Source organism: Pseudomonas sp. LS-2, from assembly GCF_003605735.1.
Lineage (GTDB): Bacteria > Pseudomonadota > Gammaproteobacteria > Pseudomonadales > Pseudomonadaceae > Aquipseudomonas.
Genome location: NZ_QXTJ01000015.1, coordinates 404,852 through 460,584, shown reverse-complemented (window position 1 = coordinate 460,584; position 55,733 = coordinate 404,852). Strand labels below are relative to the sequence as shown.

Below are 55,733 nucleotides of genomic sequence, written 5' to 3'. Positions count from 1 at the left end.
AACGCAGATCTTTCGATCTGGATGGACACTAAATTCAAAGGGCATGTTGATGACTGACGAGATGTTTTACCTGCGACGCGAAAAGCAGTTCCTGGTCCTGCTGGGCATCATCTGCCTGGCGCTGATCGGCGGGGCTCTGTACATGCAGGTCGTACTGGGCGAGGCGCCGTGCCCGCTGTGCATTCTGCAGCGCTACGCCTTGCTGTTCATCGCCATCTTCGCGTTCATCGGCGCCGCCATGCCGGGGCGCATGAGCCTGACCATTTGCGAAGTGCTGGTAACGCTCAGTGCCATCGGCGGGATTGTTGCAGCGGGGCGTCATGTCTACATTCAAACCCATCCGACCGAAAGCTGCGGCATCGATGTTCTGCAGCCCATCGTCGACGGCTTGCCGCTGGCTTCGCTGTTCCCCCTGGGTTTCCAGGTCGGGGGCTTCTGCGAGACGCCATATCCGCCAGTTTTCGGACTGTCGCTTGCACAGTGGGCATTAATCGCTTTTGTTCTGACAGTAGTTCTGGTACCGGCGGGCATCATCCGCAATCGCCTGAAAGCGCGCTAATTACAAAGTGTTGCGGAAAAAACTGCTCCAGATTCCTTAAGAAATCTGGGGGTATCGATCCGTTTCAGGGTGCGACATATGACCGCATTCTTACATAATCGGAAATTAACTGTTGCGCAGAAACTCATAGTCAATAAAACTTTACGTATCTACAATCGCCCCCACTTAACGTCCCCCCTCTCTGATGGAGGGCGTCAATCGAGGTCGGAAAGCGTATTTACGCCTTTGTAGACGCCTTTTGGATGGCCTCCTGCGTCAAATTCAGAATGTCTGCGCCAAGGGAACTGGACCGCATCGGCGGTTTGCCACCATTCGAATAAGAAACCAAAAAGAGAAACCCGGATTTGTTACGAGGCCACAAGCTTCCTGACAGGCCCCTGTTCAATCCAAGAAATTGCCAGCACCTGGCAGGGTGAAGTGTTGGCGGTCGAAACCCAACTGCGATGCGAAAGCTGCTTTTAGAGGTCGTGAGATGAGTAAAAAAAGGTACCCCAGGTTTTTTGGCTTCTTGGCCCTTTTCAGCATGCTCCTGCTCAGCGGGTGCGATTACACCCTGCTGGATTCCAAGGGCCATGTCGGCGTGCAAGAGCGTGATCTGATCATCACTGCTACATTGCTCATGCTGCTGGTGGTGGTGCCGGTCATTTTCATGACCATCATCTTCGCCTGGAAGTATCGCGCCTCGAACAAGAGCGCAACCTATACGCCTGACTGGGCACATTCGACCAAGATTGAACTGGTTGTCTGGCTGGTTCCGCTGGCCATCATCATCGTGCTGGGCTACATCACCTACAAGTCGACCCACGCGCTGGACCCTTACCGTCCTCTTGATTCCGACGTGAAGCCGGTGACCATCGAAGTGGTCGCGCTGGACTGGAAATGGCTGTTCATCTATCCGGAACAGGGCATTGCCACCGTCAACAAGATCGTCTTCCCGGCGAACACCCCGATCAATTTCCGCATCACCTCTGATTCGGTCATGAACTCGTTCTTCATCCCTGCACTGGGTGGCCAGATCTACGCAATGGCCGGCATGCAGACCAAGTTGCACTTGATCGCCAATGAAAACGGCGAGTTCGATGGCATCTCCGCCAACTACAGTGGCGCAGGTTTCACCGGCATGAAATTCAAGGCGACTGCAACCTCACAGGCTGACTTCGACGCCTGGGTTGCCGAGGTCAAGAATTCACCTAAACAGCTGGCAACGGCTGAATACACCGCTCTGGCCAAACCTAGCGAACGTAACCCCGTTGAACTCTACTCCACGGTCACTCCGAACCTGTTCCAGACCATCATCGACAAGTATGAAGGTATGAAGCCGGGCAAGATTGAGCACGAGAAGAAAGAAGTGGCCGGTATGGAAGGGATGGACATGGGTAAGCATTCAGCTGCGCAGGCAGAGGAGTAAACGATGTTTGGTAAATTAAGTCTGGATGCGATTCCGTTCCACGAACCGATAGTCATGATCACGATTGCCATGATCGCTATCGGCGGTGCGGCGGTCTTCGGTCTGATCACGTATTTCAAGAAGTGGACCTACCTGTGGACCGAGTGGCTGACCTCGGTTGACCACAAGAAAATCGGTGTGATGTACATCATCATCGCCATGGTCATGCTGCTGCGCGGTTTTGCCGACGCCATCATGATGCGTTCCCAGCTGGCTCTGGCCACCGAGGGTTCGCCTGGCTATCTGCCGCCTGAACACTATGACCAGATCTTCACCGCTCACGGTGTGATCATGATCATCTTCATGGCGATGCCGTTCTTCACCGGTCTGATGAACATCGTTCTGCCTCTGCAGATCGGTGCTCGCGACGTTGCCTTCCCGTTCCTGAACTCCCTGAGTCTGTACCTGCTGATCTCTGGCGTGGTTCTGGTGAACGTGTCGCTGGGCGTCGGCGAATTCGCTCGTACCGGTTGGGTTGCCTATCCGCCGCTGTCCGAACTGGGCTATAGCCCGGGCGTGGGTGTCGACTACTACATCTGGGCTCTACAGCTATCGGGTCTGGGTACGACACTGACGGGCGTCAACTTCCTGGTTACCGTCCTGAAGATGCGTACTCCTGGCATGAAACTGATGGACATGCCGATCTTCACCTGGACCTGCACCTGGGCCAACGTCCTGATCGTGGCTTCGTTCCCGATCCTGACCGGCACCCTGGCGTTCCTGACGCTCGACCGCTACCTGGACTTCCACATTTTCACGAACGAGTTGGGTGGTAACCCGATGATGTACGTGAACCTGTTCTGGGCGTGGGGTCACCCTGAGGTATACATCCTGATTCTGCCGGCGTTCGGTGTCTTCTCCGAAGTCATCTCGACCTTCACCGGCAAGCGCCTGTTCGGCCACCACTCGATGATCTACGCTTCCGGCGCGATCTCGGTACTGGGCTTCATGGTATGGCTGCACCACTTCTTCACCATGGGTTCGGGTGCAAGCGTCAACGCCTTCTTCGGTCTGGCGACGATGCTGATTTCCATCCCGACGGGTGTGAAGCTGTTCAACTGGCTGTTCACGATCTATCAGGGCCGTCTGCGTTTCACCGCGCCAGTGTGCTGGACCCTGGGCTTCATGGTGACCTTCTCCATCGGTGGTATGACCGGCGTTCTGCTGGCTATCCCGGGTGCTGACTTCGTTCTGCACAACAGCCTGTTCGTGATCGCGCACTTCCATAACGTGATCATCGGTGGTGCCGTATTCGGTTACATCGCAGGTTTCGCGTTCTGGTTCCCTAAAGCGTTCGGTTTCAAGCTGAACGAGAAGTGGGGCAAGGCAGCGTTCTGGTTCTGGATCTCGGGCTTCTACGTGGCCTTCATGCCGCTGTACGCTCTGGGCTTCATGGGCATGACCCGTCGTCTGAACACCACTGACAACCCGGACTGGACTCCGTATCTGCACGTTGCCTTCTGGGGCGCGGCGCTGATCATGGTCGGTATCGCCTGCCAGTTGATCCAGATCTACGTGAGTATCCGTGACCGTGAGCAGAACCGCGATCTGACCGGTGACCCATGGAATGGCCACACCCTGGAATGGTCGACTTCGTCGCCACCTCCGTTCTACAACTTCGCCGAACTGCCGAAGGCAAACGAGATCGACGCGTTCTATGCGGCCAAGCGTGATGGCGAGGCGTACACGGTTCCGGCCAAGTACTCCGACATCCACATGCCGAACAACACCGCTACCGGTCTGGTAATGGGTGCGCTGCTGACCGTCTTCGGTTTCGCGATGATCTGGCACATCTTCTGGCTGGCCGGTGTGAGCCTGGTAGGCACCATCGTTTACTTCGTCATCCACGCTGCACGTGACGATCAGGGCTACATGGTTCCTGCTTCGGAAGTTGCGCGTATCGAAGGCGAGCAACACAAGATCCTGGCCTCGGTGCGTAACGCCCAGGCGAACACTCCTGTCAACAAGCTGGAGCAGGCATAAACAATGTCGAACTTAGTATTTGAAGGTGCGAAGGGTCACGACCACGGTCATGACCATGAGCATGACCACGGTCACCACGACGCTGGCGAGATGAAGATCTACGGTTTCTGGATCTATCTGATGACCGACTGCATTCTGTTTGCGTCGATCTTCGCCATTTACGCCGTACTGGTTAACAACGTAGCGGGTGGCCCGGCTGGCCACGACATCTTCGAACTGCCATACGTGCTGGGCGAAACCGCCTGCCTGTTGCTCAGTTCGATCACCTACGGCTTCGCCATGCTGGCGATGCACAAAGGCAACAAGTCTGGCGTTCTGGGTTGGTTGTTCGTGACCTTCCTGTTCGGCCTGGGCTTCATCGGCATGGAGATCAACGAGTTCCACCTGCTGATCTCTGAAGGTTACGGTCCTAACCGCAGTGGCTTCCTGTCGGCGTTCTTCACGCTGGTCGGCACTCACGGCCTGCACGTGACCAGTGGTCTGATCTGGATGGCGATCATGATGTATCAGGTCTCCAAGCACGGTCTGACCAATACCAACCAGACTCGCCTAAGCATGCTCAGCCTGTTCTGGCACTTCCTGGACGTTGTCTGGATCTGCGTGTTCACCGTTGTCTATCTGATGGGGACCATTTAAATGGCGAATTCACATCATTCCCACGACGCTGCCAGCCACGAACCTGCCAGCCACGGCAGCTTCAAGTCGTACATGGTCGGTTTCGTGCTGTCGATCATCCTGACCGCGATTCCATTCGGTCTGGTGATGTTTCCGACCATTTCGAAGGTCGCCACTCTGTGGGTCGTGCTGATCTTCGCTGTCGTTCAGGTTCTGGTTCACCTGGTGTACTTCCTGCACCTGGACCGTTCCGCAGCACAGCGCAACAACGTGATCGCCTTTGCCTTCGCTACGTTGGTTATCTTGCTGTTGGTAGGTCTGAGTGTCTGGATCATGTTCAGCATTCACACCTTCATGATGGCGAAGTGAGGAAAACCTGATGTCACTGAAGCACTTTATCCAAATCACCAAACCGGGGATCATTTTCGGTAACGTGCTTTCGGTGGCTGGTGGCTTTTTTCTCGCATCCAAGGGGCATGTCGATTTCGGCCTGTTCCTGATCGCGATGATCGGTACCTCGCTGGTCGTGGCTTCCGGTTGTGTGTTCAACAACTGCATTGACCGCGATATCGATCTGAAGATGGAACGCACCAAGAATCGTGTTCTGGTACAAGGCCTGGTTTCGCTGAAACTGGCCCTGGCCTACGCCACGGTGCTGGGTGTGGTCGGTGTTGGCCTGCTGTATTACAAGGCCAACCCGCTGGCAGCCCTGTTCGCAGTGATCGGTTTCGTGATTTACGTCGGCTTCTACAGCCTGTATCTCAAGCGCAAATCGGTCCATGGCACATTGGTTGGCAGTCTGTCGGGCGCGATGCCTCCAGTGATCGGTTACGTCGNCTGTGGCAGATGCCGCACTCGTATGCCATCGCGATCTTCCGCTTTAACGACTATCTGGCTGCCTCGATTCCGGTTCTGCCGGTCAAGCGGGGCATCCGTGTCGCCAAGCGGCATATCCTGATCTACATCCTGGCTTTCGTGCTGGCGACGCTGATGCTGACCTTCGGTGGCTACGCCGGGCTCAACTATCTGGCCGTTGCCGCTGCCATGGGCATGTACTGGTTGTATATGGCCTGGACAGGTTACAAAGCCAAAGATGACACCGTTTGGGCACGCAAGCTGTTCGTGTTCTCCATCTTCACCATCACAGCCTTGAGCGTGGCGATGTCGTTGGACTTCCAGGTAACCAAAGAGCTGCTGGTGACGTACGCTGCCCCTTGATAACCTGAACTGAAACACCAGAAGCCCCGTTACTCGCAGGAGTAACGGGGCTTTTTGTTGGCCGTTTGTTACAGCTTGACGTAGGTTTTTTTCGACGCGCTTGTAGGACGATGCTCTAATCAGCCCATGACAAGGTCATAGCTTTGCCGCATCATGTGTCAGTTTTGTACAGGGATCGTGGCGAAACGGCTCCGATCCAGTCGTAGAGAAACTACAAACAGAATTATGACTGACCACACCATCCCAGAAATCCGGCCCCAAAATGAGTCGATGCCCCTCGTATCGATCATTGCGCCCTGCTACAACGCAGAAAAGTATCTGGACGTTGCCATGGCGAGTATCTTCGCCCAGGACTACCAAAACTTCGAAGTCATCGTCGTCGACGATGGATCGAGCGATAACAGCGTGGCAATGCTTCAGGCTCTGCAAGGCAAGTACGACTTTCAGTTCTACTCCCAGGCCAACCAGGGTGTCAGTGCTGCCCTGAATCATGGTTTGAAATATGCCCGGGGCGAGTTCGTCTGTACGCCGGACCTTGACGACATCATGCTGCCGTCTTCGGTACGGTTACGGGCCGATTACCTCGCCCAGCATCCTGAAGTAGGCTGTGTTGGTGCGTTGATCATCTACATGGATTCGGACGGAAACGACACCAAGACACAGAAGCTGGCGAGTATCCAGAAGCTCAATTTCGATGAGATTCTGGGTGATGCCATCGTTGTCGGCGCGCCCGTCTCGCTCTACCGGATGGATGCGCTCAAGGCAGTGAATTTCTACGACCCCGAGATCAAGGTCCAGGATTTTCAGATGACCCTGCGAATCGCCAGCGCAGGCTATGAGGTCCACGTGCTCCCGGTGAGCGTTACTCGGTATCGCCGCCATCCCAATAATCTTTCGCGGCGTTATAAGGTTTTGCTCGATGCCGACATGCGTACCATCGCGCCTTATCGCTCGCATCCGGCGTACGGGCGGGGTCTGACGGCAATCATCAACAAGGCGTTGAAGTACGCCGTGGTCAACGACAAGAAGTACGCCTGGAGCCTGCTGCGTTCGATCCCGTTGCGCCAGTTCAACAAGACCACCCTGCGTCGTTTCAAACGCCTTCTGCTGCATCGTCAGAGCACGTGATCAGCCTCTGTCGTGCCTGCTTCTGTTCACGGACACCTGCATGAAATTCCTCGAAATGCTCAAATCCCGGAAAACCAGAAAGCGCCTGCGCAGCCTGGACAAGCTTGAACGGGCGCCAGAGAAGATTCGCCTGCGTTATCCCCGCTACACGGTGGGAACCGGTACCTACGGTATTCCTGAGGTGTTCGAGTTTGGCGACGACACCATCCTGCGCATCGGCTCCTACAGCTCGATTGCAGCGGGCGTGAAAGTGCTGCTGGGTGGTGAGCACCGCACCGACTGGCTGACCACCTACCCATTCCCGGCCATGATGAAAGGTCTGGAAGACATCAAGGACTACGCGCCAAGCAAGGGCGACGTAGTCATCGGCAGCGACTGCTGGATCTGCGCCGATGCCACCATCCTGTCCGGCGTGACCATCGGCCATGGCGCCATCGTTGCGGCCGGGGCAGTTGTCACCCGCGACGTGCCACCGTTTGCCGTAGTGGGTGGCAACCCCTGCAAGTTCATTCGCTGGCGTTTTGATGAAGACGTTCGCGAGCAGTTGCTTCAGGCCGCTTGGTGGGACTGGCCGATGGAAGAGGTGAAATCGGTGGCGCGGATGCTGTCTGGCTCGGACCTGGACGGCTTCCTCGCGTACATCAGGTCGAGGAAGGCGACTTAATCCGACGCCGCATCCTTTGCCGGGCCCAGCACGATTGCCAGATGGCGCAGGTCTTCGAGTTCCACACTGAAACTCTTGCCTGAAGGGCTTAGCGCCAATGTGCCCAAGGCAAATACGGTAAAGAAACGCACCTCGTCTGCATGGCTCAGCAATTCGCTGATGTAGCGGCTGGAGCGATAGGCCTGCATTTGCGCGGGAGAGACGTACAACGTCACCAGCTTGCCCTGCGCTCGGTCGAAGAACTTGAACTTGAACCCGGTGCCGTAGCGTTCCACCAGGCCGCCACCGTAGAGCACGCGTCGCTCGTCGTTTACTTGCGCGAACTTGATGTGGCGAAAGTAGGAGCGCAGTGACACTTCGCCCTGACCTGGAATCCGCAGCGTCAGCAAGGCGAACTCTTCCTTGCTGAGATTCGCCTGGGCCTGGCGAAAACTGTCCACCAGGCGCTCCAGGTTGTTGGTGCGGGTCTCGGTCGGCTGTTTGCTCTTTGGTGCGTCGTTGGACGCTCGTGGCGTCGCCGGACTGTCCTCGACTGGCTTGTCAGCCTTGGCCGACGAAGGCTCGGGCTTCACCCGCTCCTTGAGTGACGGGTCAAACACGTCGATGTAATCGTCCAGCTTGCGCTTGGCCTTGCGCAGCGCCGTTTCCTCCTCGGTCTCCTTGACCTTGGGCTCGTCCTCGACGCCATCCGCTTCATCTACCCATTCGCAATCGGCATGATGCTCGTAATTGGGATTTGCCCGGAAATGGGCGGCCACGAACGTCGGGTGCTCCTGCGGTTTCACGTCATAGCGCACACCCGTGATCTTCACTCCCTGGGCGCGACACGCTTCGGTGGAGCACAGAAAACTGAACCGCGTTCGCGGCAGCTCCTGAGAAAAATACTCCCGCCGTGCCGCCACAATCGACAGCTCTTGCTGTAGCTCGACACAGAAGGCGCGGGTGATGCTCTTGCTGGTTTTCATGAAGGCGGCGAGGTCCTTTGCCGAGGGTCATGTCGAGCATGATGCTGAATAGCCAGATGCCTGCACAACCCTCACTTGCGTCAGAAGCCTATTGGGCAGGAACCGCCAGCCATTCGCCCACCACTTTCTGATACACCCCGGTGGCCTTGCTCAGGTGAAGCCATTGATCGATGTAGCTTTTCCACGTCATGTCATCGCGAGGCAGCAGGTAGGCCTTCTCGCCGTACTGCATGTAACGCGACGGGTTGACCGTGCACAGCCCCGGCATGCGCTTCTGCTGATACATCGCCTCAGAGGCGTCGGTGATCATCACGTCGGCTTTGTTGTCCAGCAACTGCTGGAAGATGGTCTTGTTGTCATGGAACTCGAGGCTGGCCTTTGGCAGGTACGCGTGTGCGAACGCCTCGTTGGTACCGCCCTGGGGCTCGATCAGGCGCACCCCCGGCTGGTTGATCTGCTCGACAGTCTGGTATTTCGACACGTCGGCGCAACGCACCAATGGCACCTTGCCGTCGATGTCCAGTGTGTCGCTGAAAAACGCTTTCTTCTGACGCTCTAGCGTCACCGAAATACCGCCCACCGCAATGTCACATTTGCCGGCGGTGAAATCGCTCATCAAGGTTTTCCACGTGGTTGGCACCCAGTGGATCTTCGCGCTGAGGCTCTGCGCAAGTGACTGCGCCAACTCGATATCGATGCCTTCATACTGCCCATCCGGCCTGAGGAAGGTATAGGGCTTGTAATCGCCCGTGGTGCAGACAGCCAGCTCGCCCTTCTGCAGCACTGCATCCAAGTGCGAAGTCGGCTCGGCGGCCTGTGCGTGAGCCCAGCCGGTGAGCCCGAACAAGAGGCTTGCGGTGATGCGTTTGTTCATCGCGTCGATTCCATGTGGGAAGATTATTGACTTTATTTTACTTTGCGTGACGGAGCACTGATCGTTTTGCTCGCAGGTGGGGATAAGTCGAGCCAGTCCGAAGATATTCGGCGAGCTCAAAAACTGGGAAAGAGGCTAGAGCATGAGTCAGAAACTTATACCTTTCGATGTGGCTTCGTTTATGGACACCGATGAGGCCGTTGGTGAGTACCTCACCCAAGTACTGGCTGACGGCGATAGCGACGAATTTGTCAGGGCAATAGGTTACGTTGCCAAAGCGCGTGGTATGTCGTCTATCGCGCAAGCCTCGGGACTTGGACGAGCAAGTCTGTACAAAGCGTTGTCTCCAGGCGCCAAACCACGCTTCGACACTGTGGTGAAGGTTATGCATGCGCTCGGTATGGAGCTTCGTGCGACATCGGTCGGGGGAGGGGCGTAGCTTAATGTCGAGTTGGTTTACTTTCATTTTGTGAGGACTGCGCGGCGCGAGTCTTCGCCCGATAATGCCGAAACAACGCCACCCCAGCCGCAATCACCACAACCCCAATGAAAATCGGCAGTCGATAAGGCTTCAGGTTGCCCAGCAGATTTTCCAGCGCCTCGCCGGCCCAGTACCCGGCCATGACGAACAGCGTGGCCCACACTGCCGCGCCCAGCAGGTTGATCAGGGAGAAACGAATCGGTGACAGTCGACTCGCACCGATCACCAATGGACCGATCAGCCGCATACCGTAGAGAAATCTCACAGAGAAAATTGACGCTGTGGGGTAGCGCTTGATCAGCCCGGAAACCCGGTCGATGGTTGCCTGTTGTCGATGCAGACGCGGCAGCAGGCGCGGGCCGAAGATGCGCCCGGTCCAGAACAGAATCTGATCACCCAGCATTCCGCCCATCGTGGCGATGACGATTACATGCACCAGTTGCAACGAGGTCTGATGCGCGGCCAGTCCACCCAGGATCAGGATGGTTTCGCCTTCCAGCAAGCAGCCGATGAACACTGCCCAATAGCCGTAGTTGGCAAGCAGTGCATTGATGTCGACGTGTTCGAACATGAGAACCAGCGGCCTCGAAAATGGGTTAGCCGCTGGAACATCCCGCGGAAGGCATGCCGTTCGACCCAGTCTTTAACCGAACAGTTCTATCGCAAGTTGCAGTGAGGCAGAATCGCTCATTCGCTGTATTCGGCCTCCAGTGCGGCGAGATCTTTCTCGATCACCTTCATCAGCATTTCCCACTCGCCCTGAGTGCGTTTCAGTGCCTCACCTTCGCGGGAGTAGAGAAAATCGATGATATTGGCAGTCTCTTTTGCCTTGGTGGTCGGACGGAAGGCGTCCATGCTCAACACGCGCGCGAGCATGTCCAGCTCGGTGGCGTGGTTGACCCACTGCCAGTTGTCCTTGATCACCACTTTGTCGATGAGAATGCACTGCTTCTTGAAGCTTCGCAGGCTGGCACCAAAAGGGCTGGCTGCTAATAGCGACGTGATGCGCGAGCCCTCGCTGTTGGCCTTGTCCACCGCGTTGGGGCCAAAGAACCACTCGTTGAAACTCAGCTCGATCTCGCGAAAGGCCACATTCGCATCCCAGATGATGCCCAGCGCCTTGTTGTGAATGATCTCGTTCTTCCACGCTCGGTACGCCTTGAATGCCAGGCCCACCAGACCTATCGCTGCCAGCGCCTGTACCAGCGCGGAACACGAATTGATGACATCGTACGCCCGCGCCGAACCCGAAAAGCCAGCGCCAGTGTAGGACTCGTAGAACACCGCGCCGGTCATCGCCGCAAGGGCAAACAGGGCGCAATAGAAACCGAACGCATAGGGATCTTTCATTGTTGTTTTTATCCGATCAGCGAGGTTAAACGTATGGTCCATTCGCTCTGGATCAGTCAATTTTCAGGCTAGTTGAGAACTGGGGTTTTGCAGGGCAGAGGGCGAAAAAGCCACCCGGTCTTTCGGTCTGTTATCCGGTCAGCTTGAGCCAGGGATGGTTTTATCGCTTGAGCGCCGAGGAAACATCCAATCGTCCGAGAAGCATGCTCTCAAATGATCATAAACCAGCCTCACTCGCGCCGGCACCGGACCTGACTGGGTGCGGTACAGAACAAGATCAGTGGGTATCGGCGCGATCTTTTCAAGCACCTCGACCAACACGCCTTCGCCTAGATAGGCGTCAGCCAGATAATGCGGCATCTGTGCGAAGGCCAAACCCGAGAGCACGAACTCAAGCTCAGCTTCCGGATCGTCACAACTGAACGCGGGGGAGGGCGGCAAGAAGCTTTGGCCACCGGCCAGGATCCACGGCCATGGCCGGCCGTTGTTCCGGTCGATCAGCGCAGACAGCGGCCGCCTCTTGAGGTCCTCCACGCTGGACGGCATACCGACCGAGGCAATCAAGGCCGGCGCCGCGACAATCCTTAGAGGCACCTGAGCGACTGCGCGCGCGATGTAACGCCTGTCACGCACAGCGCCAACCCGAATCCCGATATCGATCCGTGACGCCACGGCATCGGTCAATTGATCGTCCAGGCTCAATTCGATACGCAGGTCAGGATTTTCCCGCATCAGAGGTCGTAGAAATTCAGCCAGGTAAAGTTTGCCAATCGCGTGGGGCGCCGTAATCCCGACACGGCCTGAGACGCCCGCACTTTGCGACCTGGCGTTTGAGATGAATAACCGATCAAACTGATTCAAAGTCTCCCGCGCCTGTTGCGCGATCTCTGCGCCGAACGCCGTGACCGTTGCCTGTCGCGTGCTGCGATGAAACAGCGGCTCGGCAAACAGGCGCTCCAGTTCCTGAACCGCTCGCGTCACTTTTTGCGGCGACGTTCCCAGTCGATGTGCTGCTTCGCGAAAGCTGGGCGATTCCACTGCCACCAGAAAGACCCGAAGCATTTCCATGCGGTTGAGCATTGAGCGAGTTTCCTGACGTCGGAGCCGTTGAATATCTGTGTTCCAGGTTATGGAATTCTCAAAGCCAGACTCTTCCATTTTCTGAGCGAAATATCCACTGCAAACTCGCTCACAACAAACCTCCACACCCTTGCAGGAGATTCAACATGAGCAATGGCATTCAAGACAAAGTCGTCGTCATCACCGGAGCGAGCAGTGGTCTAGGCGAGGCAACCGCTCGCCACTTGGCAAAACTCGGCGCCAAAGTCGTCCTCGGCGCACGCCGTCAGGATCGGATGGACGTCATCGTCCAGGACATTAAGGCCGCTGGCGGCGAAGCATCGGCATATACCGTTGACGTGACCCGCAGGGAAGACCTGACAGCGTTGATCGAAAGCGCCGTCAAAGACTTCGGAAAAGTGGATGTCATGATCAACAATGCGGGCCTTATGGCAATCTCGCCGATCACCGAGCTGCGCATCGACGAATGGGACCGCATGATCGACATCAACATCAAAGGCGTTCTCTACGGCATTGCTGCCGCGCTGCCAAAATTCGAAGCTCAAGGCTTCGGGCACATCATCAACATATCCTCTGTAGCCGGCATAAAGGTCTTCAGCCCGGGCGGCTCTGTTTACAGCGGCACCAAATACGCGGTCCGCGCCATTTCCGACGGCCTGCGACACGAAGTTGGCGGCAAGATCCGTACGACCACCATCGAGCCCGGTGCAGTGGATTCCGAACTGAAACTGGGTAGCGGACATCAGCCAAGTGCCGATGCGGTGAACGAGTTCTACAAACAGGCCATCCCCGCCGACTCCGTCGCCCGCGCGATTGCTTACGCCATCGAACAGCCTGCGGATGTGGACATCAACGAGATCGTACTCCGACCGACTTCACAGGATTTCTAAATGTAGTGGGCCGTGGTGCGGCGGGCTGATTCTTGTTGTATCCGCCCATGGTCAACCTGCAACCAGCGTTGGATACGGCCCGCCCTGTAGCAGCACGGCTTGCCGGCGGTGGCGTCATTGTGATCGCTCCCGTCGGCAAGCCGTGCTGCTACAAGGCGGGATGGCGCAGCCGCAAAGATCACTCCGTATCGATTCTGGCCGCTGGCCGCAAGCCCACGCGTGTTCGCGATCTGCTCCGTACCACGAGTGACCCTCTCAGCCAGCGTGTTTCCCAACGTGAAACAGAAGTTAGAACCAAACTCCGCGCCCCAATCCTGCTTTTCTTGAACGTTGTTTCGACTGGAGTTGAAGTCTTAAATTGTTTCCTCTTGTAGGAAACTTCTGAATTTCCCCTTCCGGCTTGTTCATCAAAAAAGCCCACGCTAGCTTTCGTTTCCCGAAAGCAACTCTCGAGATTTGGATTGCCTGACGTAGCGCTGCATTCACACCGCTACGCGCGTTTCTGATGTCCTTGAACGTCGGGATATTTAAAACCAGTTTTCATAAGGAAATGACCTTTGCCCGATCAGGATGAATTCCGGGTCACGCTCAGCGTTGCCCAAATGGCAGCTATTCTGGAGAGCGAATCCCTCACACCCTATGAGATTTTCTCCAATCGAGTCATTGGCAGCCTGCGCTTAGTGGGAGGCATCATCGAACTCGGTGGTGCTGGGGTGTTATGTGCGATCCCGGAACCCACAATGATTTCCAAAGTGGGATGCATTGCCATGGGCATACACGCGTCCGACCAATTGGCGGCCGGTGCGCATCAACTGGTGACCGCTAAAGAAACCGATTCGTATGCGTTCAAAGCCGGCATGACGGCTGCCGAAGTTATGGGTGCATCGCGCGCCACCGGTCAAGTAGTCGGGCTCGCCGCCGAGTTTGCGGTCCCGCTTTCCACGGCCTCGCTCTATAACGCGTTTAGGGTTTCTTCGGTGAGGGCGGGGAGGATGACGATTGCTGTGAGTGAGAGATTTCCACATGCCCCGAAGAAGGGACCTGGTGGGCATGTCAGAAGAGATCATCTTGATAAGGAGCTTCTAGGGCTGCAAAGGCGTTTGAAGAAAGTGAGAACCGCAGACGCAATGTCTACTTTTACTAATATTGATGTTGCGGAATGGGCAGTACGTCAAGTGTTGAAGGTGAATAAGCACAAGATTGAGATTTACTCAAAAACCAGATTGATTCATAAAAAACAAAAATTATCGTTTCGGTTGGATTTGGGGACGAACATCGGTTGGGGTGTTACTAGGGCTGCGCCGGATACTCCTGTATACATGCAAAAAGTGGTCGTCGTGATAAAGCTCGCTGAGTATAACCGTATGCCTGCATATATCGTCACAGCTTACCCGGTTCTATGAGGTGCCGATGCGCAGCTACATGGAGCTAATTTATTTTTTGCGCGACTTGGGGGATGGCATTCAGGATCACCTGCCGGAAGAGCTGCGCACCGGCCAGCTGCCCCTGAATGTAATTGTAGATCAGTGGGTTGATAAAAAGACTTACTTCGCGATCCGATCTCTTGAGAAGGATATACTGTCGTACATAGAAAAATACAAAGTAGGCGACTTTTCGGTAGATCAAATTCTTTTTGATTTTGATCTTTTGTTCATACCGGAGAGGTTCGGCTGTGAAGAACCCGAATTGCTTGGCGAGGTATTGCTTATGCTCAAGGCCCGGGTTGTGGATAGAAAGAGGTCGGTGCTCAAAGACCTCGCTGCATGGCTCAGATCGAAGCTCGGTGTCTAGTTGAAAAGTGTGTTTATCTGATTCCAGTAAGTTGAATAAAATTATTTCCGACTATTGAAGTCTGAGCAACAGGTGAGCGGAGTGGCGGCATGAATGTTGAAAAGGGATGGCAGCAAATGATAGGGCGGGCCAAGTCAATTAGAAGTTTAAGGATGGTATCTACCTTTAATGACATTGAGACTGCGGAGTGGGCTTTGAAAGAGGTCGTTCGCGTTCATGATCTCCGTATAAAGTTGCATTCGCTTGCATCTGGCTACTTAAGGAAGCATGTGGTCTCTTTCAAGCTGACGCTGGATAGAGTCATCGGCTGGGGAGTTATTGATGAGGATCCAGACGTGTCTGTGGAAATGCGAAGTGTGGAGGTCGTCATTGAATTTAGAGAGTTTAACCACATGCCTTACTATGTTTTGACCGCTTTTCCGATACTCTAAATGGTAGAGGATTTGAGGTTTGGGTTGGAGAGAGGGCTTTGGCGGTTTGGTGTTATAGGTAATGAAAAGTATGGCGTACAGTCACATTATGGGCTTCATGTATGAGGCTGGAAGAGCTGTCGGTGAATTTTCGGACGAAGAACCGCATGCGCTTCCAGTTACCTTGGCGGAAATAGTGCATGGCTACGTGCAGGAATATTACTGGCTCGATATTTTTTTGCTAAGGCGACAGCTAAAGCGCTATTTGAAAAGATTCTCGGTCGGAGATTTCGTTGATTACTACGATCCGCCATTCAACCAAGAGCTTATGTTTGTTGAGCATCGCTTTGATTGCGGGCTGTTCGAATTTTTGACCGCGCTCGGCACCCACCTCGATAAGGAAATCGGCCGAAAGCGCAATGGCCTCTCAGACGTAATCGTAAGTTCGATCTTTGGCCTGTTTGTAAGGAAAACGTGAATCGTAAAGCGAGAATGCCGTCGGGGCGGTGGCGAGGTTAGGAGAGGAAAAAGCGGCCGCCCCAACGCCAACTCCGCGCCCTTATGCTCGACAGCCAAGCCTGGTTTTGCCTCCAGGACACCGCCCGCCTCATGGGCCGGCCGCTCGATGAGCGAGCTACTTTGAAACTCGATCCCGACCAACGTCGCACCGCTTGGCTCAGTGCAAATGGCCAATGGAGCAAGCAACTGCTTATCAGCGAATCGGGCCTGTTCGCGATGCTGGTCCATCACTACGTTCCCGAGAATCGGGCACTAAGACGCTGGCTTACGCATGAAGTGCTGCCAATGCTGCGGAATACGGCAGAGTTGCATGCGCCAACTTTCAGCTCGATGAAGTGGGGAGGGGCCACGTTGGGTCTGCTGGAATGGCAGTGTGATTACTGGGTGAGATTCAGGGACGTGCCTGAGGTGATGAGCGAGTCTCGGTCTTGCGCGGGCGACCTGCGAAGTGGATTCTAGAGCAAGCTGGCTGCTTCCTGGCGGGAGAGAGGAGCGCGGTCCTGATTTACGTTATGGGGATTGAAGTGACTGGGCCAGAGTGCGGCAAATTGATCGATACGAAATCCCACCCACAAAAAAACCGACTCAAATCTGGCCGGTTTCTCTGTGCTTCAAGCTACGTAACCGCTTGAAGGTGCTGCTGTTTGGTGCCCCGAGGGAGACTCGAACTCCCACTCCTTTCGAAAACGGATTTTGAATCCGCCGCGTCTACCAATTCCGCCATCAGGGCTCAATGGCGGCGAAGTATAGAGACGCTCCTACCGTTGGTCAATCATGTTTCATGGTCAATTTTCAGGTTTTCGGCTAAACTTCCCGGCCCTGCTAGACGAACCCCATCATGCGTGTCGCCGACTTTACCTTCGAACTCCCTGATGCCTTGATCGCTCGCCACCCTTTGGCGGAGCGTCGCGGCAGCCGTTTGCTGACCCTCGACGGGCCGAGCGGTGCGCTGGCTCATCGCCAATTCACTGATTTGCTGGAGCATTTGGGCCCCGGCGATCTGATGGTTTTCAACAATACCCGGGTGATTCCCGCGCGTTTGTTCGGGCAGAAAGCCTCGGGCGGCAAGCTGGAAATTCTGGTGGAGCGAGTGCTCGATCAGCACCGAGTGCTTGCCCATGTGCGCTCCAGCAAGTCGCCGAAAGCGGGTTCGACGATCCTCATCGATGGTGGTGGCGAGGCCGAGATGGTCGCGCGTCACGATGCGTTGTTCGAGCTGCGTTTTGCCGAGCCGGTCCTGCCGCTGCTCGAGCGCGTCGGCCATATGCCGTTGCCTCCTTATATAGATCGTCCGGATGAAGACGCCGACCGCGAGCGTTATCAGACTGTGTACGCGCAGCGTGCCGGTGCCGTGGCGGCGCCGACGGCGGGGCTGCATTTCGATCAGACGATGATGGACGCGATTGCCGAGAAGGGCGTCGAGACTGCCTTCGTGACGCTGCACGTGGGGGCGGGGACGTTCCAGCCGGTGCGCGTTGAACGAATCGAAGATCACCATATGCACAACGAGTGGCTTGAAGTCACTCAGGACGTGGTCGATGCCGTAGCAGCCTGTCGCGCCCGCGGCGGTCGTGTGGTTGCGGTGGGAACGACCAGCGTGCGTTCGCTGGAAAGTGCTGCGCGCGATGGCGTGCTCAAAGCGTTCAGCGGCGACACTGATATCTTCATCTATCCGGGGCGGCCGTTTCATGTGGTCGATGCCCTGGTCACCAACTTTCATTTGCCTGAATCCACGCTGTTGATGCTGGTTTCGGCCTTCGCCGGTTATCCGGAAACCATGGCGGCCTATGCGGCTGCGGTGGAGCACGGTTACCGCTTCTTCAGTTACGGGGATGCGATGTTCATCACGCGCAATCCCGCGCCGACTGCCCCTGAGGCTTCAAGCCCGGCGGACTCGGCTCCAGAGGATCAAGCATGAGTCGCACCTGTCGTATGTCGTTCGAGCTGTTGGCCATCGATGGCAAGGCTCGCCGTGGTCGTCTGACCTTTCCCCGTGGCGTAGTCGAAACCCCGGCGTTCATGCCGGTGGGCACCTACGGCACGGTCAAGGGCATGCTGCCTCGTGATATCGAGGCCACGGGTGCGCAGATCATCCTCGGCAACACCTTCCACCTGTGGCTGCGTCCTGGCACTGAAGTGATCAAAGCTCACGGCGACCTGCACGACTTCATGCAGTGGAAGGGACCGATCCTCACCGACTCCGGCGGTTTCCAGGTGTTCAGCCTCGGCGCCATGCGCAAGATCAAGGAGGAGGGCGTGACCTTCGCTTCTCCTGTCGACGGCGCCAAGGTGTTCATGGGGCCGGAAGAATCGATGCAGGTTCAGCGCGATCTGGGCTCTGACATCGTGATGATCTTCGACGAGTGCACGCCATACCCGGCGGATGAAGACGTCGCGCGTACCTCCATGGAGCTGTCGCTGCGCTGGGCCAAGCGTTCGAAGATCGCTCATGGCGAGAGCACCGCGGCGCTGTTCGGGATCGTTCAGGGCGGCATGCATGAAAACCTGCGCATGCGTTCGCTGGAAGGCTTGAGCGAGCTGGACTTCGACGGCCTGGCCATCGGCGGTCTGTCGGTGGGCGAGCCCAAGCACGAAATGATCAAGGTTCTGGACTATCTGCCAGGCCATATGCCGGCTGACAAACCTCGTTACCTTATGGGTGTAGGCAAGCCCGAGGACCTGGTTGAAGGTGTGCGGCGCGGAGTCGACATGTTCGACTGCGTCATGCCGACACGCAATGCTCGCAACGGTCATCTGTTCATCGACACCGGTGTCCTGAAGATCCGTAATGCGTTCCATCGTCACGATGATTCGCCGCTGGATCCGACCTGCGATTGCTACACCTGCAAGAACTTCTCCCGCGCTTATCTGCATCACTTGGACAAGTGCGGCGAAATGCTGGGGAGCATGCTCAATACGATCCACAATTTGCGGCATTACCAGCTGCTTATGGCTGGTTTGCGCGAGGCTATTCAACAGGGTACATTGGCCGCCTTTGTCGATACCTTCTATGCCAAACGCGGGCTTGCAACGCCGCCGCTGGATTGAATGACAGCCGGTCTTACCGCTTCTTATTATTAAAATTATGCAACTGGAGTGTTAAATGAGCTTTTTCATCTCTAACGCCATGGCTGATGCAGCGGCACCTGCCGCTGCCGGCCCAATGGGCGGCGGCTTCGAGTGGATCTTCCTGGTCGGCTTCCTGGTCATCTTCTATCTGATGATCTGGCGTCCACAGGCCAAGCGCGCCAAAGAGCAGAAGAACCTGCTGGGCAACTTGCAAAAAGGTGATGAAGTCGTCACCACTGGCGGTATCGCGGGCAAGATCAATAAAGTGACTGACGATTTCGTCGTGCTCGAAGTTTCCGACACTGTAGAACTGAAGTTCCAGAAGGGCGCAATCGCTGCCACCCTGCCTAAGGGCACTTTGAAAGCCCTCTGATTCAGTCCTTTACCAATCGACGGGGCGCGCAAGGCGCCCCGCGTTCTAAGCAGGCGGCGTGATGTTGAACAAATACCCTCTGTGGAAATACATCCTGATCCTGGCAGTGCTGGCGATCGGCTTTATTTATTCCGCACCCAATCTCTACCCTGATGACCCGGCTATTCAGGTCAGCGGCGCAAGCACCGCGCTGCAGGTCAATCAGGCTGATCTGGATCGCGTAAGCAAGGCGCTTACCGAGGCTGGCATCGCGGTCAAGGGCGCGTCTCTGGCCGAGAATGGCAAGGGCGGTTTGTTGCGTCTGACCAAACAGGAAGACCAGCTGCCAGCCAAGGATGTCGCGCGCAAGGCGCTGGGTGACGACTACGTCGTTGCACTGAACCTGGCACAGACCACGCCCAAGTGGCTGCGCAGCATTGGCGCAAGCCCGATGAAGCTGGGTCTGGACCTTTCCGGTGGCGTGCACTTCCTCCTTGAAGTCGACATGGACAAGGCCCTCAGCGCCCGTCTGAACGTCTACGAAGGCGAAGTGAAGAGTCTGCTGCGCAAGGAAAAACTGCGTTATCGCAGCCTGCCGCAAGACGGCAATGCCATTCAGCTGGGCTTCAGCGATACCGATTCTCGCGAACAGGCCCGTGCCCTGATCCGCAAGGATTACACCGATTTCGATATCACCATGAGCGATCGTGGCGAGATGCCGACCCTGCGTCTGGCCATGACTCAGGCCAAGATTGCCGAGATCCGCGAATACTCGATCAAACAGAACTTGACCACCGTACGTAACCGGGTCAACGAACTGGGCGTGGCCGAGCCACTGGTTCAGCGTCAGGGTGCCAACCGCATCGTGGTCGAGCTGCCAGGCGTGCAGGACACTGCTGAAGCCAAGCGTATTCTCGGCAAGACCGCCAACCTCGAGTTCCGTCTGGGCGCAGGTCCCGATGACTCCAAGGCCACCACCGAAATGTTCGAGTTCCGCGAAGGCGGTCGTCCGGCTGCGGCGGTTGAGCGCGGGCTGATCATCACCGGTGACCAGGTCACCGATGCCAAGGCGGGCTTCGACGAGCACGGCCGTCCACAAGTGAACATCAAACTCGATGGTCACGGTGGCGATCTGATGAGCCGTGCGACCCGCGCCAACGTCGGTCGCAGCATGGCGGTGATCTTCATCGAGCAAAAACCGACGACCACCTACACCAAACAGGTTGTGGATGGCGTCGAGAAAGACGTTCCGGTTCAGACCTTCAAGGAAGAGAAGAAGATCATCAGCCTGGCGACCATTCAGTCGCCGTTGGGTGCTCAATTCCGTATCACCGGTCTGAACGGTCAGGGCGAATCGTCGGAGCTTGCGCTGCTGCTGCGTGCCGGTGGTCTGGCGGCGCCGATGTACTTCGCTGAAGAACGTACCATTGGCCCGAGCCTGGGTGCCGACAACATCACCAAGGGTGTTCACGCATCCCTGTGGGGCATGCTGTTCGTGTCGCTGTTCATCCTCGCCATCTACCGCTTCTTCGGTCTGATCGCGACGGTCGCACTGGCCTTCAACATGGTCATGCTGCTGGCACTGATGTCGCTGCTGGGTGCAACGCTGACCCTGCCGGGTATCGCCGGTATCGTGCTGACGATGGGTATGGCGGTGGACGCCAACGTGCTGATCTTCTCGCGTATTCGTGAAGAGATCGCCAATGGCATGACCGTGCAACGTGCGATCAACGAAGGTTTCGACCGCGCCTATACCGCGATCCTCGACGCCAACCTGACGACGCTGCTGGTCGGCGGCATTCTCTTCGCCATGGGCACAGGCCCGGTGAAGGGTTTTGCGGTGACCATGTCGCTCGGGATCTTTACCTCGATGTTCACAGCCATCATGGTGACCCGCGCAATGGTCAACCTGATCTTCGGTGGTCGTGACTTCAAGAAGTTGTGGATTTAAGGGGCTGCCATGAAACGTACCATCAACTTCATGGGCGTTCGCAACGTTGCGTTCGCCGTCACCATGCTCCTCACCGTTCTGGCGTTGTTCAGCTGGTTCCATAAAGGGCTCAACTTCGGTCTGGACTTTACCGGCGGTACGCTGATCGAGCTGACTTACGAGCGCCCTGCCGATCTGGGCAAGGTTCGTGAGGAGCTGGTCGCTTCGGGTTATCACGAGGCCATCGTGCAGAGCTTCGGTGCTACCACCGACCTGCTCGTGCGTATGCCGGGTGAAGATCCACAGCTGGGTGCTCAGGTTGCCGAAGCGCTGCGCAAGACTGGCGCTGACAACCCTGTGACCGTCAAGCGCGTCGAATTCGTCGGCCCGCAGGTCGGTGAAGAGCTGCGCGACCAAGGCGGTATCGGCATGTTGCTCGCCTTGGGCGGCGTGCTGGTCTACCTGGCTTTCCGCTTCCAGTGGAAATTCGCGGTCGGCGCGATCGTCTCCCTGATCCACGACGTGGTCGTGACCATGGGTATCCTGTCGTTCTTCCAGGTGACGTTCGACCTGACGGTACTGGCAGCGGTGCTGGCGATCATCGGTTACTCGCTCAACGACACCATCGTGGTATTCGACCGGGTTCGTGAGAACTTCCGTCTGCTGCGCAAAGCATCGCTGATCGAGAACATCAACATTTCCACCACGCAGACGCTGCTGCGCACCATGGCGACTTCGATCTCCACGTTGCTGGCTATCGTCGCGCTGTGGATCTTCGGTGGCGACAGCCTGCACGGTTTCTCCGTTGCGCTGTTCATCGGTGTACTGGCCGGTACTTACTCCTCGATCTACATCGCCAACGTGGTGCTGATCTGGCTGAATCTGCGTTCCGAAGACCTGCTGCCACCTGTGACCACCGACAAGGTTGATGATCGTCCATAACGATTTCTCCTGACCGGTCATCCAGTCAAAAAGGCGCGAGTGTGAACTCGCGCCTTTTTTTGTGCTCCAAGGCTGGGAGTAGCGCGAGCAATTGCGCTGAATATGGTCAGGAGGTTCATGTGAACAAGTCGTTGCTAGTTGGTGCTGTATTGGGTGCTGTCGGTGTTACCGCCGGTGGTGCTTTGGCCACCTATAGCCTCGTAAAATCAAACGGCCCTGAGTACGCGGACGTACTGGCCGTCGAGCCTGTAAAAGAACAGATCAAAACCCCTCGTGAAGTGTGCAAAGACGTCGCGGTCACTCATCGCGCACCGGTCAAAGACCAGCACCAGATCGTGGGTAGTGTCATTGGTGCCGTAGCGGGTGGCCTGCTCGGTAACCAGGTGGGTGGCGGTAACGGCAAGAAGATCGCGACCGTGGCCGGTGCTGTCNACACGACCACTGAAACCCGCTGCAATACGGTCAATGACATCAGCGACAAAGTCGTTGGCTACAACGTGAAATACAAGTTGAACGACAAAGTCGGTCAGGTGCGCATGGATCGCGATCCAGGCAGCCAGATTCCGGTCAACAAGGATGGTCAGTTGGAGTTGAGCCAGGCTCAGTAAGCCCAGGTTTCAGTCCTCATCCAAGACACCCCTCTAGCAGGGGTGTTTTTTTGTCTGCGGTTCATGGATCTGACATGTGCCGGCTGCACTGACAAGAGTGGATATCTGGAAAGTATGGAGATGGTATTAACTATATATTTTTAATCGACAAACCCGCCGCGTAAGCTTTTCGGCGTGGCCTCCCGTGCGAGGGAGGCTGCGCAAACAAAACCAATAAAAATCAGCTTCGCCACGCGGGAATAAAAATGCATAAAAGCCCAGTTTCTCTTGGTCTCACGTCTGCTGCCCTCGGACTGAGCCTGACCTTCCCTGGCTTCGCCGAAGCCGACTTTTTCGAGGACAGCAAGGCTGATCTCGAACTTCGCAACTTCTACTTCAACAGCGACTACCGCCAAGACGGCGCCAGCCAGTCCAAGCGCGATGAATGGGCCCAGGGTCTGATCCTCAACTACGAGTCGGGGTTTACCGAAGGCACGGTCGGGTTCGGTGTCGACGCGATTGGCCTGTTTGGCCTGAAGCTGGATTCCAGCCCTGACCGCCGCAATACCGGGCTGTTGCCGGTCGGAGATGACAAGGCTCCGGATGATTACGGCCGTGCCGGTGTGACTGCCAAGGCGCGAATCTCCAAGAGTGTACTGCGAGTCGGTACGTTGCTGCCGAAATTGCCGACCGTGTTGCCCAACGATGGCCGTCTGTTGCCGCAGACCTTTCGTGGTGCGCAGGTGACGTCCAGAGACATAACCGACATGACCCTCAATGTCGGGCGGTTGACCAGCAACACTGAGCGCAACGACAGCGGCCATGAAGACATCGAAGCCGAAGGCAAAGGCATCAAGGGCGGCCGCCCGAGCGATAAGTTCGACTTCGCCAGTGCCAGCTACAACTGGACCAAGGGGCTGACTACGTCCTACAACTACGGCGGTCTGGAGAACAACTACAAGCAGCACATCGTGACTCTGGTTCACAACTTTCCGTTAGGCGAGTCGCAGTCGCTCAAGAGTGACCTGCGCTATGCGCGCTCGCTCAAGGACGGCAACACCAACGTCGACAACACGGCTGTTGGTGCGAAGTTCACCTACAGCGTCGCCGGACACGGCTTTGGCGCCGCCTATCAGCGCATGAATGGCGAGACCGGCTTTCCGCACCTCGCTGGCACCGACTCTTTCCTCGTTAACTACGTGATGATTTCTCCGGACTTCGCCAACCCGGAAGAGCGCTCATGGCAGGCCCGTTATGACTACGACTTTGCCGCTGTTGGCCTGCCCGGCCTGACGTTCATGACCCGCTACCTACAGGGCGATAATTTCGCGCGCGGCAATAAGGAGGGAACCGAATGGGAACGCAACACCGACATCGGTTACGTGTTCCAGAGCGGGGCATTGAAGAACCTCGAACTGAAGTGGCGCAACGGCACTTACCGCAGCAACGGCGGCAATAACATCGACCAGAACCGCGTCATCGTCAGCTNCTTCTGCATCATCCCGACAACGCTCACCCTCGGCACTCGCCGCAATGGAGCCTGAAAAATGCCAACAAGAAAGAACCTCATCCATCTGGCCGTCGTCTTTGCCCTGTTCAACAGCCACGGCGCGTATGCAGCGAATACCGCTGAACTGCCGTGCGCAACCACTGAACAGTGCGCTGCTCAGGCCGCAAAGATCGGCGCCACGGTCGACAAGTCCAAGGCCAAAGGCAACAAGGGCGAAAGCCAGTTTTCCTGGCTCAACCGCATCAACAAGGCCTCCATTGTCATGCTCACCGAGGAGGGCATCGTCAAGCCGGAGATGGGGCAGAAGATCGCCACCGGGGTGCGTTACGCCATCGATCAGGCGGACCAACCCAATGGCAAGCGCCCGAGCGACGTGCTTCAGCTTGAGCAGATCATGACCGACAAGATCGGCCCCGAAGCCTCGCTGATTCACTCGGGCCGCAGCCGTCAGGACATGCTCGCGACCTATCGTCTGGCCAAGCTGCGCGCCGACGTGCTGGCCTATAGCGAGGCCATGAACGCCACGCGTAAACGCCTGCTGGCTCTGGCCGACAAGAACATCGATACCCTGATTCCGGCTTACACCAATGGTGTTCAGGCGATGCCCATCAGCTATGCGCACTATCTGCTGGCGTTCGAGGCTTCGTTCGACCGTGACGGCCAGCGCATCCGTGAGTTGTATCAGCGTCTGAACCAGAGCCCGATGGGCACCGCTGTACTGGCGAATTCGGCTTATCCGTTGAATCGCGAGCGCATGGCCCAGTTGCTGGGCTTCGACGGTGTGCGGGAAAACTCACTGGATTCCAGCCAGGTCTCCACATACGACATTCCGATCGAGGCGGCGAACATTGCCTCCTCATCGGCCATTCGTGTCGGTGCGATGATTGGTGATATCCACACGCAATACCACCAGATTCGCCCATGGTTGCTGCTGGATGAAGAGAAGACCTATACCAGCAGCGCCATGCCGCAAAAGCGCAATCCCGGTCTGTTGATGCGCGCCCGTGAAAGCGCCTCTGATGTTGTCGGACTCGCTCAGGCTGTGACGTTGCGTGCGCACAACGTGACTACCGGGATGACTGACTACAAGTTCGCCTTCGACTCGCTGGGGGTGTTCGACTCAACCAAGGACATGTTTGGCGCCATGGATGCTGTGCTCGACGCGCTACAGGTCAATCCACAGCGCGCACGCGAAGAACTCGAGAATGAATGGACGACCTCGATGGAACTGGCGGACACGCTGGAGCGCACACAGAAGGTCCCGTTCCGTATCGGTCACAGCTTCGCTTCATTGATCGTCGAACAAGCGCGCAGTGAAGGCCTGACGCCGAAAACCTTCCCGTACGCCGATGCGCAAAAGCTCTTCACTCAAGCGGCGGACAAATACCAGTGGAAACAGAACACGCTGCCTCTGGATGAAGCGACATTCCGCGCTGCGCTGTCCCCGGAAAACATGGTCAAGACCCGCAAAGGCACAGGCGGTCCGCAGCCGGAGGAAGTCAAACGCATGCTGGTCGAAGCGCACAAGACGCTGGATGAGGATCAGGCGTGGCTGCAAGAGCGCCGGGAGAAGCTGACCCAGGCCGAAGGCAATCTTGATCGGGCATTCGAGAAGTTGCTGTCTTCAAAGGGCCAATAAGGATCGCCCTCTCTCTGTCCGGCTCGCTGGCGGTCATGACCTCAAAGGTCACACCGTCGGCCAGCCGGAGTCCTATACCCGCTTGCTTCGCGACGCGTCAAAAACCCCCTTCATTACCGGTCGATCCAGCGCATTCTGCCAGCTCGCAATCGCCAGGCATGCCACGCAATTGCCCAGAACGTTGGTTAACACCCGGCACTTCATCAGACGTTCGACTCCCAATAACAGACCGACGCTCTCCATTGGTACGAGGTGAAAAAGGTTCAGCGTTGCGATCAGCGTGAAAAAAGCCGAGCCCGCCATACTGGTGGAACCGAGCGATGTCACCCATGAAATCAGCAGCAACGTCAGCAGCTCGTTACTCGTCAGTTCAATCCCCGACATCTGCGCCAGAAACAGCACTGCCGTGATCAGGTAGATATTCGAGCCGCTGAGGTTGAACGTGTAGCCGGTAGTCAACACCAGACGGGTCAACTGCCGATCGCACCCCAATGCCTGCATCTTTTCGATCAGCCCAGGCAGCGCGGCAACGGAGGACCCGGTGAAAGTGACCAGCAGCAGTTCGTCCTTCAAATGAACGATCAGCCGCCAGAGAGGCGCGCCCGATACTTGGGCCACCGGCACCAATATGAGGACAACGAACGCGGCAGACGCCAGATACATCACTGCGACGAACTTGAGCAATGGCACCGTCGACGCTGGACCGAATCGCCCGATAGTGAAGGCAATTGCACCAAAGGCGGCGAGGGGCGCAAAGCGCAGTGCCATTTTCAGAATCTTGAACAGCAACCCCACTGACTTTTCCAGCAAAGCGCGCAGGGCCACGGCGTGTCGATGATTTTTTGCGCGACCGATAAAGGCACCTGCGACCAACCCGGCGAGCATGATCTGCAGTATCGGATTTTGCATCAGCGCACCGGTAAGTACCACGCGGACTGTCGACCATGAAAACTCACCGGTCGGCGTGCCTGTGCTCGTCACGTTGACGGGAGTGGCTGACGTGCTCGGTCCGATGCCGGCCCCGGGATGCAGCACCTCGGTGATCAAACAGCTCAGTGCTAGCGACAGCAGCGCCATGGTCTGGAAATAGATCAGCACCCTGCGTCCAAGGCCACCCTGTCTTACCTGCAAGCCGGCGACGCCTGAGGCGATCAGAAGAAACATCATGAACGGCATCAGCCAGCCGATGACACGAATGAATCCGTCGCTCAACGGCTTCATGTCGACGGCATGTTGGGGATCGAGCACGCCCAGCAACCCGCCACAGGCAATGGCCAGGAGGAGTTGCAGCGAGGAACTGCGCAGAAGCCGTATGGGCATCGGTGATCCGGATTTTCAGCGTATTTATTGTTATGAGCGTGCCTTGTCAGCGGCGCAAGGATTGGGCACGCTTGCCGGTCAATGTCGCCGCGACCGGGCGCCAATCATAAAACCTTGCTGCGGGATAGACCATCATGGAGCTTCGCCTTCTGCGCTATTTCGTCATGGTGGCCGAGGAGCGACATTTCACCCGCGCTGCCGCCCGCTTGAACATGCAGCAACCACCGCTGAGCCAGCAGATTCGTGCTCTGGAAGAGGAATTGGGATTCGACCTGTTCAAGCGTCATCCCAAGGGCGTGGATCTGACAGCGGGCGGGCTGGTCTTCCTGCAAGAAGCGCAGGACATTTTGGCGCGAGTCAAAGAGGGTTCGCTCAAGGCGTCTCGCGCTGCTCATGGCATTGAGGGGCAGTTGGGTATCGGGTTCACCAGTTCGGCTGCGGCTCACCCACTGATCCCGCGGATTATCCGTGCTTACCGCGAGCGTTATCCGGGCGTTGCCGTCTCATTGAAGGAAGGCAGCGCACAGAAGCTCACTGAGCTGACTGTCGATGGCGGCGTTGATGTCGGGATTTTGCGTGCACCCGTCAGTCGGCATCAAAGTATCGAATTTCATCGTCTGCTCAACGAGGAGATGCTGCTGACGTTGCCAGTCGGTCATCACTTGCTGGCGGGGCATGATGGTTCTGCTGGGGCTCCGTCGATTTCACTCGGTGATCTGCAGGCCGAACAATTCATTCTGGTTCGCAGGCCGGGCGCGCCCGGCATGTACGCCAATCTGATCAAGGCATGTCAGAACGCAGGCTTCGATCCGAAGATCGCTTTCGAAGTGGAACGCATGTTGACCAACGTCAGTCTCGTCGCTGCCGGTGCGGGGATTTCCATCGTGCCGGCATCCATGAAGGATGTGCACAAGGAGAGTGTCGTGTATTGCCGGATTGCCAACGCCAGGCCGCGCTTGCACGCGCCAATCACGCTGGTGTGCCGCAGCTTCAATCAACTGCCCCCACTGCAGAATTTCATAAGCCTGTCGCGGGAGTTGAGCGGCCGTAGAATTCTGGGTGGTTGAAGGTGCTTACATCGCGGGTGCCCATGACACTAACGCCCGGCATACGCAGGATCTGTAGCAGCACGGCTTGCCGGCGGTGGCGCTCGTGAGATCGATACCGCCGGCAAGCCGTGCTGCTACGGGCCTGATCCTGATGTGTCCAAGGCTAACTTCGCGGGCATAAAAAAAACCGGCACATGGCCGGTTTTTTTGCAGCTGGCGGAGCGTTAGCGCTTCAGCGAAGCTGGAACGAACGGAGCGATCGAAGTCAGAACCGCTTTGAAGCACTTGGTGTTGCCTGCGACGATGTGACCCTTCTCGAGGAAGTCATGCCCGCCGTTGAAGTCGCTGACCAGACCGCCTGCTTCCTGAATCAGCAGAGCGCCGGCGGCCATGTCCCATTCCGACAGACCCGACTCCCAGAACGCATCGAAACGACCGGCTGCAACGTAAGCCAGGTCCAGGCTCGCTGCGCCAGCGCGGCGGATACCGGCGGTCTGGCCAACCAGCGAACGGAACATGTTCAGGTAGTTTTCCAGGTTATCCAGCTGGTTTTCACGGAACGGGAAGCCGGTGCCGAGCAGGGCGCCTTCGAGGCTCTTGCGAGGGCTGACGCGCAGGCGACGACCATTCAGCTGAGCGCCGCGACCACGGCTGGCGGTGAATTCTTCCTGACGAACCGGATCCAGAACGACAGCGTGCTCCAGTCGGCCACGGTATTTGCAGGCGATGCTGACAGCGAAATGAGGAACGCCACGAACGAAGTTGGTGGTGCCATCCAGTGGGTCGATGACCCAAAGGTAATCGGCGCCTTCGCCGGTGCCTTCACGCAGACCGGTTTCTTCGCCGAGGATACCGTGAGTGGGGTAAGCCTTCAGCAGCGCATCAATGATGGTTTTTTCTGCGGCGCGATCGATTTCGGTTACGTAGTCTTTCGCGTCTTTTTCGTCGACCTTGATGGTATCCAGGCGCTCGATGGAGCGGAAAATCAATTCGCTGGCGCTGCGGGCGGCGCGCAGCGCGATATTCAGCATGGGCTGCATGGATGTATCACCTAGGTCGTTAAAGAGAGCCGGGCATTCTATGGGTTCTTGCTGACGATTTCCAGCGCGAGTGCAGCCTTTGCCATGCGTCCGGTCGCCTCATGACAAACGGATCCGTGCTGGTTAGGAGCCGCTTATCGGTGTATGTAGGTCCTGTCATGCAAGGGTTCATAGCCTTGAGCCCGGTGCTTCTGTAAGATTCGTCCCCCTTTTCACCTGCTAGTGAGATCACACCATTGCTGCAAAATATTCGTGTTGTCCTGGTCGGCACCAGTCACCCGGGAAATATCGGTGGCGCTGCTCGTGCCATGAAGAACATGGGGCTTTCGCGTCTGGTGCTGGTCGATCCGGCAAGCTTCCCGCATCACGAGGCTGACGCGCGCGCTTCGGGCGCAGGCGACATTCTGGAAGGCGCTCAAGTGGTCCCAACCCTGGAAGACGCGTTAGTGGGTTGCAATCTGGTGCTGGGCACCAGCGCCCGCGACCGCCGCATTCCCTGGCCGCTGCTGGACCCGCGTGAGGCGGGAATCAAAACGGTGGAACACGCCGCTCTCGGCGAAGAAATCGCATTGGTATTTGGCCGCGAGTACGCAGGTCTGACCAACGAAGAGTTGCAGCGCTGTCACTACCACGTGCACATCCCATCCGACCCTGAGTTCAGCTCGTTGAATCTGGCGGCGGCGGTGCAGGTCCTGAGTTACGAAACCCGTATGTCCTGGCTGGCTGCTGGCGGCCAGGCGACCAAGGTAGAGAAGTTCGAGGTCAATTCGGTGCGCAGTACCGAGCTCGCGACAATGGATGAGATGGAGAAATTCTATGAGCATCTGGAAGCGACTCTGGTCAACATCGGCTTCCTCGATCCGGAAAAGCCTCGTCACTTGATGGCCAGGTTGCGCCGGCTCTACGGACGCTCTGCGGTAAACCGATCTGAAATGAGCATTTTGCGTGGCATCCTCACCGAGACCCAGAAAGCGGCCAACGGCGAGCCCTACAAGCGGAAGGATCAGTGATGTTCGAGCGTCTGCGAGAAGATATTCAAAGTGTGTTTCATCGCGACCCGGCGGCCCGCAACGCATTCGAAGTGCTGACCTGCTATCCCGGCATGCACGCGATCTGGCTGCATCGTCTGTCTGGCTCGTTGTGGCGCAAGGACCTGAAATGGCCGGCGCGCATGGTCTCCAATTTCGGCCGCTGGTGGACGGGTATCGAGATCCATCCCGGCGCCAAAGTCGGCAGACGCTTCTTCATCGATCACGGCATGGGCATCGTCATTGGCGAGACCGCCGAAATTGGCGATGACGTGACGCTTTATCAGGGTGTCACGCTGGGCGGCACCAGTTGGAACAAAGGTAAGCGCCATCCAACGCTGGAATCCGGCGTGGTGGTGGGGGCGGGCGCCAAGGTGCTTGGGCCGTTTACCGTCGGCGCCGGGGCCAAGGTCGGCTCCAATGCCGTGGTGACCAAGCCGGTTCCGGCAGGGGCGACCGTGGTGGGCATTCCGGGCCGCATCATCGTCAAGTCCGATGAAACCGACGCCGAAGCCAAGCGCAAGGCGATGGCCGAGAAGATAGGCTTCGATGCGTATGGTGTCAGCGAGGACATGCCGGATCCGGTGGCCAAGGCGATCGGCCAGCTGCTCGACCATTTACAGGCGGTCGATGTGCGCATGGAGGACATGGGCAAGGCCTTGAAAAGCCTGGGTTGCGAGTACCGGGAGAAAGAGCTCCCGGAGCTGCACCAGGAAGTATTCGATTGCATCAAGGAGCGCAACGAGACCAAGGTCGGTCAAGGTATTTGACGCAAATGGCTCTAAAGGGGTCGTCCGGGCATGCCATTCGACTTGTGACTTTGCTATTATGCGGCCCGCTCTTTGCGGGTAATCCCGACTGTTTCACTAGGTCTTATAGTTGACTTAAATACTCGGGAATAGCATACTCGCCTTCATTCCGAACCTCCGCGGTACACGTCATGCGACTGACTACAAAGGGCCGATACGCCGTAACTGCCATGCTGGATCTGGCATTGCACGCGCAGCATGGGCCAGTGTCTCTGGCCGATATCTCCGAGCGGCAGGGGATTTCCCTTTCCTATCTCGAGCAACTGTTCGCCAAGCTGCGTCGCAGCAATCTGGTGTCCAGCGTGCGTGGGCCGGGCGGCGGCTATCAGCTGTCCCGTAACATGCAGGGTATTCAGGTGGCGCAGGTCATCGATGCGGTCAACGAATCCGTCGACGCGACGCGCTGCCAGGGGCTCGGTGATTGCCATGCTGGCGATACTTGTCTGACCCACCACTTGTGGTGCGATCTCAGCCAGCAGATTCACGAATTTCTAAGCGGTATCAGCCTGGCCGACCTCGTCACTCGCCGTGAAGTGCAGGAAGTCGCCCAACGTCAGGATCTGCGTCGTTGCAGCAACAAGACGCAGCAACTGGACAAGATTGAAACATCCGCCGTTGAGTGAACGCAGATGAACGCGCGGCGCGCCTGCCCGATAGGAGATATTCAATGAGATTGCCGATTTACCTCGATTATTCCGCGACGACCCCGGTCGATCCGCGTGTTGCGCAGAAAATGAGCGATTGCCTGCTGGTTGATGGCAATTTCGGTAACCCGGCTTCGCGCTCCCACGTTTTTGGCTGGAAAGCTGAAGAGTCAGTCGAGAACGCTCGCCGTCAGGTCGCTGACCTGGTCAACGCCGATCCTCGTGAAATCGTCTGGACCTCCGGTGCCACCGAGTCCGACAACCTGGCGATCAAAGGCGCGGCGCATTTCTATGCCAGCAAAGGCAAGCACCTGATCACCAGCAAGATCGAGCACAAAGCTGTCCTCGACACCATGCGCCAACTGGAGCGTGAAGGTTTCGAGGTCACCTATCTGGAGCCGACCGAAGACGGTCTGATCACTCCGGCCATGATCGAAGCGGTTCTGCGTGATGACACCATTCTGGTCTCGATCATGCACGTCAACAACGAAATCGGCACGGTCAACGACATCGCTGCAATTGGCGAGCTGACCCGTTCGCGCGGTGTGCTGTTCCATGTCGACGCTGCTCAGTCTACCGGCAAGGTCGAGATCGACTTGTCGAAGCTGAAGGTCGACATGATGTCCTTCTCCGCGCACAAGACTTACGGTCCGAAAGGTATCGGCGCGCTGTACGTCAGCCGCAAGCCTCGCGTTCGCATCGAAGCCACCATGCACGGTGGCGGTCATGAGCGTGGCATGCGTTCCGGCACCCTGGCCACTCACCAGATCGTCGGCATGGGCGAAGCGTTCCGTATCGCCAAAGAAGACATGGCCGCTGAAAACGTGCGTATCAAAGCGCTGAGCGACCGCTTCTATCAGCAGGTCGAACATCTGGAGGAGCTGTACGTCAATGGCAGTCTGACTGCTCGCGTACCGCACAACCTGAACCTGAGCTTCAACTATGTCGAAGGCGAGTCGCTGATCATGGCGCTCAAGGACCTGGCGGTCTCCTCCGGTTCCGCGTGCACCTCGGCTTCGCTTGAGCCTTCATACGTGCTGCGCGCCCTGGGTCGCAACGACGAGCTGGCGCACAGTTCTATCCGTTTCACCTTCGGTCGCTTCACTACTGAAGAAGAGATCGATTGGGCCGCGCAGAAAGTTTGCGAGGCTGTCACCAAGCTGCGCGCTTTGTCGCCGCTGTGGGACATGTTCAAAGACGGCGTCGACATCTCCAAGATCGAGTGGGCGGCGCACTAATTTAAAGTCGCCACCAACGCGGCGCTTTAAAAACCTGCTTTGGTAGTTTTTAGAGTGTCGCCAGAGCGACGAACCTGATGAGGAATACGCACCATGGCTTACAGCGAAAAGGTCATCGACCACTACGAGAACCCGCGCAACGTCGGCAAGATGAACGCGGAAGATCCTGATGTCGGCACCGGCATGGTCGGCGCTCCAGCGTGCGGCGACGTCATGCGCCTGCAGATCAAGGTCAACGAGCAAGGCATCATCGAAGACGCCAAGTTCAAGACCTACGGCTGCGGTTCGGCTATCGCCTCCAGCTCCCTGGCCACCGAGTGGATGAAGGGCAAGACTCTGGATGAAGCAGAGACCATCAAGAACACTCAGCTGGCAGAAGAACTGGCATTGCCGCCCGTGAAGATTCACTGCTCGGTACTCGCTGAGGACGCCATCAAGGCTGCCGTTCGCGATTACAAGCTGAAGAAAGGCCTGCTCTGAGCAGTCTTCATCCCGCTTGCAAGAAGTAAGGAGTCCTGATGGCTATCAGCATGACCGAAGCTGCCGCTAACCACGTGCGTCGTTCCCTCGAGGGGCGCGGCAAGGGTGATGGCATTCGTCTGGGTGTTCGCACCACAGGTTGTTCCGGCCTGGCGTACGTTCTCGAGTTCGTCGACGAGCCGGAAAGCGAAGACTCGGTTTTCGAATACCATGGCGTCAAGGTGATCATCGATCCCAAGAGCCTGGTTTACCTGGACGGCACCGAGCTCGATTTCGTCAAGGAAGGGTTGAACGAAGGCTTCAAGTTCAACAACCCCAACTCGCGCGGTGAATGTGGCTGCGGCGAAAGCTTCAACGTCTGAGGCTTATCGTGGGTACTCCTTGTCATTTCGCTTTATTCGATCTGCAGCCGGGTTTCCGTCTGGATCTCGACTTGCTGGCGACGCGGTATCGCGAGCTCGCCCGTAGCGTGCACCCCGACCGCTTCGCTGATGCTTCCGAGCGTGAGCAGCGTGTTGCGCTGGAGCGCTCGGCGAGCCTGAACGACGCCTACCAGACGCTGAAAAACGCGCCCAAGCGGGCGCGTTATCTGTTGGCGCTCAAGGGCGAAGTTCCGCTTGAAGTCACCGTGCATGACCCCGATTTTCTGATGCAGCAGATGCAATGGCGCGAAGAACTCGAGGACCTGCAGGACGAAGCAGATCTGGATGGCGTCGCCGCATTCAAGCGTCGGCTCAAGGTTGCGCAGGAAGAACTGAACGAAAGCTTCGCGGCCTGTTGGGACGATGCTGCACAGCGTGAGCAGGCCGAAAGGTTGATGCGCCGCATGCAGTTCCTCGACAAGCTCTCTTACGAAGTGCGCCAGCTGGAAGAGCGCCTCGACGATTAACCCCGCGCCGCCCTTGGGCGGCGCGCCAGTGATATCAGAAAAGCAATGGCTCTACTGCAGATCGCCGAACCCGGCCAAAGTCCAAAACCTCATCAGCGCCGTCTGGCCGTCGGGATTGACCTCGGCACCACCAACTCGCTGGTCGCTGCGTTGCGCAGTGGCATCAGTGAGCCCCTTCCTGATCAGGACGGGCAGGTCATTCTGCCGTCCGCGGTGCGTTATCACGCAGACCGCGTGGAAGTAGGCCAGTCCGCCAAGGATGCAGCCGCCACCGACCCGCTGAACACCATCATTTCGGTCAAGCGTTTGATGGGGCGCGGCATCTCCGATGTGAAGCATCTGGGTGAGCAACTGCCTTACCGCTTCATCGGCGGTGAGTCACATATGCCTTTCATCGAGACCGTTCAAGGTCCGAAAAGCCCGGTTGAAGTGTCGGCGGACATCCTCAAGGTGTTGCGCCAGCGTGCTGAAGCGACCCTGGGTGGCGATCTGGTCGGTGCAGTGATCACCGTTCCGGCGTATTTCGACGACGCTCAGCGCCAGGCCACCAAGGATGCCGCCAAGCTGGCGGGTCTGACCGTGCTGCGTTTGCTCAACGAGCCAACGGCAGCCGCCGTGGCTTATGGTCTTGATCAGAACGCTGAGGGCGTAGTCGCCATCTACGATCTGGGAGGCGGTACGTTCGATATCTCGATTCTCCGTCTGACTGGCGGTGTCTTCGAAGTCATGGCCACCGGCGGCGACAGCGCACTGGGTGGCGACGATTTCGACCATGCCATTGCCAGCTGGATCATCACTGAGGCCGGTTTGTCGGAAGACCTCGATCCTTCTGCACAGCGCAGTCTGATGCAGACCGCCTGTGCCGCCAAAGAAGCGCTCACCGACACCGATTCGGTCGAGGTGGTGCATGGCGCCTGGACGGGCGTGCTGACTCGCGCTGAGTTCAATGCCCTGATCGAACCCATGATCGCGCGCAGCCTCAAGGCTTGCCGCCGCGCCGTGCGTGATTGCGGCATCGAGCTGGATGAGGTCGAAGCCGTGGTCATGGTTGGCGGTTCGACCCGCGTGCCGCGCGTGCGTGAAGCCGTTGCAGATCTGTTCGGTCGTCAGCCTCTGACCGAGATCGATCCGGATCAGGTTGTCGCCATTGGCGCAGCAATTCAGGCCGATACCCTGGCGGGCAACAAGCGTGACGGCGGCGAGCTGTTGTTGCTGGACGTGATCCCGCTGTCGCTCGGTCTTGAGACCATGGGTGGGCTGATGGAGAAGGTGATCCCACGCAACACCACGATTCCGGTGGCCCGCGCTCAAGAGTTCACCACTTATAAAGACGGCCAGTCGGCCATGATGATTCACGTGCTGCAAGGCGAGCGTGAGCTGATCAGCGACTGCCGCTCCCTGGCACGTTTCGATCTGCGCGGGATTCCCGCGATGGTCGCCGGCGCCGCCAAGATTCGTGTCACCTTCCAGGTCGATGCCGACGGTCTGCTGAGCGTTTCCGCTCGTGAATTGGCGTCCGGCGTGGAATCAAGCATCCAGGTCAAGCCGTCCTACGGCCTGACCGACGGCGAAATCGCGCGCATGCTCAAGGATTCGTTCCAGTATGCCGGCGACGACAAGGTCGCTCGCGTGTTGCGTGAGCAGCAAGTCGACGCCCAGCGTCTGATCGAAGCCGTCGAAGGTGCGCTGCAGGCCGACGGCGAGCGTTTGCTCGACGCCGAAGAGCGCATGGTCATCGAGATGCAGGTCGACGAACTCCGTGAATTGATGAAGGGCACCGACGGTGCGGCCATCGAGCAGCAGACCAAGCGTCTGTCGCAGGTGACCGATGCGTTCGCGGCCCGCCGCCTGGACTCGACGGTAAAAGCCGCGTTGTCAGGGCGCAACCTGAATGAGATTGAGGAATAACTGATGCCGCAGGTCATTTTTCTGCCACACGCCGAGCATTGCCCGGACGGTATGGTTGTCGAGGCCGAAACCGGCAAGTCCATTCTCGAAGTGGCACATGACAATCACATCGAAATCGAGAGCGCCTGCGGCGGTGTCTGCGCCTGCACCACCTGTCACTGCATCATTCGCGAGGGTTTCAACTCGCTGGAAGAGGCCGACGAGCTGGAAGAGGACTATCTTGATCGAGCCTGGGGCCTGGAGGCGCAATCGCGTCTGTCGTGCCAGGCGAAGGTCGGGACCGAAGACCTGACTGTCGAGATCCCGAAATATTCGCTCAACCATGCAGCCGAAGCGCCGCACTGACCGAGGGATTGTCATGAGCTACGGTTGGAATGATGTACAGCGCATCGCTGAGGAATTGTACGAGGCCCATCCGGATACTGATCCGTATTCGGTCGGCTTCGTCAAACTGCAACAGATGATCCAGCAACTGCCCGATTTCGACGACACCTCCGGCAGGGTCGGGGAGAAGGTGCTGGAAGCGGTTCAGACCCTTTGGGCCGCTGAAATAGACTGATCATCTTTGCACGTTAGGCAATACACCAGAACCCGCGTATAATTCGCGGGTTTAATTTTTCGCAACAATCACTGTTTCTGGAGTTACACCATGGCTGTTCAACGTACTTTCTCGATCATCAAGCCTGACGCCGTTGCTAAAAACGTAATCGGCGAAATCACCACCCGCTTCGAAAAAGCCGGTCTGCGTGTTGTGGCTTCGAAACTGAAGCAACTGTCCAAGGCCGAAGCAGAAGGTTTCTACGCTGAGCACAGCGCCCGTGGTTTCTTCGGCGATCTGGTTGCTTTCATGACTTCCGGTCCGGTTGTCGTTCAGGTTCTGGAAGGTGAAAACGCCATCCTGAAAAACCGCGAACTGATGGGCGCTACCAACCCTAAAGAAGCTGCTGCCGGCACCATCCGTGCTGACTTCGCCGAGTCCATCGACGCCAACGCTGTTCACGGCTCTGACTCCGAAGCTGCCGCTGCTCGCGAAATCGCTTACTTCTTCGCTGCTACCGAGGTGACCACTCGCTAAGCTGCTGCTGCGAGTGAGGGTGAATCCATGACTGATACAACTGGCAAAATCAACCTGTTGGGTCTGACCCAGCCGGAAATGGAAAAATTCTTCGAGTCCATCGGGGAGAAACGCTTCCGCGCCGGTCAGGTCATGAAGTGGATTCACCATTTTGGCGTCGATAATTTCGAGGCCATGACGAACGTCGGCAAGGCGCTGCGCGAAAAGCTCGAGCGCCGTGCCGAAATTCGTGGTCCTGAAGTCGTCAGCGAGGACATCTCCACCGACGGTACCCGCAAATGGGTCGTTCGAGTGGCGTCCGGCAGCTGCGTCGAGACCGTCTACATTCCGCAGGGCAAGCGCGGCACATTGTGCGTTTCGTCCCAGGCGGGCTGCGCGCTGGATTGCAGTTTCTGCTCAACTGGCAAGCAAGGCTTCAACAGCAACCTCACCGCCGCCGAAGTCATCGGTCAGGTGTGGATTGCCAACAAATCCTTCGGCAGTGTCCCGGCCACCATCGACCGTGCCATCACCAACGTGGTGATGATGGGGATGGGCGAGCCATTGCTGAACTTCGACAATGTCATTTCTGCGATGCATCTGATGATGGATGACTTCGGGTATGGCATTTCCAAGCGCCGGGTGACCCTGTCCACCTCCGGCGTGGTCCCGATGATCGATGAGCTGGCCAAGCACATCGACGTCTCGCTGGCCCTTTCGCTGCACGCGCCAAACGACGCGCTGCGCAACCAGCTGGTACCGATCAACAAGAAGTACCCCTTGAAGATGCTGCTCGAGTCCTGCCGCAATTACATGTCGGCGCTGGGCGAGAAGCGTGTTCTGACCATCGAGTACACGCTGCTCAAGGACATCAACGACCGTCCAGAGCACGCCGTCGAGATGATCGAGTTGCTCAAGTATACGCCTTGCAAGATCAACCTGATCCCGTTCAACCCGTTTCCGCATTCGGGTTACGAGCGTCCGAGCAACAACGCGATCCGTCGCTTCCAGGATCTGCTGCATCAAGCGGGGTACAACGTCACCGTGCGTACGACGCGTGGTGAGGACATCGATGCTGCCTGCGGCCAGTTGGTCGGGCAGGTAATGGACCGCACTCGCCGCAGCGAACGCTACATCGCTGTGCGCGAGCTCAGTGCCGAGGCCGAAGGCGCTCAGGTCACTGCGGCTCGCAGCTGATTGCGAATTTGACTGAGAGGATCTCTATGTCCCTGCGCGCTGCGCTGCTGCTGTGTTTTGCCACATTGCTGGTTGGTTGTGTTTCCACTGGCAACGTCGATCCGCTGAGTACCGGCAAGGGACGTGAAGAGGCTCGCCACGCCTATGTGCAGTTGGGCCTCGGTTATCTGCAGCAGGGCCAGATGGAGCGCGCCAAGGCGCCTTTGAAGAAAGCGCTTGAGCTGGACAGCTCCGACGCCGATGCCAACGCTGCATTGGGGTTGGTATTTCAGGCTGAGCTGGAGCCGGATCTGGCCAGTCAGTACTACACCAAAGCGTTGTCCTCCCGTCCCAAGGATGCACGCATCCTCAATAATTACGGTGGTTTTCTTTACGAGCAGAAGCGCTACAAGGAGGCTTACGAGCGATTTCAGCAGGCCGCCGATGATGACCTTTATGCTGAGCGGGCCAGGGTTTTCGAGAACCTGGGCATGACCTCATTGAAGCTGGGCAACCGCGATGCTGCGCGCGAAGAATTCACCAAGGCCTTGAGGCTTGATCGCCAACAACCGCGTGCTTTGCTGGAAATGGCTGAGTTGTCTTACGAAGACAGGCATTATGTGCCGGCGCGAGACTATTACGACCGTTTCAGCCAGCTTAGCGACCAGAATGCACGTAGTCTGTTGCTGGGTACGCGGTTGGCGAAGATTTATGACGATCGCAACAAGGCAGCCAGCTATGGCCTGCAACTAAAAAGACTCTATCCCGGTACGCCGGAATATCAGCAATACCTGTCGGAGCAATGATGAAAGCGGCGCATCCCGAAGTTGTAGCAGCCACTCGTACCAACCCTGGTGAAACGTTGCGCCAGGCACGCGAGAGCAAAAACTGGTCGCTGCCAGATGTGGCTTTGAGGCTGAACCTCACCGCGACCTCCCTCGGCTATGTGGAGTCGGGCGACTTTGACAAGCTTCCCGGCCATACCTTTGCCCGGGGCTACATTCGTGCCTACGCGAAACTGATGGGCCTGGACCAGGCAGAACTGGTCAGCCAGTTCGACCAGTACACCGGCACCGACGGCAAGGGCAGTAACGTGCATGCGTTGGGCCGTATCGAAGAGCCCGTGCGTCTGTCCCACAATATCCTGCGCATCGTCAGCCTGTTGCTGCTGGTCGCGCTGATTGGCGGTGGATTCGTCTGGTGGCAGGATCAGGCAACTCTGCGTGGCAAAGAGCCGGCCAGTCTGGGCATGGAACACGTTGAAGTGGAAAGCGCCGACGGCACCACGCAGATTCATCCGCTCGACGAGCCCGAAGATCAGGCTGTCGCCGAAGCGCAGAACAACACCGCGCCTCTGCCGCTCAATAACACGGAGCCCGACGCGCCAGCACCTGTGACGCCCGCTACGTCGACTGCAACGGCACCTGTCGCGGGTACGCCAGTGCCCGCGCCTGCTCATGGCACGCCAGCAACACCGGCAGCGCCAGCTCACTCCACACCGATGACTCCGGCCACTGCAGCAACTCCTGCGCCAGCGCCAGCTCCGGCACCTGCGCCGGCTGAAGCAGCGCCTGCTCCGGCAGGCTTCGGTCAGGTACAGATCCAGTTCACCGCCGATTGCTGGTTCCAGATCACTGACGGTAATGGCAAGGTGCTGACCAGCGGCCTCAAGCGTTCAGGCGACAGCGTGAATGTCAGTGGCAAACCGCCTCTGGCAGTGCGTCTGGGCGTAGCGCGTGCGGCACAGGTCAGCTACAACGGTCAGGCGGTGGACGTTACACCTTATACATCGGGCCAGACGGCTCGCATGAAGCTGGGGCAATAAGTCATGCACGGCGAATCTCCGATCAAACGTCGCGAATCTCGTAAAATCTGGGTCGGCTCCGTGCCGGTCGGCGGTGATGCGCCGATCGCGGTACAGAGCATGACCAACAGCGACACCAACGATGTCGCCGCCACCGTCGCCCAGATCAACCGCCTGGAAGCGGCTGGCGTGGACATCGTTCGCGTTTCCGTTCCGGACATGGACGCCGCCGAGGCGTTCGGGCGCATCAAGCAACTGGTCAAGGTTCCCCTGGTCGCTGACATCCATTTCGATTACAAGATCGCCCTTCGTGTGGCTGAGCTTGGCGTCGATTGCCTGCGCATCAATCCGGGCAACATCGGTCGCGAAGACCGCGTGCGCGCGGTGGTCGATGCGGCACGTGATCGCGGTATTCCAATCCGCATCGGCGTCAACGCCGGTTCCCTGGAAAAAGACCTGCAGAAGAAATACGGAGAGCCGACGCCAGCCGCATTGGTTGAGTCGGCCTTACGTCATGTCGAGCACCTCGACCGCCTGGATTTCCAGGACTTCAAAGTCAGCGTCAAGGCGTCCGACGTGTTCATGGCCGTCGAAGCGTATCGTCTGCTGGCCAAGCAAATCATCCAGCCATTGCACCTTGGCATCACCGAAGCAGGTGGTTTGCGTTCAGGCACAGTGAAATCGGCCGTCGGCCTAGGTATGCTGCTGGCCGAAGGAATCGGCGATACCATCCGTATCTCGCTGGCCGCCGATCCGGTCGAAGAAGTGAAAGTCGGTTACGACATCCTCAAGTCGCTGCACCTGCGTTCCCGTGGTATCAACTTCATCGCCTGCCCGAGCTGCTCGCGGCAGAACTTCGATGTGGTCAAGACCATGAACGAGCTGGAAGGGCGCCTTGAGGACTTGCTGGTTCCGCTCGATGTCGCGGTGATCGGTTGTGTGGTGAACGGTCCCGGCGAAGCCAAAGAGGCACATATCGGCCTCACCGGTGGCACGCCGAACCTGATCTACATCGACGGCAAACCGTCGCAGAAGCTGACCAATGACAATCTGGTGGACGAGCTGGAACGCTTGATTCGCGAGAAAGCGGCCGAGAAGGCCCAGGCCGACGCAGCGCTGATCGTTCGCGGCTAACCCAGTTTCCAAGGAATTTTTGTGAGTAAGTCTCTGCAAGCCATTCGTGGCATGAACGACATCCTGCCGGACCAGACGCCGCTGTGGCGCTATTTCGAAGGCACCGTATCGCGTTTGCTGGATAATTACGGTTATCGCCAGATTCGCATGCCGATCGTTGAGTTCACCGAGCTGTTCAAGCGCTCCATCGGCGAAGTCACCGACATCGTCGAGAAAGAAATGTACACCTTCGCCGACCGCAACGGCGACTCGCTGACCCTGCGCCCTGAAGGCACGGCCGCCTGCGTGCGCGCGGTGCTGGAACACGGCATCACCGGTGGCGGTCAGGTACAGAAACTGTGGTACATCGGTCCGATGTTCCGCCACGAGCGTCCGCAGAAAGGTCGTTATCGCCAGTTCCACCAGATCGGCTGTGAGGTTTTCAACCTTGACGGCCCGGATATCGACGCCGAACTGATCGTATTGACCTGGCGCCTGTGGGGCCTGCTGGGCATTCGTAATGCCGTCAAGCTCGAACTCAACAGCCTGGGCACCAGCGAGGCCCGTGGGCGCTATCGTGAGGCCCTGGTCGAGTATCTGTCGGCCCGTCTGGAGCAACTGGACGAAGACAGCCAGCGTCGTTTGAAAACCAACCCGCTGCGGGTGCTGGACACCAAGCATCCTGAAACCCAGGCCGTGCTGGTCGATGCGCCGAAGCTGGCGGACTATCTGGACGAAGAGTCCCGTGTTCACTTCGAGGGCCTCAAGGCGCGTCTCGATGCGGCCGGCATTCCTTACGTGATCAATCCGAAACTGGTTCGCGGCCTGGACTACTACAGCAAGACCGTTTTCGAATGGGTCACCGATCAGCTGGGGGCCCAAGGCACTGTCTGCGCGGGCGGCCGTTACGACGGTCTGGTGGAGCAGATGGGTGGCAAGCCGACCACGGGTGTGGGTTTTGCCATGGGCATCGAGCGCCTGGTTCTGCTGCTGGAAACCCTGGAACAGGTGCCGGAAGAGATTTCGCGCACGATCGACGTCTACGTCTGTGCATTCGGCGAGGCTGCAGAGCTGGCTGCGCTGGCGTTGTCAGAGCGTCTGCGTGATCAGGCGCCGAATCTGCGTCTGCAGGTCAATGCGGGTGCTGGCAGCTTCAAGAGCCAGTTCAAGAAGGCCGACAAGAGCGGCGCGCTGTATGCGCTGATCCTGGGAGACGAAGAACTGGCTCGCAAGGAAGTGGGCGTCAAGCCTCTGCGCGGTCAGGGCGAACAACAAAATATTGCCTGGGATGCTCTGTCTGAGCACCTGGCCACCTGCGTCGTGCAGGGTTGAAGCTGATAAACAGCCGAATTAGATAGGAGTATTGGGGTGTCGAGTACCGATGATGAACAGCTGGCAGCGGTAAAAGACTGGTGGCAGCGTAACGGCAAGCCCTTGGTCACCGGCGGTCTGCTCGCAGTGATCGTTGTGTTGGGCTGGCAAGCCTGGCACCGCTATCAGAACAACCAGGCCCAGGGTGCCTCGGCCCTGTACCAGCAGTTGCTGGAAACGGCGCTGACTCCAAGCGGCCAGGCCGATGCCGGTCGTGTGGCTGAAATCGCCGGCAAACTGAAAAGCGATTTTGGCGGCACTCCTTACGCCCAGTACGGCAGCCTGTTCGTGGCCAAGGTCGCGGTCGATACCGGTAAGCTGGACGACGCTGCAAGCGAGCTGAAAGCGGTCAACGACAAGCCGGCCAACCCGACGCTGGGCGAAATTGCCCGTCAACGTCTGGCTCGCGTGCTGGCAGCCCAGAACAAGGCAGAAGACGCGCTGAAACTGCTCGACGGCGATGCCGACAAGGCTTTCGCGGCCAGCCGTGAAGAGCTGCGCGGTGACCTGCTGGTTCAGCTGGGTCGTACCGACGATGCTTACGCTGCTTACAAAAAGGCCAAGGCTGCGCTTTCCGAGGAAGCGGCAGTGGGTGGCTTGCAAATGAAGCTCGACGATCTGGCGAAAGGGGATGCGTGACGTGATTCGTTGGAAACATGCAGCATTGCTGGCTCTGGCCATTCTGGCCGCGGGTTGCAGCAGCAACAGCAAAAAGGAATTGCCTCCGGCCGAGCTGACCGACTTCAAAGAAGAAGTGGTCCTGCAAAAGCTGTGGAGCCGCTCGGTCGGTGATGGTCAGGGCGACATCTATAACATGCTGGTTCCGGCTATCGACGGCGAGAACATCTACGCTGCCGATGCCAACGGTCTGGTCATGGCGATCAACCGCAGCAACGGTGACGTGGTCTGGAAAAAGGAGCTTGAGCAGCCTGTTTCCGGTGCCGTCGGCGTAGGCTTCGGCATGGTCATGCTGGGCACCCTCCGTGGCGAGGTCATCGTTCTTGACGAGGCCACTGGCGAACAGAAGTGGAAGGCCAAGGCCACCAGTGAAGTGCTGTCGTCTCCGGCAACCAACGGCGATGTCGTGGTTGCCCAGACTCAGGATGACAAGGTCATCGGTTACGATGCCGCCACGGGTGATCAGCGCTGGATCTACGACAGCAGTCCTGCGGTTCTGACCCTGCGCGGTACTGGCGCACCAATCGTCACCAATCAACTGGCCGTTGCAGGCCTGTCGACTGGCAAGGTCGTGGCACTGGACATCAGCAACGGCGTGCCTGTCTGGGAGCAACGCGTTGCGATTCCGCAAGGCCGTTCCGAGCTGGATCGTGTCGTCGACATCGACGGCGGCCTGCTGTTATCGGGCACCACCCTGTACGTCGCGACTTACCAGGGGCGCGTAGCAGGTCTTGAACTGCAGAGCGGGCGTGTCCTGTGGCAGCGTGATGCGTCGAGCTACTCGGGCGTTGCCCAGGGCTTCGGCAGCGTTTACGTTTCGCTGGCAAACGGCACCGTGGAAGGCGTCGATGAGCGTTCGTCCACCGCGCTGTGGAGCAACGATTCGCTGGCCCGTCGTCAACTGGGTTCGCCGGAAGTGTTCTCCAGCTACGTAGCCGTCGGTGACATGGAAGGCTATCTGCATCTGCTGAGTCAGGTCGACGGTCATTTCGTTGGCCGTGAAAAGATCGACAGTGACGGCCTGCGTGCCCGTCCACTGGTGTCGGGCAACACCATTTACGTCTTCGGCAACAGCGGCAAGCTGGAAGCCCTGACGATCAAGTAGTGGCTGTCTATGCTTGAGGAGGCCAGTGAATCGGCTTTCCTCGGGCGGCCCCGCTCTGACGGGGCTTGCGGCACTTAGGGTGCCGCTCCGAACTCCGGCCGCTGCCTTGCAGCGGCTTTTGTATTTTCTGAAATAACGAAGTGGAGAGCCGCATGGTTCCCGTAATCGCCCTGGTGGGTCGACCGAACGTCGGCAAGTCCACCTTGTTCAACCGCCTGACCAGGACTCGCGACGCCATCGTCGGCGACTTGTCCGGTCTGACCCGTGATCGCCAATACGGTGAGGCCAAGTGGCAAGGGCGTACCTACATCCTGATCGACACCGGCGGTATCTCCGGTGATGAACACGGCATGGACGAAAAGATGGCAGAGCAGTCGCTGCTGGCCATCGAAGAAGCCGATGTCGTGCTGTTCCTGGTAGACGCCAAAGCCGGCTTCACCGCCGCCGACCAGATGATTGGCGAGCACCTGCGCAAGCGCAACAAGACCTCGTACGTGGTCGCCAACAAGGTCGATAACATCGACCCTGACATGGCACGCGCCGAGTTCGCTCCGCTGGGCATGGGCGACGCGATTCCAGTCGCCGGTGCGCATGGTCGCGGCATCACGCAGATGCTGGAAATCGCTCTGCGCGAATTCCCCAAAGACGCTGATGAAGTGGAAGAGGGCGAGGAAGAAGACGTCGCCGAAGGTGAGGAAGCCAAGCGCATTCCAGGCCCGAGCGAGAAGGACGGCATCAAAATCGCCATCATCGGACGACCCAACGTCGGCAAGTCGACGCTGGTCAACCGCATGCTTGGCGAAGACCGCGTCATCGTCTACGACCAGCCAGGCACCACGCGCGACAGTATCTACATCCCGTTCGAGCGCAACGACGAGAAGTACACGCTGATCGACACCGCCGGTGTGCGCAAGCGCGGCAAGATCCACGAGGAAGTCGAAAAGTTCTCGGTAGTCAAAACCCTGCAAGCGATCAAAGACGCCAACGTGGTGATCTTCGTCATGGACGCCCGCGAAGGCGTGGTCGATCACGACCTCAACCTGCTGGGCTTTGCTCTGGAAGCCGGTCGTGCGCTGGTTATCGCGCTGAACAAGTGGGACGGCATGGTGCCGAGCGAGCGCGACTACGTGAAGACCGAGCTTGAGCGTCGGTTGTTCTTCGTCGACTTCGCGGACATTCACTTCATTTCCGCGCTGCACGGCACGGGCGTCGGCAACCTCTACCAGTCGGTTCAGAACTCGTTCAAGTCCGCGGTCACCCGCTGGCCCACCAGCCGTCTGACCCAGATCCTCGAAGACGCGGTCACTGAACACCAGCCGCCGATGGTCAACAGTCGTCGGATCAAGCTGCGCTACGCTCACCTGGGTGGCGCCAACCCGCCGATCATCGTGATCCACGGCAACCAGGTCGAGCGCGTACCGAAGTCGTACGTGCGTTACCTCGAAAACACCTATCGTCGCGTGCTCAAGCTGGTCGGTACGCCGATTCGCATCGAGTTCAAAGGCGGAGATAACCCGTACGAAGGCAACAAGAACACGCTGACAGATCGCCAGGTCAACAAGAAGCGTCGCTTGATGTCGCACCACAAGAAAGCCGAGAAGAAGCGCAAGGACAAGCGCTGATTCTGTAACGGTCTTTCTTCGAAAAAGGCGCCAATGGCGCCTTTTTTTGTGCCGGACATCTGGGCTATCCTGCGAGACCCCGTGCCGTTCTGGAGCCGGGTGTGAAGCAGGAAAACCCTATGATCACCAGCAAATTGCCGAACGTTGGCACCACCATCTTCACCGTGATGTCCCAGCTTGCAGCCGAAACCGGTGCAATCAATCTTTCTCAGGGTTTTCCCGATTTCGACGGCCCCGACGCGCTGCGCGAGGCCCTCTGCCGCCACACCATGGACGGCCACAATCAATACGCGCCAATGACCGGCTTGCCGGCGCTGCGTGAGCAGGTTGCCGCCAAGATCGCCCGTTCTTACGGGCGTCAGGTCGACATGAACGCCGAGGTCACCATCACCCCCGGTGCCACCCATGCCATCTTCTGCGCGATCCAGACCGTGGTGCGGGCGGGTGACGAAGTCATCGTCTTCGATCCAAGTTACGACAGCTACGAGCCTTCGGTTGAACTGGCCGGCGGCCGCTGTGTGCATGTGCAGCTCAAGGATGGCGACTTCTCCATCGACTGGGAGAAGTTCAGCGCTGCGCTGAGTCCGCGGACCCGCATGGTGATCATCAACACGCCGCACAACCCCAGTGGTGCGCTGATCACTCGCAGCGAGCTGGATCAATTGGCAGCATTGATCCGTGATCGCGACATCTATCTGGTCAGCGATGAAGTGTACGAGCACCTGGTGTTCGATGGCGTCAAGCATGCCAGCGTCCTGGCCCACGAAGAGTTGTATGAGCGCGCCTTTGTGGTCAGCTCGTTCGGCAAGACCTACCACGTCACCGGCTGGAAAACCGGCTATCTGGTCGCGCCCCCCGCGCTGACTGCCGAGATGCGCAAGATCCACCAATTCGTAGGTTTCTGTGGCGTGACGCCGCTGCAATGGGCGCTGGCCGATTTCATGGCCGCGTGTCCCGAGCATGTCGAGGAGTTGCCCGCGTTCTACCAGGCCAAGCGTGATTTCTTCTGCGATCGCCTGGAGTCATCGCGTTTCACCTTCACGCGCGCGTCGGGCACCTACTTCCAGTTGGTCGATTATTCGCAGATTCGCCCCGACCTCAACGACGTCGACATGTCCCTGTGGATGACCCGCGAACATGGCGTGGCGAGCATTCCGATTTCAGTGTTTTACCAGAGCCCGCCTGAAGGCCAGCGCATCATTCGCCTGTGCTTTCCAAAGCGAGAGGAGACGTTGCGTCAGGCAGCGGAAAAACTATGCGCGATCTGAGCAACTTGTCGAATCTGAACATCGCGCTGGTGCAGACCACGCTGGTCTGGCACGACTGCAAGGCCAACCATGCGCACTTCGAGGAATTGCTGGAGCAAGCGCAAGGCGCCGATCTGGTGATTCTGCCGGAGATGTTCACCACCGGTTTCTCGATGGATTCCGAAACCCTCGCCGAGCCGGAAAACGGCGTCACGTCCAAGTGGCTGCTGGCGCAGGCCAAACGCATCAACGCGGTCGTGACCGGCAGTGTGATCATTCGAGCGGCGGACGGCAGTCACCGAAATCGCCTGCTGTGGGCCCGTCCCGACGGCGATTTGTTGCATTACGACAAACGTCACCTGTTCCGCATGGCGGGCGAGCACGAGCATTACAGCCCGGGCGAACGTCAGGTCCAGTTTGAACTCAAGGGTTGGCGAATTCGCCCGCTGATTTGTTATGACCTGCGGTTCCCAGTGTGGAGTCGCGGCGCGCATGACACCGATCTGCTGTTGTACACGGCGAATTGGCCTGGGGCCCGTCGTCAGCACTGGAACCGCTTGTTGCCGGCGCGGGCCATCGAAAATCTGTGCTATGTCGCAGCCGTCAACCGCATTGGCACGGACGGCAAGGGTTTTGCCTACACCGGAGACAGTCAGGTGCTGGACTTCCAGGGCGAGAGCCTGCTGAACATTGGCGAAGCCGATGGTGTATTTCATGTCAGCCTGTCTGCCGAAAGCCTGTCGGCGTACCGGCAGAAATTCCCGGCATATCTCGACGCTGATACATTCGAGATACACTAAGTTCATAGAGTTTGCAGGGGGCGGGGTCGATAGCGTTGTACCAATACAGGAGATCGGTATGACCACCATCAACGCGTCCTCACTTACTTCTTACTCGAGCAGCTTCACTGTTGCGGTCAAGAAAGACACCACGACCGCCACGTCTGACAGCGACGACACCTCGACCACCGCAGCCGCTGCAACCACCTCTGCATCCGGTACGACCGCTGCTGGCGGCGCAGGTGGCGCCGGCGGAGCGGGTGGCACTTCTGATTCCTCCAGCGAAAGCGAGCAGGCCATCGAGAAGCTGGAGCAGCAGATCAAGGAAACCGAAAAGCGCCTGCAGGAACAAGAGCAGCAACTGGCTGCCGCTCAGGCCGGCAAAGGCTCGGATGAAGAGAAATCCCAACGGGTCATGGCGATCCAGGGGCAGATTTCCACCACCACTGCCAGCCTCGCGACGCAGGAAGCCGCGCTGGTACAACTGCAAAAATCCGGCAGCATCAACACCACCGCCTGACAATCCCGTCGAATCCGCTCCATGGCTCAGCCCGTGGAGCGGTTTTGCGTGCGTGAAGGGATGAACTTCAGTTCTTTGTAAGCTGGCCGATACAAAGGCACTAAACAAGGAGTTCATCATGACCACGATCAATACGACTTCGTTGAGTACCTACTCCAGCGCGTTTTCCGTTGGCTTCAAGAACGACGAATCCACCAAGAGCGACGCCACAACGGCCAGCGTGAACCTGCGCGGCAACGTCTACGAAGAGCCGAAGGCGGCGGGGGCGAGCAAGTCCGAAGGCGGGGGCACGCCGCGCGAGCAAGCAATCAAGCAGTTGCAAGAGCAGATCAAACAGACCCAGAAGATGCTTGAGCAACAGCAGCAGCAATTGGCTGCCGCTCAAAGCAGCAAGGCACCTGAGCAAGAGAAGGCGGCTCAGGTGATGGCGATCCAGCAGCAGATCTCCGGAACCATGGCGCAATTGGGCGCCCAGCAGGCTTCGTTGATGGAGTTGATGAAGGGCAGCGTCAATACCACTGCCTGACCCATCCCGCTCCAATGAAAAGGCCCTGAAGCGTCTGCTTCAGGGCCTTTTGATATCCAGTCAAACACGCTCTCTGTAGCAGCTTGCCGGCGGTGGCGCATTTGAGATCGCTGCCTCCGGCAATTCGGACCGTTAGAGGTTTAACCTATCGATCAAGCAGCTTCGGCGGCGGCATCTGCCTGCAACAGCGCACGGTTCAGCGCGCTGAACAGGGCCTTGAAGCTGGCGGTGGTGATGTTTTCATCGATGCCCACGCCATGTACCGCCCGCCCGCCATCCACACGCAGTTCGATGTAGGCAGCGGCCTTGGCCGTGGTGCCTGCGCCAATGGCATGCTCGTTGTAGTCCATGATTTCAGCCTTGACCGGCAGGCCGGCAACCAGAGCTTCCAGCGCACCATTGCCTTTGCCGCGCCAGTGCAGATTGCTCTCACCGTCGCCCTTGGCGGCAACTTCGACTTCCACGGCGCTGTGGCCGTTTTCTTCCTGCAAACGATGGCTGACCAGTGCATAAGGCTTGTTGGCTTGCAGGTATTCACGCTTGAACAGCGAGTAGATCTGCTCGGCGGTCATCTCCAGGCCCAGACGGTCGGTTTCACCCTGAACCACCTGGCTGAACTCGATCTGCATGCGACGTGGCAGCGAAATGCCGTATTCCTGTTCGAGCAGGTAGGTAATACCGCCCTTGCCGGACTGGCTGTTCACGCGAATGACAGCCTCATAGCTGCGGCCGATGTCTGCCGGGTCGATGGGCAGGTAAGGCACTTCCCACAGCGTGCCTTCCTTCTGCTGGCTAAAGCCCTTGCGGATGGCGTCCTGGTGCGAGCCAGAGAAGGCGGTGTGAACCAGATCGCCGACATACGGATGACGTGGGTGGACCGGAATCTGGTTGCACTCCTCGACGACCTTGCGCACGCCGTCGATGTCGGAGAAGTCCAGTTGCGGGTTCAGGCCCTGGGTGTACATGTTCAGAGCGACGGTGACCAGGTCAACGTTACCGGTGCGCTCGCCGTTGCCGAACAGGCAGCCTTCGACGCGATCTGCACCGGCCATCAGGCCCAGTTCGGTTGCGGCAACGCCAGTGCCACGGTCGTTGTGCGTGTGCAGGCTGATGATCACGCTGTCACGGCGGCTGATGTTGCGGCAGAACCACTCGATCTGGTCGGCGTAGATGTTCGGCGTCGCCACCTCAACGGTAGCCGGCAGGTTGAGAATGACTTTGTTCTGCGGTGTGGCGTTCCAGACTTCGATCACCGCGTCGCAGACTTCTTTGGCGAAATCCAGTTCGGTGGCGCTGAAGGTTTCAGGCGAGTATTCGAACTGCCATTGGGTTTCTGGCTGTTGCGCTGCGTATTTGACGAACAGCTTGGCAGCGTTGACCGCGATGGCCTTGATGCCGTCCTTGTCCTGATTGAAGACGATGCGACGGAAAGAAGGGGAGGTCGCGTTGTACAGGTGGACGATGGCTTTCTTGGCGCCACGCAGGGATTCAAAGGTGCGGGCGATGAGGTCTTCACGGCCTTGGGTCAGCACCTGAATCGTGGTGTCGTCCGGAATGTGGCCATCTTCGATCAGCGTTCGCACGAAATCGAAGTCGGTCTGCGATGCCGCCGGGAACGAGGCTTCGATTTCCTTCACGCCGACCTGCACCAGGGTTTTCCAGAAGCGCAGCTTCTTGACCGCATCCATCGGCTCGATCAGCGACTGGTTACCGTCACGCAGGTCGGAACTGCACCAGATCGGCACTTCGGTAATGGTCTTGGAAGGCCAGGTACGGTCAGGCAGGTCGATGACAGGAAACGCGCGGTACTTCTGCGAGGGATCTTTGAGCATGGTCATGTGAATAATCCTTTTTGTATTCAGGGCCGAAAGAAGGCGGCCAGCCGTTTAATACGAAGTGTAGCGTCGAGGCACCGCGTTTGAGCCTGGCAGTCGTGCACTGACGAGACTGAGGCAGCGGTGTTGACGCAGCAGGATGAGGTTCTGAGAGGCTTTCATGTGTCCAACCGTAACCAATGAGGTGAAAGGTGGCAAGTAGTTGGAAAAAATTGGGAGAAGATTTCAAAAGCACTTAAATAGAGATATTTATCGGCTGTTGATCTCATTTTTGCGAGATTTTATTGTTGGGCTGTTTGCATCTACGCAACTCGGGCAAGCGCGCTCCTACAGGATTCTGCCTTGCGCTCTCAGCCGCTACGGCTGAAACGCATTGATAAAGATCGCAGGATCGACCCGCGCATCGTTCAGGCTGACGTTCCAGTGCATATGCGGGCCGGTGGCGCGGCCTGTCGAACCAACACGCCCGACCACTCCGCCCCGTGGCACGGTATCGCCGACTTTTACGTCGATCTTCGACATGTGGCAGAACATGCTGATAAAGCCTTGCCCGTGGTCGACGAACACCGTGTTGCCATTGAAGAAGTAGTTGCCGATCAGAATGACCTTGCCCGCCGCAGGCGATTTGATCGGCGTTCCCGCCGGAACCGCGAAGTCCAGGCCCGCGTGAGGATTGCGTTCTTCGCCATTGAAGAAACGGCGCACACCGAACTTGCTGGACAGCGGGCCATTCACCGGTTTATCCAGCAGCAGATTGCTCGGCGTACCCGGCGTGAAGCTGCGATAGGCGCGAACCTGCACGTCCAGTTCCTGTTCGATGCGTTTCAGGTCGTCCGGGTTCGGATTGACCTGACGCTGGTTTTTCAGCGTGATGTGCTGCTCAGGGTACTTCTTGCTCCCTACGGTAAACGGCAGATTGCGACCGCCGCTGTTCACCTGTTGCGAGGTGCCGGGTTTGATCGTCAGCGGAATACCCACGATCGCCAGCCAGCGCGCGTCCTGATCCTTGACCACCAACACCGGCTTGCCTTGCCATGTCGCTTTCGGCGCCTGGTTGGCAGGACCGAGATCCACGACGGCCACGCCGCCCGGCACCGGCTTGTTCAGCAGCCGCGAAATGTAGCTGTCGGCATGGGCGGGCAGCATCACGCACAGGGCCAGTGCAGCGCCGGCCAGAGAACGGAAAATAAAAGGCAGCATTGATCAGTCCAGAAGAGAAAGGGTGACGGGCGTCAGGTGATTGTCTTCGACGCGTACTTGCAACTCGCCCTCGGCAAGTCGAGCCGTCAGACGCTGACCTGTGTGGGTCTGTTCCGCCGCGCGAATCGCCTTGCCGCGCTCATCCAGCAGAATGCTGTAGCCGCGACCAAGGGTTGCCAGCGGGCTCACCACGTTCAGGGTCTGGACCTGACTTTGCAGCTGTAAACGGCGGGTCTTGAGGTTCTCCTTGATCGCACGGGGCAAGCGTTCGGCCAGCACATCCAGGCGCTGACGCAGGAAAGCCAGTGTACGACCGGGGTGTTGGGCAGCCAGACGGCTCTCCAGATGATTCATGCGCACCTGGCGTTTGTGCATCTGTTGCTCGAAGGCCCGCCGCAAGCGCATGTCCAGATCGTCGAGGCGTTGCGCGCGCTGGCGTAGACGCTCGCCGGGATGACGCAAACGCCGGGAAATACCGTCCAGCCGCAACTGTTCGCGCATCAGCCGGTCCTGCATGCGGCTGATCAACCGCCGTTGCAGGCTTTCTACGCGCCGGTGCAGGTCGCTTGAGTCAGGTGCCAGCAGCTCTGCGGCAGCGGAAGGCGTCGGGGCGCGGACGTCGGCGACGAAGTCACTGATGGAAACATCGGTTTCGTGCCCCACCGCGCTGACGATAGGTGTCACGCAGGCATCGATGGCGCGCGCCACGGCTTCTTCATTGAAACACCAGAGATCTTCCAGCGAGCCGCCCCCACGGGCGAGAATCAATGCGTCGAAGCCACGGGAGTCGGCGAGCTTCAGCGCTCGCACGATCTGGTTGATCGCTTCACGACCCTGCACGGCGGTCGGAATCAGTGTCAGTTCGACTTGCGGCGCGCGGCGTCGGAACACGCTGATGATGTCGCGAATTACCGCCCCGGTAGGCGAACTGATGATCCCGATGCGTTGCGGGTGCAAGGGCAGGGCAACCTTGCGCTCGGCACTGAACAGGCCTTCGGCGCTGAGTTTTTCCTTCAAGGCATCGAAGGCCAATCGCAGCGCACCATCACCAGCGGGTTCGACGGTATCGAGGATCAGCTGATAGTCGCCACGGCCTTCGAACAACGAAACCTTGCCGCGCACCTTGACTGCCAGACCGTCTTTCAGCGCTTGGCGAACCCGAGCCGCGTTGCTGCGAAACAGCGCGCAGCGCACTTGGGCGCCGGTGTCCTTCAGCGTGAAATAAACGTGGCCCGAGGCAGGGCGGGACAGGTTGGAAATTTCCCCCTCGACCCAGATGCTGGAGAAAACGTCCTCCAGCAGCACGCGCGCGCGGCCGTTGAGCTGGCTGACAGTAAGGACTTCCCGGTCGAGGCCGAGTCTTGCGAAGGGGTCTTTGATCATGGCAGGCATGATAAAGGCATTGGGGCACGCTGTCGTGTCCGCGAGTTCGAGTATGCTGTGCCGCTTTTGCCCATCCATGGAGGAAAAATGCTCGCTACCTTTGCCGACCTTTCAGCGGCCTTCAACCAGTTGGGGCTGACACCGCTCGATTGGCTCTTTATAGAAGGCGGCATGATTGCGGCCTATCTGGTGTTCGCCATCGCCGGTTTTGGCACAGCGCTGGTTGCGGGGCCGGTTCTGATTCACTTCATGCCGCTGTCACGGATCATCCCGCTGCTGGTCATGCTGGATTTCCTCGCAGCATTCAGTCACCTACTGCCGTCGCGGCAATCGGTGGTCCGCTCGGAGCTGCTGAGGATGGTGCCGTGCATGGCGGTCGGCTGTACGCTGGGCGTGTTGTTTCTGCTCAATCTCAAGTCCGATGTGCTGCTGCTGTTGATGGGCCTGTTTCTGATCGGCTATTCGATCTACAGCCTGGCGGTAAAAGTGCGCCCGACCCAACTGTCGGCAGGCTGGTCGATTCCAATGGGCACCGTGGGCGGCCTGTTCGGTGCACTGTTCGGCAGTGGCGGCTTTTTATATGCGATCTACCTCAACGGTCGCTTGGCCGACAAGACCCAGGCCCGCGCCACGCAAAACGCCCTCATCAGTTGCAGCACCATCGTGCGTCTTAGCTTGTTCGTGATCACTGGGGTTTATGCACAGATCTCCCTGTTACTGCTAGCAGTCTGTCTGCTGCCTGCGATGATTGTCGGCTCGTGGATCGGTCGCCTTCTGGTTATGCGCCTGTCACGGGAGATGTTCGTGCGCCTGGTGACCTGGATGGTACTGATAAGCGGGATCACGCTCATCGCTCGCTACCTCGCCGGCTGAAAGCCATACTTGACGTGGTTGACGGTGGTATTAAGCTGCCGCCCCCGATCCAGCGTCAGTCAGGCCCCTCATGAACACCCAAAGCATCATCGTCCCGCAAATCTCCAGCTTTCCTGCGCATGAAGCGAAGGCACGGACGATCCTGCGCTGGCTGGTGAAACTGAATGTGGTCGAGGAGTCGCTGACCACCTGCGGGCGCAGTTTCAATCGAATGGCCTACGCAATTGCGCCCGGTGCGCGTCGCTTCGTCGAAAACCCTGAAGCCCTGCCTTACGGTCAGCCGGTCAATGGCCTGGAGATCGTGCTCAAACGCTGCATCTATACGCCGCAGCAGGGTTTCAAAGAGGAGGCCGGTTGCCCTGAGTGTCGACGTGAAATCGGTGAGGCACTGTTCGACAGTCTTGAAGAATGGATGCCCGGCCATACCGACAACTTCATGTGCCCCGAATGCCGTCACGAGGACGACATCAACGGCTTTCTGTTTCTCGATCCGTGCGGGTTTTCCAATCTGGGGTTTATCTTCAACGACTGGCTGGATGCCGGGTTCAAGCCTGGCTTCGTGGAAGAGTTCGCCGGACGTCTGGATCGGCCGGTGTCCTTCGTCAAAGTCCGCTTATAAAGACGAATCCGCGCGATAGAGTTTCTACATCGCGATGATTATCAAATAGCCTGATCTTTACATTGAGCAAGGGCAGGTGTCTGGGTATAATGGCGCGCTTCCATTTTCCCGCTCGGGAGCCCAGCGATGCTGCGTATCAGCCAAGAAGCCCTTACATTCGACGACATTCTCCTTGTGCCCGGTTATTCCGAGGTGCTTCCCAACGAAGTCAGTCTGAAAACCCGATTGACCCGTGGCATCGAACTGAACATCCCCCTCATTTCCGCCGCTATGGACACCGTTACCGAAGCCCGTCTGGCAATCGCCATGGCTCAGGAAGGCGGCATCGGCATCATCCACAAGAACATGACCATCGAGCAGCAAGCTGCCGAAGTGCGCAAGGTCAAGAAGTTCGAAGCGGGTGTGGTCAAGGATCCGATC

General features: G+C 58.0%; 57 protein-coding genes, 1 tRNA gene and 5 pseudogenes (1 of these 63 cut by a window edge). 52 read left to right on the top strand and 11 right to left on the bottom strand.

Translation table 11 applies throughout. The features are described 5' to 3' along the window. The first annotated feature begins 49 nt into the window (after positions 1–49). The 9 genes and pseudogenes from D3M70_RS10435 to D3M70_RS10400 all read left to right on the top strand — a co-directional run bounded on the left by D3M70_RS10435 (position 50) and on the right by D3M70_RS10400 (position 7,614). Positions 50–559 carry a disulfide bond formation protein B gene (locus D3M70_RS10435; protein ID WP_120125740.1) on the top strand — a complete coding sequence of 170 codons (510 nt, stop codon included), beginning with the start codon at positions 50–52 and terminating at the stop codon, positions 557–559. 472 nt (positions 560–1,031) lie between these two features. Then, positions 1,032–1,967, top strand: a complete 936-nt coding sequence (cyoA, locus tag D3M70_RS10430; RefSeq protein WP_120125673.1) for a ubiquinol oxidase subunit II — start codon at positions 1,032–1,034, stop codon at positions 1,965–1,967. Positions 1,968–1,970: 3 nt separating this feature from the next. Next, positions 1,971–3,989, top strand: a complete 2,019-nt coding sequence (gene cyoB, locus D3M70_RS10425) for a cytochrome o ubiquinol oxidase subunit I (protein ID WP_120125672.1) — start codon at positions 1,971–1,973, stop codon at positions 3,987–3,989. A gap of 3 nt (positions 3,990–3,992) precedes the next feature. Continuing rightward, positions 3,993–4,625 carry a cytochrome o ubiquinol oxidase subunit III gene (locus D3M70_RS10420; RefSeq protein WP_120125671.1) on the top strand — a complete coding sequence of 211 codons (633 nt, stop codon included), beginning with the start codon at positions 3,993–3,995 and terminating at the stop codon, positions 4,623–4,625. Beyond that, positions 4,626–4,973 carry a cytochrome o ubiquinol oxidase subunit IV gene (gene cyoD / locus D3M70_RS10415; protein ID WP_120125670.1) on the top strand — a complete coding sequence of 116 codons (348 nt, stop codon included), beginning with the start codon at positions 4,626–4,628 and terminating at the stop codon, positions 4,971–4,973. A 10-nt stretch (positions 4,974–4,983) separates the two neighbouring features. Then, positions 4,984–5,440: pseudogene (locus D3M70_RS33015) on the top strand (UbiA family prenyltransferase); the annotation flags it as partial. Position 5,441: 1 nt separating this feature from the next. Further along, positions 5,442–5,822, top strand: a pseudogene (locus tag D3M70_RS33010) (UbiA family prenyltransferase); the annotation flags it as partial. A gap of 270 nt (positions 5,823–6,092) precedes the next feature. After that, the gene (locus tag D3M70_RS10405) at positions 6,093–6,950 is read left to right on the top strand and encodes a glycosyltransferase family 2 protein (RefSeq protein ID WP_305955077.1); all 858 of its coding nucleotides are present in this window, start codon (positions 6,093–6,095) and stop codon (positions 6,948–6,950) included. Positions 6,951–6,990: 40 nt separating this feature from the next. Continuing rightward, positions 6,991–7,614: a CatB-related O-acetyltransferase gene (locus D3M70_RS10400; RefSeq protein ID WP_120125668.1), complete on the top strand. Its 624-nt coding sequence runs from the start codon at positions 6,991–6,993 to the stop codon at positions 7,612–7,614. Here the strand turns inward: D3M70_RS10400 and D3M70_RS10395 are convergent. Together D3M70_RS10395 and D3M70_RS10390 are read right to left on the bottom strand one after the other, a co-directional pair. Then, positions 7,611–8,579 carry an ATPase gene (locus D3M70_RS10395; protein WP_120125667.1) on the bottom strand — a complete coding sequence of 323 codons (969 nt, stop codon included), beginning with the start codon at positions 8,577–8,579 and terminating at the stop codon, positions 7,611–7,613. The two genes, D3M70_RS10400 and D3M70_RS10395, sit on opposite strands and share 4 nt — an antisense overlap. Before the next feature lie 88 nt (positions 8,580–8,667). Next, positions 8,668–9,453, bottom strand: a complete 786-nt coding sequence (locus tag D3M70_RS10390) for a transporter substrate-binding domain-containing protein (protein WP_120125666.1) — start codon at positions 9,451–9,453, stop codon at positions 8,668–8,670. A 142-nt stretch (positions 9,454–9,595) separates the two neighbouring features. Between D3M70_RS10390 and D3M70_RS10380 the strand changes: the two genes are divergently transcribed. After that, positions 9,596–9,892, top strand: a complete 297-nt coding sequence (locus tag D3M70_RS10380) for an addiction module antidote protein (RefSeq protein WP_120125665.1) — start codon at positions 9,596–9,598, stop codon at positions 9,890–9,892. 1 nt (position 9,893) lies between these two features. Here the strand turns inward: D3M70_RS10380 and D3M70_RS10375 are convergent, their stop codons facing one another. The 3 genes from D3M70_RS10375 to D3M70_RS10365 all read right to left on the bottom strand — a co-directional run bounded on the left by D3M70_RS10375 (position 9,894) and on the right by D3M70_RS10365 (position 12,364). After that, positions 9,894–10,505, bottom strand: coding sequence for a DedA family protein (locus D3M70_RS10375; protein WP_120125664.1), 612 nt, complete (start codon positions 10,503–10,505; stop codon positions 9,894–9,896). 116 nt (positions 10,506–10,621) lie between these two features. Next, positions 10,622–11,284, bottom strand: a complete 663-nt coding sequence (locus D3M70_RS10370; RefSeq protein WP_120125663.1) for a hypothetical protein — start codon at positions 11,282–11,284, stop codon at positions 10,622–10,624. A gap of 138 nt (positions 11,285–11,422) precedes the next feature. Further along, a complete protein-coding gene (locus tag D3M70_RS10365) occupies positions 11,423–12,364 on the bottom strand; it encodes a LysR family transcriptional regulator (protein WP_120125662.1) in 942 nt (313 codons plus the stop codon). Positions 12,365–12,510: 146 nt separating this feature from the next. On the opposite strand from D3M70_RS10365, the gene D3M70_RS10360 reads away from it, so the two are divergent. The 6 genes from D3M70_RS10360 to D3M70_RS10335 all read left to right on the top strand — a co-directional run bounded on the left by D3M70_RS10360 (position 12,511) and on the right by D3M70_RS10335 (position 16,433). Next, on the top strand, positions 12,511–13,254 hold the full coding sequence (locus tag D3M70_RS10360) for an SDR family oxidoreductase (protein ID WP_120125661.1): 744 nt from the start codon (positions 12,511–12,513) through the stop codon (positions 13,252–13,254). Between the two features lie 557 nt (positions 13,255–13,811). Beyond that, complete coding sequence (locus D3M70_RS10355; protein WP_120125660.1) at positions 13,812–14,657, top strand: RNase A-like domain-containing protein; 846 nt, start codon at positions 13,812–13,814, stop codon at positions 14,655–14,657. Positions 14,658–14,664: 7 nt separating this feature from the next. Next, positions 14,665–15,045 (top strand): hypothetical protein, encoded by a 381-nt coding sequence (locus D3M70_RS10350; RefSeq protein ID WP_120125659.1) that lies wholly within the window; start codon positions 14,665–14,667, stop codon positions 15,043–15,045. A gap of 89 nt (positions 15,046–15,134) precedes the next feature. Further along, positions 15,135–15,476 carry an RNase A-like domain-containing protein gene (locus D3M70_RS10345; protein WP_120125658.1) on the top strand — a complete coding sequence of 114 codons (342 nt, stop codon included), beginning with the start codon at positions 15,135–15,137 and terminating at the stop codon, positions 15,474–15,476. A 61-nt stretch (positions 15,477–15,537) separates the two neighbouring features. Next, positions 15,538–15,933, top strand: coding sequence for a hypothetical protein (locus D3M70_RS10340; RefSeq protein WP_133306451.1), 396 nt, complete (start codon positions 15,538–15,540; stop codon positions 15,931–15,933). Between the two features lie 83 nt (positions 15,934–16,016). Continuing rightward, positions 16,017–16,433 (top strand): Bro-N domain-containing protein, encoded by a 417-nt coding sequence (locus D3M70_RS10335; RefSeq protein ID WP_120125656.1) that lies wholly within the window; start codon positions 16,017–16,019, stop codon positions 16,431–16,433. Between the two features lie 186 nt (positions 16,434–16,619). Here D3M70_RS10335 and D3M70_RS10330 read toward each other — a convergent pair. Next, a tRNA-Leu gene (locus D3M70_RS10330) sits at positions 16,620–16,704 on the bottom strand. Between the two features lie 108 nt (positions 16,705–16,812). Here D3M70_RS10330 and queA point away from each other — a divergent pair. The 9 genes and pseudogenes from queA (at position 16,813) to D3M70_RS10290 (ending at position 26,003) form a co-directional block, all read left to right on the top strand. Continuing rightward, on the top strand, positions 16,813–17,892 hold the full coding sequence (queA, locus tag D3M70_RS10325; protein ID WP_120125655.1) for a tRNA preQ1(34) S-adenosylmethionine ribosyltransferase-isomerase QueA: 1,080 nt from the start codon (positions 16,813–16,815) through the stop codon (positions 17,890–17,892). 14 nt (positions 17,893–17,906) lie between these two features. After that, positions 17,907–19,022: a tRNA guanosine(34) transglycosylase Tgt gene (tgt, locus tag D3M70_RS10320; protein ID WP_120125654.1), complete on the top strand. Its 1,116-nt coding sequence runs from the start codon at positions 17,907–17,909 to the stop codon at positions 19,020–19,022. Positions 19,023–19,077: 55 nt separating this feature from the next. Then, complete coding sequence (gene yajC, locus D3M70_RS10315; protein ID WP_081565719.1) at positions 19,078–19,416, top strand: preprotein translocase subunit YajC; 339 nt, start codon at positions 19,078–19,080, stop codon at positions 19,414–19,416. A 61-nt stretch (positions 19,417–19,477) separates the two neighbouring features. Further along, positions 19,478–21,346 (top strand): protein translocase subunit SecD, encoded by a 1,869-nt coding sequence (gene secD, locus D3M70_RS10310; protein ID WP_120125653.1) that lies wholly within the window; start codon positions 19,478–19,480, stop codon positions 21,344–21,346. A gap of 9 nt (positions 21,347–21,355) precedes the next feature. After that, entirely contained in the window at positions 21,356–22,267 is a 912-nt protein-coding gene (gene secF, locus D3M70_RS10305) for a protein translocase subunit SecF (protein WP_120125652.1), read from the top strand. Between the two features lie 119 nt (positions 22,268–22,386). Further along, positions 22,387–22,698: pseudogene (locus D3M70_RS33005) on the top strand (glycine zipper 2TM domain-containing protein); the annotation flags it as partial. 1 nt (position 22,699) lies between these two features. Further along, a pseudogene (locus D3M70_RS33000) lies at positions 22,700–22,875 on the top strand (hypothetical protein); the annotation flags it as partial. Positions 22,876–23,120: 245 nt separating this feature from the next. Beyond that, positions 23,121–24,342, top strand: a pseudogene (locus D3M70_RS10295) (OprD family porin); the annotation flags it as partial. A gap of 59 nt (positions 24,343–24,401) precedes the next feature. After that, the gene (locus D3M70_RS10290; RefSeq protein ID WP_120125649.1) at positions 24,402–26,003 is read left to right on the top strand and encodes an argininosuccinate lyase; all 1,602 of its coding nucleotides are present in this window, start codon (positions 24,402–24,404) and stop codon (positions 26,001–26,003) included. 72 nt (positions 26,004–26,075) lie between these two features. Here the strand turns inward: D3M70_RS10290 and D3M70_RS10285 are convergent, their stop codons facing one another. Next, the gene (locus D3M70_RS10285; RefSeq protein ID WP_120125648.1) at positions 26,076–27,323 is read right to left on the bottom strand and encodes a cation:dicarboxylate symporter family transporter; all 1,248 of its coding nucleotides are present in this window, start codon (positions 27,321–27,323) and stop codon (positions 26,076–26,078) included. 134 nt (positions 27,324–27,457) lie between these two features. Between D3M70_RS10285 and D3M70_RS10280 the strand changes: the two genes are divergently transcribed. Then, positions 27,458–28,390: a LysR family transcriptional regulator gene (locus D3M70_RS10280; RefSeq protein ID WP_120125647.1), complete on the top strand. Its 933-nt coding sequence runs from the start codon at positions 27,458–27,460 to the stop codon at positions 28,388–28,390. Between the two features lie 206 nt (positions 28,391–28,596). On the opposite strand, the gene suhB is transcribed toward D3M70_RS10280, so the two are convergent. Next, positions 28,597–29,412 (bottom strand): inositol-phosphate phosphatase, encoded by an 816-nt coding sequence (gene suhB, locus D3M70_RS10275; RefSeq protein ID WP_120125646.1) that lies wholly within the window; start codon positions 29,410–29,412, stop codon positions 28,597–28,599. 236 nt (positions 29,413–29,648) lie between these two features. Between suhB and trmJ the strand changes: the two genes are divergently transcribed. The 23 genes from trmJ (at position 29,649) to D3M70_RS32995 (ending at position 49,403) form a co-directional block, all read left to right on the top strand. Then, positions 29,649–30,422 (top strand): tRNA (cytosine(32)/uridine(32)-2'-O)-methyltransferase TrmJ, encoded by a 774-nt coding sequence (gene trmJ, locus D3M70_RS10270; RefSeq protein WP_120125645.1) that lies wholly within the window; start codon positions 29,649–29,651, stop codon positions 30,420–30,422. Next, positions 30,422–31,210: a serine O-acetyltransferase gene (cysE, locus tag D3M70_RS10265; RefSeq protein ID WP_120125644.1), complete on the top strand. Its 789-nt coding sequence runs from the start codon at positions 30,422–30,424 to the stop codon at positions 31,208–31,210. Before trmJ ends, cysE begins: the two co-directional genes overlap by 1 nt. Before the next feature lie 170 nt (positions 31,211–31,380). Continuing rightward, positions 31,381–31,872 (top strand): Fe-S cluster assembly transcriptional regulator IscR, encoded by a 492-nt coding sequence (iscR, locus tag D3M70_RS10260; RefSeq protein ID WP_120125643.1) that lies wholly within the window; start codon positions 31,381–31,383, stop codon positions 31,870–31,872. 44 nt (positions 31,873–31,916) lie between these two features. Next, positions 31,917–33,131 (top strand): IscS subfamily cysteine desulfurase, encoded by a 1,215-nt coding sequence (locus D3M70_RS10255; protein ID WP_120125642.1) that lies wholly within the window; start codon positions 31,917–31,919, stop codon positions 33,129–33,131. Positions 33,132–33,224: 93 nt separating this feature from the next. After that, positions 33,225–33,611 (top strand): Fe-S cluster assembly scaffold IscU, encoded by a 387-nt coding sequence (gene iscU / locus D3M70_RS10250; protein ID WP_037012495.1) that lies wholly within the window; start codon positions 33,225–33,227, stop codon positions 33,609–33,611. A 38-nt stretch (positions 33,612–33,649) separates the two neighbouring features. After that, a complete protein-coding gene (gene iscA / locus D3M70_RS10245) occupies positions 33,650–33,973 on the top strand; it encodes an iron-sulfur cluster assembly protein IscA (protein ID WP_074752840.1) in 324 nt (107 codons plus the stop codon). 8 nt (positions 33,974–33,981) lie between these two features. Beyond that, on the top strand, positions 33,982–34,500 hold the full coding sequence (gene hscB / locus D3M70_RS10240; RefSeq protein ID WP_120125641.1) for a co-chaperone HscB: 519 nt from the start codon (positions 33,982–33,984) through the stop codon (positions 34,498–34,500). Between the two features lie 45 nt (positions 34,501–34,545). Further along, on the top strand, positions 34,546–36,408 hold the full coding sequence (hscA, locus tag D3M70_RS10235; protein WP_120125640.1) for a Fe-S protein assembly chaperone HscA: 1,863 nt from the start codon (positions 34,546–34,548) through the stop codon (positions 36,406–36,408). 3 nt (positions 36,409–36,411) lie between these two features. Continuing rightward, entirely contained in the window at positions 36,412–36,753 is a 342-nt protein-coding gene (fdx, locus tag D3M70_RS10230) for an ISC system 2Fe-2S type ferredoxin (protein WP_062383494.1), read from the top strand. A gap of 13 nt (positions 36,754–36,766) precedes the next feature. Beyond that, positions 36,767–36,967, top strand: coding sequence for a Fe-S cluster assembly protein IscX (iscX, locus tag D3M70_RS10225; RefSeq protein WP_074752837.1), 201 nt, complete (start codon positions 36,767–36,769; stop codon positions 36,965–36,967). 90 nt (positions 36,968–37,057) lie between these two features. Beyond that, positions 37,058–37,483, top strand: a complete 426-nt coding sequence (ndk, locus tag D3M70_RS10220; RefSeq protein WP_120125639.1) for a nucleoside-diphosphate kinase — start codon at positions 37,058–37,060, stop codon at positions 37,481–37,483. Positions 37,484–37,510: 27 nt separating this feature from the next. Beyond that, entirely contained in the window at positions 37,511–38,659 is a 1,149-nt protein-coding gene (gene rlmN / locus D3M70_RS10215) for a 23S rRNA (adenine(2503)-C(2))-methyltransferase RlmN (RefSeq protein WP_120125638.1), read from the top strand. A 26-nt stretch (positions 38,660–38,685) separates the two neighbouring features. Continuing rightward, entirely contained in the window at positions 38,686–39,444 is a 759-nt protein-coding gene (gene pilW, locus D3M70_RS10210; RefSeq protein WP_120125637.1) for a type IV pilus biogenesis/stability protein PilW, read from the top strand. Then, entirely contained in the window at positions 39,444–40,463 is a 1,020-nt protein-coding gene (locus tag D3M70_RS10205) for a RodZ family helix-turn-helix domain-containing protein (protein ID WP_120125636.1), read from the top strand. Before pilW ends, D3M70_RS10205 begins: the two co-directional genes overlap by 1 nt. Positions 40,464–40,466: 3 nt before the next feature. Further along, on the top strand, positions 40,467–41,576 hold the full coding sequence (ispG, locus tag D3M70_RS10200; protein ID WP_120125635.1) for a flavodoxin-dependent (E)-4-hydroxy-3-methylbut-2-enyl-diphosphate synthase: 1,110 nt from the start codon (positions 40,467–40,469) through the stop codon (positions 41,574–41,576). Between the two features lie 21 nt (positions 41,577–41,597). Next, positions 41,598–42,887: a histidine--tRNA ligase gene (gene hisS / locus D3M70_RS10195; protein WP_120125634.1), complete on the top strand. Its 1,290-nt coding sequence runs from the start codon at positions 41,598–41,600 to the stop codon at positions 42,885–42,887. A 36-nt stretch (positions 42,888–42,923) separates the two neighbouring features. Further along, entirely contained in the window at positions 42,924–43,565 is a 642-nt protein-coding gene (locus D3M70_RS10190) for a YfgM family protein (protein ID WP_120125633.1), read from the top strand. After that, positions 43,558–44,709 (top strand): outer membrane protein assembly factor BamB, encoded by a 1,152-nt coding sequence (bamB, locus tag D3M70_RS10185; RefSeq protein ID WP_120125632.1) that lies wholly within the window; start codon positions 43,558–43,560, stop codon positions 44,707–44,709. Before D3M70_RS10190 ends, bamB begins: the two co-directional genes overlap by 8 nt. 152 nt (positions 44,710–44,861) lie before the next feature. Further along, positions 44,862–46,331: a ribosome biogenesis GTPase Der gene (der, locus tag D3M70_RS10180; RefSeq protein WP_120125631.1), complete on the top strand. Its 1,470-nt coding sequence runs from the start codon at positions 44,862–44,864 to the stop codon at positions 46,329–46,331. A gap of 119 nt (positions 46,332–46,450) precedes the next feature. Then, a complete protein-coding gene (locus tag D3M70_RS10175; RefSeq protein WP_120125630.1) occupies positions 46,451–47,599 on the top strand; it encodes a pyridoxal phosphate-dependent aminotransferase in 1,149 nt (382 codons plus the stop codon). Beyond that, on the top strand, positions 47,587–48,378 hold the full coding sequence (locus D3M70_RS10170) for an amidohydrolase (RefSeq protein ID WP_120125629.1): 792 nt from the start codon (positions 47,587–47,589) through the stop codon (positions 48,376–48,378). The genes D3M70_RS10175 and D3M70_RS10170 overlap by 13 nt, the downstream gene beginning before the upstream one ends. Positions 48,379–48,436: 58 nt before the next feature. After that, the gene (locus tag D3M70_RS10165) at positions 48,437–48,877 is read left to right on the top strand and encodes a hypothetical protein (protein ID WP_120125628.1); all 441 of its coding nucleotides are present in this window, start codon (positions 48,437–48,439) and stop codon (positions 48,875–48,877) included. A 118-nt stretch (positions 48,878–48,995) separates the two neighbouring features. Beyond that, positions 48,996–49,403 (top strand): hypothetical protein, encoded by a 408-nt coding sequence (locus tag D3M70_RS32995; RefSeq protein ID WP_256659790.1) that lies wholly within the window; start codon positions 48,996–48,998, stop codon positions 49,401–49,403. Between the two features lie 152 nt (positions 49,404–49,555). On the opposite strand, the gene leuA is transcribed toward D3M70_RS32995, so the two are convergent. The 3 genes from leuA to xseA form a co-directional block, all read right to left on the bottom strand. Then, positions 49,556–51,241, bottom strand: coding sequence for a 2-isopropylmalate synthase (gene leuA / locus D3M70_RS10155; protein WP_120125627.1), 1,686 nt, complete (start codon positions 51,239–51,241; stop codon positions 49,556–49,558). Positions 51,242–51,595: 354 nt separating this feature from the next. After that, the gene (locus tag D3M70_RS10150; protein ID WP_120125626.1) at positions 51,596–52,438 is read right to left on the bottom strand and encodes a peptidoglycan DD-metalloendopeptidase family protein; all 843 of its coding nucleotides are present in this window, start codon (positions 52,436–52,438) and stop codon (positions 51,596–51,598) included. A gap of 3 nt (positions 52,439–52,441) precedes the next feature. Continuing rightward, positions 52,442–53,821 carry an exodeoxyribonuclease VII large subunit gene (gene xseA / locus D3M70_RS10145; protein WP_165869772.1) on the bottom strand — a complete coding sequence of 460 codons (1,380 nt, stop codon included), beginning with the start codon at positions 53,819–53,821 and terminating at the stop codon, positions 52,442–52,444. An 87-nt stretch (positions 53,822–53,908) separates the two neighbouring features. Between xseA and D3M70_RS10140 the strand changes: the two genes are divergently transcribed. The 3 genes from D3M70_RS10140 to guaB form a co-directional block, all read left to right on the top strand. Next, entirely contained in the window at positions 53,909–54,694 is a 786-nt protein-coding gene (locus D3M70_RS10140) for a sulfite exporter TauE/SafE family protein (protein WP_120125625.1), read from the top strand. A 70-nt stretch (positions 54,695–54,764) separates the two neighbouring features. Beyond that, the gene (locus tag D3M70_RS10135; RefSeq protein WP_120125624.1) at positions 54,765–55,313 is read left to right on the top strand and encodes a sugar ABC transporter ATPase; all 549 of its coding nucleotides are present in this window, start codon (positions 54,765–54,767) and stop codon (positions 55,311–55,313) included. A gap of 126 nt (positions 55,314–55,439) precedes the next feature. Continuing rightward, on the top strand, positions 55,440–55,733 hold the 5' portion of the coding sequence (guaB, locus tag D3M70_RS10130) for an IMP dehydrogenase (protein ID WP_120125623.1). The gene runs 1,176 nt beyond the window's last position; only the first 294 of its 1,470 coding nucleotides appear in the window; the start codon lies at positions 55,440–55,442; its stop codon lies off the right edge, out of view.

Coding starts and splice junctions, on each gene's coding strand:
- D3M70_RS10380 (WP_120125665.1), top strand. CDS start 9,596: ATGAGTCAGAAACTTATACCTTTCGATGTGGCTTCGTTTATGGACACC.
- iscR (WP_120125643.1), top strand. CDS start 31,381: ATGCGACTGACTACAAAGGGCCGATACGCCGTAACTGCCATGCTGGAT.
- D3M70_RS10285 (WP_120125648.1), bottom strand. CDS start 27,323: ATGCCCATACGGCTTCTGCGCAGTTCCTCGCTGCAACTCCTCCTGGCC.
- queA (WP_120125655.1), top strand. CDS start 16,813: ATGCGTGTCGCCGACTTTACCTTCGAACTCCCTGATGCCTTGATCGCT.
- cyoB (WP_120125672.1), top strand. CDS start 1,971: ATGTTTGGTAAATTAAGTCTGGATGCGATTCCGTTCCACGAACCGATA.
- suhB (WP_120125646.1), bottom strand. CDS start 29,412: ATGCAGCCCATGCTGAATATCGCGCTGCGCGCCGCCCGCAGCGCCAGC.
- D3M70_RS10360 (WP_120125661.1), top strand. CDS start 12,511: ATGAGCAATGGCATTCAAGACAAAGTCGTCGTCATCACCGGAGCGAGC.
- D3M70_RS10350 (WP_120125659.1), top strand. CDS start 14,665: ATGCGCAGCTACATGGAGCTAATTTATTTTTTGCGCGACTTGGGGGAT.
- D3M70_RS10280 (WP_120125647.1), top strand. CDS start 27,458: ATGGAGCTTCGCCTTCTGCGCTATTTCGTCATGGTGGCCGAGGAGCGA.
- D3M70_RS10170 (WP_120125629.1), top strand. CDS start 47,587: ATGCGCGATCTGAGCAACTTGTCGAATCTGAACATCGCGCTGGTGCAG.
- pilW (WP_120125637.1), top strand. CDS start 38,686: ATGTCCCTGCGCGCTGCGCTGCTGCTGTGTTTTGCCACATTGCTGGTT.
- cyoA (WP_120125673.1), top strand. CDS start 1,032: ATGAGTAAAAAAAGGTACCCCAGGTTTTTTGGCTTCTTGGCCCTTTTC.
- bamB (WP_120125632.1), top strand. CDS start 43,558: ATGCGTGACGTGATTCGTTGGAAACATGCAGCATTGCTGGCTCTGGCC.
- D3M70_RS10420 (WP_120125671.1), top strand. CDS start 3,993: ATGTCGAACTTAGTATTTGAAGGTGCGAAGGGTCACGACCACGGTCAT.
- D3M70_RS10400 (WP_120125668.1), top strand. CDS start 6,991: ATGAAATTCCTCGAAATGCTCAAATCCCGGAAAACCAGAAAGCGCCTG.
- secD (WP_120125653.1), top strand. CDS start 19,478: ATGTTGAACAAATACCCTCTGTGGAAATACATCCTGATCCTGGCAGTG.
- tgt (WP_120125654.1), top strand. CDS start 17,907: ATGTCGTTCGAGCTGTTGGCCATCGATGGCAAGGCTCGCCGTGGTCGT.
- D3M70_RS10390 (WP_120125666.1), bottom strand. CDS start 9,453: ATGAACAAACGCATCACCGCAAGCCTCTTGTTCGGGCTCACCGGCTGG.
- secF (WP_120125652.1), top strand. CDS start 21,356: ATGAAACGTACCATCAACTTCATGGGCGTTCGCAACGTTGCGTTCGCC.
- D3M70_RS10435 (WP_120125740.1), top strand. CDS start 50: ATGACTGACGAGATGTTTTACCTGCGACGCGAAAAGCAGTTCCTGGTC.
- iscX (WP_074752837.1), top strand. CDS start 36,767: ATGAGCTACGGTTGGAATGATGTACAGCGCATCGCTGAGGAATTGTAC.
- D3M70_RS10375 (WP_120125664.1), bottom strand. CDS start 10,505: ATGTTCGAACACGTCGACATCAATGCACTGCTTGCCAACTACGGCTAT.
- xseA (WP_165869772.1), bottom strand. CDS start 53,821: ATGATCAAAGACCCCTTCGCAAGACTCGGCCTCGACCGGGAAGTCCTT.
- D3M70_RS10175 (WP_120125630.1), top strand. CDS start 46,451: ATGATCACCAGCAAATTGCCGAACGTTGGCACCACCATCTTCACCGTG.
- D3M70_RS10395 (WP_120125667.1), bottom strand. CDS start 8,579: ATGAAAACCAGCAAGAGCATCACCCGCGCCTTCTGTGTCGAGCTACAG.
- D3M70_RS10340 (WP_133306451.1), top strand. CDS start 15,538: ATGAAAAGTATGGCGTACAGTCACATTATGGGCTTCATGTATGAGGCT.
- D3M70_RS10345 (WP_120125658.1), top strand. CDS start 15,135: ATGAATGTTGAAAAGGGATGGCAGCAAATGATAGGGCGGGCCAAGTCA.
- ndk (WP_120125639.1), top strand. CDS start 37,058: ATGGCTGTTCAACGTACTTTCTCGATCATCAAGCCTGACGCCGTTGCT.
- ispG (WP_120125635.1), top strand. CDS start 40,467: ATGCACGGCGAATCTCCGATCAAACGTCGCGAATCTCGTAAAATCTGG.
- D3M70_RS10205 (WP_120125636.1), top strand. CDS start 39,444: ATGAAAGCGGCGCATCCCGAAGTTGTAGCAGCCACTCGTACCAACCCT.
- D3M70_RS10140 (WP_120125625.1), top strand. CDS start 53,909: ATGCTCGCTACCTTTGCCGACCTTTCAGCGGCCTTCAACCAGTTGGGG.
- D3M70_RS10290 (WP_120125649.1), top strand. CDS start 24,402: ATGCCAACAAGAAAGAACCTCATCCATCTGGCCGTCGTCTTTGCCCTG.
- D3M70_RS10165 (WP_120125628.1), top strand. CDS start 48,437: ATGACCACCATCAACGCGTCCTCACTTACTTCTTACTCGAGCAGCTTC.
- D3M70_RS10335 (WP_120125656.1), top strand. CDS start 16,017: ATGCTCGACAGCCAAGCCTGGTTTTGCCTCCAGGACACCGCCCGCCTC.
- leuA (WP_120125627.1), bottom strand. CDS start 51,241: ATGACCATGCTCAAAGATCCCTCGCAGAAGTACCGCGCGTTTCCTGTC.
- D3M70_RS10150 (WP_120125626.1), bottom strand. CDS start 52,438: ATGCTGCCTTTTATTTTCCGTTCTCTGGCCGGCGCTGCACTGGCCCTG.
- D3M70_RS10135 (WP_120125624.1), top strand. CDS start 54,765: ATGAACACCCAAAGCATCATCGTCCCGCAAATCTCCAGCTTTCCTGCG.
- der (WP_120125631.1), top strand. CDS start 44,862: ATGGTTCCCGTAATCGCCCTGGTGGGTCGACCGAACGTCGGCAAGTCC.
- yajC (WP_081565719.1), top strand. CDS start 19,078: ATGAGCTTTTTCATCTCTAACGCCATGGCTGATGCAGCGGCACCTGCC.
- rlmN (WP_120125638.1), top strand. CDS start 37,511: ATGACTGATACAACTGGCAAAATCAACCTGTTGGGTCTGACCCAGCCG.
- cysE (WP_120125644.1), top strand. CDS start 30,422: ATGTTCGAGCGTCTGCGAGAAGATATTCAAAGTGTGTTTCATCGCGAC.
- D3M70_RS10365 (WP_120125662.1), bottom strand. CDS start 12,364: ATGCTCAACCGCATGGAAATGCTTCGGGTCTTTCTGGTGGCAGTGGAA.
- fdx (WP_062383494.1), top strand. CDS start 36,412: ATGCCGCAGGTCATTTTTCTGCCACACGCCGAGCATTGCCCGGACGGT.
- D3M70_RS10255 (WP_120125642.1), top strand. CDS start 31,917: ATGAGATTGCCGATTTACCTCGATTATTCCGCGACGACCCCGGTCGAT.
- D3M70_RS32995 (WP_256659790.1), top strand. CDS start 48,996: ATGACCACGATCAATACGACTTCGTTGAGTACCTACTCCAGCGCGTTT.
- hscA (WP_120125640.1), top strand. CDS start 34,546: ATGGCTCTACTGCAGATCGCCGAACCCGGCCAAAGTCCAAAACCTCAT.
- cyoD (WP_120125670.1), top strand. CDS start 4,626: ATGGCGAATTCACATCATTCCCACGACGCTGCCAGCCACGAACCTGCC.
- D3M70_RS10405 (WP_305955077.1), top strand. CDS start 6,093: ATGCCCCTCGTATCGATCATTGCGCCCTGCTACAACGCAGAAAAGTAT.
- iscU (WP_037012495.1), top strand. CDS start 33,225: ATGGCTTACAGCGAAAAGGTCATCGACCACTACGAGAACCCGCGCAAC.
- D3M70_RS10370 (WP_120125663.1), bottom strand. CDS start 11,284: ATGAAAGATCCCTATGCGTTCGGTTTCTATTGCGCCCTGTTTGCCCTT.
- iscA (WP_074752840.1), top strand. CDS start 33,650: ATGGCTATCAGCATGACCGAAGCTGCCGCTAACCACGTGCGTCGTTCC.